Here is a 57103-nt window from a genome sequence, read left to right as displayed (position 1 = left end):
TCGCGGCGCTTCCGACTAAAGGGCTGGCGCCGCGGCATCATCGAACTTTTGAGCGAGGGCTTCACGCTTGGCGCCGGCGGCATGGTGGTGATGCTGGCGCTGGCCATTCCGGCTTTCCAGGATACGGCCGGCGACTGGCGCGCCCAGGGCGACTTCGCCGTCACCTTTCTCGACCGTTACGGCAACGAGATCGGCCAGCGCGGCATTATCCAGCGCGACTCCGTACCGGTCGACGAGATGCCCGATCATGTCATCAAGGCGGTGCTTGCCACCGAGGATCGTCGCTTCTTCGACCACTACGGCATCGACGTGCTCGGCCTGTCGCGCGCGATCTTCGAGAACGTGCGAGCGAACTCTGTCGTCCAAGGCGGTTCCAGCATTACCCAGCAATTGGCCAAGAACCTGTTCCTGACCAATGAGCGCACGTTCGAGCGCAAGATCAAGGAAGCCTTCCTGTCGCTGTGGCTCGAGGCCAATCTGTCGAAGAAGGAAATCCTGCAGCTCTACCTCGACCGCGCCTATATGGGCGGCGGCACATTCGGCATCGAGGCGGCGGCGGACTTCTATTTCGGCAAGAGCGTCAAGGACCTGAACCTCGCCGAGGCTGCGATGCTCGCCGGCCTGTTCAAGGCGCCGACCAAATACGCGCCGCACATCAACCTGCCGGCAGCGCGCGCCCGCGCCAATGTGGTGCTCTCCAATCTCGTCGATTCCGGCTTCATGACCGAGGGCCAGGTGCTGCAGGCAAGGCTGCATCCGGCCGACGTCGTCGACCGCGGCGAACAGAAGAGTCCCGACTATTTCCTCGACTGGGCCTTCGACGAGGTCAAGAAGATCGCCAAGCCCGGCCAGCACTCGCTGGTGGCGCACACCACCTTCGACGCCAACATCCAGAAGGCGGCGGAAGAATCCGTCGAGTTCCACCTGCGTCAGTTCGGCAAGGAGTACAACGTCACCGAGGGCGCCGTTGTGGTCATCGAGACCAATGGCGCGGTCCGCGCCATCGTGGGTGGCCGCGACTACGGCGCCAGCCAGTTCAACCGGGCCACCAAGGCGCTCCGCCAGACCGGCTCGTCGTTCAAGCCCTATGTCTACGCCACGGCGATGGAGCATGGCTTCACGCCCAACTCCGTCATCTCAGGTGGCCCGATCAGCTGGGGCAGCTGGTCGCCGCACAATTACAGCGGCGAGTCGGCGGGCAACATCACGCTGCTGATGGCGATGGCCAAGTCGATCAACACGGTGCCGGTGCGGCTGGCCAAGGACCATCTCGGCATCGCTCCGATCAAGGCGATGGCCGAGGCCATGGGGGTAGAGTCCCCTCTCGAGGGGCACAAGACGATGGTGCTCGGCACCTCGGGCATGACCGTCATGGACCAGGCGACGGGCTATAGCGTGTTCGCGCAGAACGGCTTCGTCGGTTCCAGGCACGGCATCACCCAGCTCGTCACCCGCACCGGCGAAGTGGTGTATGACTGGACCAAGGACGCGCCGCCGCCGCACCGCGTTCTGTCCGAGCAGGCGCTGAAATCCATGAACACGATGCTGGCGGCCGTTCCGGTGATGGGCACGGCGCGGCGGGCGCAAATTCCCAACATCGTCGTCGCCGGCAAGACCGGCACCACGCAATCCTATCGCGACGCCTGGTTTGTCGGCTTCACCGGCAACTACACGGCGGCGGTGTGGCTGGGCAACGATGACTTCACCCCGACCAAGAACATGACGGGCGGCTCGCTGCCAGCGATGGTGTGGCAGCGCCTGATGGTCTACGCGCACCAGAACATCGACCTGAAGCCGATTCCCGGCATCGACAAACCGTTCGTCGACGAGGAGACCGCGGCCAAGGCGGCGGAAGCGCAGAAGAAGAGCGAGGACCAGGCTGCGGCCGACGCCGCCGCAGAGAGGCCGCCAGTGCTGTCCGGCCGGACCACGCAGACGCTGAGGGACATGACGCAGCTGTTCCAGGCGGCACCGAAACTCGACGCACCCGCCACGCCCGAAACGCTTTCGGCGCTGTGACATCGGCTCGAGCGCCGGCGAGGCGAACTGGCAAATCCATCACGCCCGCTTGCCACGAGGCCCCGCGTCGCGATATCCCCGAACGGCAATCCTTCATGCACCCGGCTCTTCATGCTCAAGAACGCCTTCCTGATGCTGCTTTCGCTTGCCATAGCCATTGGCGGCGGCGGCGCCAGCGTCTGGTATGCGCTGAAGGTCCAGGACGGCGTCGGCGCGATCAGGATCGGCCAATGGACCGCCTTCCCCGACATCGGCACCCCGGCCGCAGATCCCTACTCCAAGGCCCGCGTGGCGCGCGAGGGCGTGCTTGCGCTCGGCCGCGCCGAGGGCCTGTCCTTCGTCGCGGAGAATGATGCCGCCGGCGACCAACTCAAGCGGGAATGCACCTACAAGATCGAGGGCGGATTTCCGACAGCACGGTTCTGGACACTCTATGCCGCCGATCAATCGCTCGGCGTCGTCGAGACAGGCAAACCGCGACTTGCCGCGCTTCAGTCCTATGAGGTGCTGCGCAAACCCGACAATTCGGTGATCATTTCGGTCGGCCATCACCCGATGCCCGGCAACTGGCTTTTGACCAACGGTTCCGGAAGGATGTATTTCGTCCTGACCTTCTACGACACGCCGATCGCCAGCAGCACCGGCCTGTCGGACGTTTCGCTGCCCAGGATCGTGAAGGCCGGCTGCGATGCGTAATTTCCGGGCCGCGCTACGCCGTCTTTTCCATGCCGTCCTGCTCGGCATCGTCGGCGCCGGCATCGTGCACATCGTCGTGCTGCTTCTGGTGCCCGAGTTTTCCGAACGCGACGCCTGGTCGCGACTGTCGATGGCCTCGGACCTCTACAGGATGAATCGGCTCGATGCCGAGGCGGGCGGCGCGCCGGTGGTGAAATCCGTCGATCCGCTGTTTTATGCCACGGCTTGCCGTTTCGACCTCGAGGAAGGGATGGTCCGGATCAAGGCGCTGGGAAACGTCCCCTTCTGGTCGGTGTCGGTCTATGACCGCAATGGCCACAATGTCTATTCCTTCAACGACCATACGGCGACGGGCGGCAAGCTGGATGCCGTCGTGCTGACGCCGGCGCAGATGATCGACGTGCGCAGGGACCTGCCCGAAAATCTGCAGGGTGCGATCTTCGTCGAAGCGCCCATAAACGAGGGCATCTTCGTTATCCGCAGCTTCGTGCCTGACGACAGCTGGAAGCCGATCGTGTCGCGCTTTCTCGATCAGAGTTCCTGCGAGCTGCAGGATTTTTAGGCCACGATCGTGGCCAGCGTGACAGCCAAGGCCGCGGCTTCAGCAAAGCTCAGTGATGCGGCACCGGCGTCCGTGGCGCCCCCGGTCTGTCAGGGCCGGCAGGCCGCGCTTCCCCGGCATTGGACCGTTCATAACGGATGCCCGGAAAGATGATCACCGCCGCCGGTATTTCGGTGGTTTGCTTGGCTTGATTGATTGGTGCCGCACGCGGCACGAAAGACAGTACCATGCCCATGGTTCGCGCATTCCTCTCGGTTTCCCCGGAGCACAACGCAACGCCTCCAAATATCATTAAGGCCGGCAGAGGGTTAACGGAGCGCTAACGGATCGCCGCTAACTTGATCTTTGTTCCCAGGTCAGAAAGTTCTGACCGAGGCAATCGCTAAACCGACACGGTCCCGGTTGAGCATTATCAAGGCTGTGTATCTGTTATCAGGCGTGTCCTTCGTGTCATCTTCGGACTTCAGGCAAATCGCGATACGAACGGAAACGGGAAAGGCCGAGAGGCTGTTCCGCGCCGCGGTGTCGGCTTTCTGCTCTCTTACCCGTCCGTCGCGCCGCGAGATCGGCCAGCTCGAGGATTTGACGCTGCCTTTGTTCGACGAGGTGTCGGTCGAATCGCGACGCTATGTGGCAGCCGCCCTTTCCGAATGCGAATATGCGCCGGCCGCGCTGGTGCGCCGCCTGTGCGAGGAGCCGGTCGACATCGCCGCGCCATTGCTCATCCGCTCGCGTGCCGTCAGCGATATCGACCTGATCGCGCTGATCGGCCGGCATGGCCTGCCGCATGCCCGGGCCATCGCGCGCCGCAGGGACCTGAATCCGACCATCGCCGATCTGATCAGGGCGCTCGAAAGGCCGACACTGGTGCGGGTGCGGGATCCGGAGGTGCACCCTCCTGCGCCACCAACCGGCGCAGTCGTAAATGCGGAAGCGGCCGAAGACAGCGCGAAGAGCAAACAGTCCCCCGGCACCGCCGCCGAGAATGCGCGGCGCAGGCTGCGCTCCATGATGCGCACCGGCGACGAGGCATTGGCGGCGAAGGTCGACGCGTTTCCCGGCTCGGACAGCTATGTCAAACTGCGCGAAACCGCGCTGACCGGAAACGCCGCGTTCTTCCAGACCGCGCTCGCCGATGCCCTCGATATCGATTTCTCGACCGCGCGATCGCTGACCGCCAACCAGAACTATGCCCCGCTGCTTGCGGCGCTGCGCTCGCTTGATCTGAGCGAAGACCGGGCATTTCTGATCACGGTCGCCGTCTATCCCAGCCTTTTCCCGCATCCGCAGGCCATCCGCACCTATCTCGACCGCTACCGCCTGCTGCATCGCGACGTGGCCCTGGACAGGGTGCGCGGATGGAAAGCCGAAGCGCTGTCCAAAATGGTCCGCGAAGCCACGCCCGCAAACAGCGACAGCCGCAAGCCCTCGAACAGCGACGAAACCATGGCCCCAAGTCTCAGGGCGTCTTCACGGAAATAAGCTCCTCGACGGGGACAGTGCCGGCCTCGATCTCGATCACCCAGATGTCGGGATCGAATTTCTTTTCCCGTTCAAGACGGGCATCGAGCACGGCTGGGTCATCACCCGCGGCAAGAAGGCTGAAGAAGCGGTCGTCCGGCTTGGCCGAATCATAACTTGTCTGCGGCGCCGGCCCGTAGAGGGCAATTTCACCCAGCCGGCCCCGCGCCAGCACGAAAACAGCACCAGCTTCGGTCGCGCCGCGATTGACCACGGCGGCAAATCCGCCTGCGCCGAAAACCCGGCGCAACAGGGCCGAGACCCACAGATCCGATGTGACGCGCATGAAAACTCCGCAAAGCGTGGCGGAGCTATCTATCGAAATTTCCCTCGCTGGGCGAGCGGTCGTTTCGGGCCTTGTTGGTCGGAGCTCAATTGGTGAGGCCGATCTCGCGCATCTTGACGTAGACGATCTCGTCGGGCTCGCCGGTCTGCGGCAGCCCAAACAGCGACTGGAACTCCTTGATCGCCGCCTTGGTCCGGGCGCCGACCTTGCCGTCGAGTTGCATGTCGTCATTGCCGAAGGCTTTCAGACCCGCCTGGATCTTGACGATGCGGGGATCAGGCCCCTGCAATGCGGCGTTGGTCTGTTCGCCGCCCGTCTGCAAGGATACCGGAAGGGCGGCCGGTGGCATGTCGGGACGCGGCTGCGGTTTGGGTACGGCAGCGGTCTTCGGCGTTGCGCCCAGTTGATCCAGCAGCAACGCGTCGATCTCGCCGGAAGCGTTGAGACCGACCTTCTGCTGATAAGCCTGTATGGCCTTGCGCGTATTGGGGCCGGAAATGCCGTCGATCGTGCCGGGATAGAAATCGAGATCCTTCAATATGCCTTGCACCTGCTCGACCACCGGATCGCCCTTCATCGGTGCGGGCGCCGAATTTGGCCGCACGATGTTGATCGTGGTCTCCGGCTCGTCGACGGTGTGCGGAAAACCCTGGAAGTGGCGGGTGGCGAAAAAGGCCCCGGCATGCGGGAAAGGCTGATACCACAGCGCGTTCGCCGAGACGTAAAACAGCGTGACCAGGAATGCCGTCGATCCGCCCACCAGGACAGGATTGCGCGAAATCATCCCACCAACGGCAATGGCGCCGTCCTGAAAGGCGTTGCTTCGGCGTTTGACCGCCTTAGGCTGTTTTGCGGAGCGAGCCATTTCTGTCCCCTTTCGCCCTCGTCACCGGCATCGTCAGCACCCCTGCCTGGTTCGCCGGGCGCCCCTTCGGCCCATTGACCGGCAGGCTGATGGTCACCGTGGTGCCCTCGCCCGGCATGCTTTCGATCGACATCGTGCCTTCGTGCAGCGCCACCAGCCCCTTCACCAGCGACAAACCGAGGCCGGTCCCCTCGAACCGGCGCGTATAGTCGTTCTGGATCTGCGTGAAGGGCTTGCCGAGATTGGCGAAATCCTCCTCCGCAATGCCGATGCCGGTGTCCCTGACCCAGAAATGCAGACGCGAGCCGATCCGCTTGGCGCCGACGACGACGTCTCCGCCATCAGGCGTGAACTTGATCGCATTGGAGACGAGGTTGATGAGGATCTGCTGCACGGCGCGGCGATCGGCATTGATGTCGCCGGCGTCCGGCGCGATCTGCGTCTGCAGGTCGATATTCTTGGCCTGCGCCTGCAGCCGCATCATGGACTGGCACATTTCGACGGCCTCCATGAATCGGAAGGGCTCCGGCTCCGTCGCGTAGGCCCCCGATTCGATCCTCGATACGTCGAGAATGGAGGTCACGACGGCCAGCAGATGCTGGCCCGAATCCCGCACAAGGCCGACATATTCCTTCTGGCGCGGATCCTTGAAGGCGCCGAACATCTCATGCAGCAACATGTCGGAGAAGCCGATGATGGCATTCAGCGGCGTGCGCAGTTCGTGGCTGACCACCGCCAGGAACCGGCCCTTGGCCACTTCGGCGGCGGCCGCCGCCTCGTTGGCCTGTGCGAGGTCTTCGCGCAGCCGGGCGGCGGTCTCGTCGTTCTCGCGCAGGACAAGCGTGAAAACGTCGCTCTGTTCCTCGCCGCGCGCCAGCTCGAGCAAGAACGGCCGATAGTTGTCGGCCGTCAGGCGGTTGTCATTCTGGCCGTTGCCGTTCTGGGGCAGCCTGACGCGCAATTCGACGTGGCGCGACAGGGCGCCATCACGCATGTCGGCCAAAGCGCTGAGATAGGAGACCCGATCCGACAGATGGACGCGGTCGAAGAAGCCGGTTCCCGAAAGCAGTTCAGGCGGCAGTTTCAAAAGGGTGCGCGCCCTGGCGGACGCATCCAGGACCTCGCCGTGGCGGGCGACGCGCAGGACCACCGCATCGATAATGTCTTCCAGCCGATCGCCGCTACCCACCGCATCGGCCGCACCGGCGCTATCAGGAAAAGCCGACATGCGCGGGACAAGCGTCAGCGCCCAGGCCAGCGGGACCAGCCAATGCCAGGCGGCGATCTGCGCGCCCGCGAATGGCAAGAAGGCCGCGGCCAGAGGCTGAAGGGCAATGGCTGCGATGGCTGCCACAGCCCCAAAAAGCGCCGCACGCCGCGTGGCGCCAATCCACCAGGCCTCGAATGGCAGCGCCACGGCAAGCATGGCGACAGGTGAGCTCAAACCACCGGCGGCGGCGATGATACCGCCAAGTGCAACAGACGCCATCACCAGCGCGATCGGTGCTGCCGCGGCCATCCTTCCGGTCGCCGCCACCAGCAAGGCGACGAACCAGCACAGACCGAAGGCCGCGAAGATTGCGGCGATGGTCACGGCGGCGCCCATGCCTGATGTAACCAGCGTGACCGCGGCACCGGCGGCGAAGAACGGCGCGGACAGCATGACGCCAATGAACCGGCGCTGGCGCTCGCGGTCGCTTTGTCCGAGAAGGGAGGGATGGACCATACGTTCGCAACCGGCGGCAATCGCGCCGGGCAATTCAGCGTATCTGGCCTTGATCGGCATCAACTCAACGCACTCGCACTCGTCGTGAACAGCTCTGCTTTTGCAGATTATCTTGGTTGGGTCTGAAACTCGCATCCAGCGTTTAAGGAATGGATAAAGCAGAGGCGACCAGAGCCTGGCCTGCGGCAAATATCGGGATGATGACGGTCGAAAACCCGGGCAAATGCCGCCATAGTAAATGGAGGGTTATCCGGGAACGCCTGGCGGCAGCGGATCATCGGCGGGAAGAGAACCGCCCGCGTTTAATAAAACCGCAATGGAAACAATCAGATAAATGGTTATCAGGGGGTAACGAAAATCGTCTCGATATGAAACAAATCCATGGCAAAACGCTTCGTTTCGAATTTGCCTAAAATTTGAGGAAAAATTTCGTCTAACCCGCAAGCCGTCCTTTGTGGCTGTGTGCCAACATCCTGCCCATAAAAGAGGTCATGCCATGTGACGCATGATCCGGTCACGACAAGAGGCAAGGCATGTTCTTTCTGATAAGAATGGCTTTCTGGTTTTCATTGGTGCTGCTGGCGCTGCCGCTGAGCGTCGGTTCCGACGAGCCGGGGCAGGAAAGCGTCGGGCCGATCCAGGCCTTGTTTGCGGCACGTGACGCGGTGGGCGACATCGCCGGCATTTGCGAGCGCAAGCCCGATGTCTGCGAAACCGGCAAGTCGGCCGTGCACACCATCACGGCACGCGCCAAGGAGACCGCCAAGATCGCCGCCGCCATGCTGGACGACAAGCCCGCCGGTCCCGATACCTCGACGACGACCGGCAGTGTGCCGGACGAAATCGTCCTGCCGGAGACCGTCAACCTGCCGGTAAGGAATTAAGCCGCCTCGACGGCGCATCGCGGGCCGTCTGCCCTCTCGACGCCCGCGATGTCCTTGTTTTTTCCGTGACGCGGCGCCGCCGCGTGACTATATGCGGGTCATGACGACCACGATCCAGACGATCCGAGACGACTTCTCCTTCCTTGACGAGTGGGAGGATCGCTATCGTTACGTTATCGAGCTCGGCGAAGCGCTGCCTCCATTTCCCGACGAGGAGCGCAACGCTGCTAACAAGGTGCCAGGTTGCGTCAGCCAGGTCTGGCTGACCACCGAACGGGGACCGGGCGGCGACCCAGTCATCACCTTCAGGGGCGATTCGGATGCCCATATCGTGCGCGGTCTGGTGGCGATCATGCTGGCGCTGTTTTCCGGCAGGACCGCCAGCGAAATCCAGAAAACCGACGCGGAAGCGACGCTGAGGACCCTTGGTCTGAACGAGCACCTGTCGCCCCAGCGCGCCAACGGTCTCCGCTCCATGGTCAAGCGCATCAAGCGCGATGCCGAGATGGCGCTCGAACGGACCGCCTGACAAGCTTGATCCTGTACCGTGCGGCGACCCGTCCCGCGAAGTCAAACGGCGCCCGAAGGCGCCGTTGATGTCAGTCTGCGAGGAGCGATTACCGCGCCTTGCGCTTGCGGCCAAGGCCCATCTTCTTGGCGAGCTGCGAGCGGGCCGCCGCGTAATTCGGGGCAACCATCGGGTAGCTCGGATCGAGGTTCCACTTTTCGCGGTACTGGTCCGGCGTCAGATCATAATGGGTCATCAGGTGACGCTTCAGCGACTTGAACTTCTTACCGTCTTCAAGACAGACAATGTAGTCGTCGTGAACCGAGCGCTTCGGATTTACGGCCGGCTTCTGCTTGTCGGCAGGAGGCTGTTCGGCGGTTCCGCCCACACGCCCGAGAGCGGCATGCACATCCGATATAAGGTTCGGCAGTTCGCCGACCGGCACGGGATTGTTGCTGACATAGGCGGCCACCACATCGGCGGTCAGCTCGATCAGCGCATCATTGTTTCTGGAAGGTGTTTCGACAATATCCATGGTCTTCAGGCCCCAACAAGAGTTACGTCGGTCTACGCCCTTTTTTACAGGCAGGGCATCGCACGAATTTTGTGCAGGTAGAGCTTCTGCGATTCGTGTCGCGAGCATATCAATGCGACCGTGGACCAAGTAAGTCAATTCGCTCTTTGCATTATATTCAGGGATGTTGATCAACTATTCGCGGATCAGCTTCAATCTTTCGTGCATCGCGTAATTTTTCGATATTTCGCTCGCCAAATCGGCAAAGGCTGACGTGGCGTCAGTGCACCGTTACATTCGCGATAACTCACAGATCCGGCATTCAATGCTCCGGTTTGCTTGGCCATCGCACCGACAATCTTGGTTGTTCACATCTGTCCACGAAACCGCAGGTTGCCATGGATTTATCTTGCGGAAGCAACCTTGCGATGTCTGTGGGCCGCCTGCCTCAGGGCCAATCGATGCCGGTCGATCAATACAGGGCACTTGCCATAGACCCGGCCGGGTGACGAAGTTGCCTTTGCTGGCCGGATCATGCCAGACCTCACGCCAGCGATAGCGAACCGCCTGCTGCCCCATGCCGGTTTGTTGGCGATATCGAACACGTTTAAAAATACTTCCAGAGCGAGACGCAATGACCAAGCTCCCCCAATTTCCGATCGTCACCCCACCAACACCCGAGAAACGGCCGGTTTTCGACACGCATCACGGCATCACGCGAACCGATGAGTATGCCTGGCTGAGGGCCGACAACTGGCAGGAGATGTTCAGGGATCCTTCCTTGCTCGATGGCGCGATCCGAGTCGAACTCGAAGCCGAGAACGCCTACCAGTCGAAGCTGATGGCAGACACGGTCGACCTACAAAAGCAGCTTTTCAAGGAGATGAAAGGCCGCATCAAGGAAGACGATTCCTCCGTACCGATGAAGGACGGGCCTTATGCCTATGGTTCTTCCTTCAAGCTCGGCGGCGAGCAGCCGCGCTATTTCCGCATGCCACGCGACGGCGGCGCAGAACAGATCCTGCTTGATGGCGACGCCGAGGCCGAGGGCAAGGCCTATTTCCGGCTGGGCGGCGTCGACCATTCGGCCGATCATCGCAAGTTGCTGTGGGCATTCGACGACAAGGGCTCTGAATTCTACACACTGCGCGTGCGCGATCTTGCCGATGGCAAGGACCTGGCGGACCAGATTGCCGCCACCGGCGGTTCGGGTGTGTGGGACGCGGGCAATGACGGTTTCTTCTACACGCGTCTCGACCCCAATCACCGGCCGTCAAAGGTGCTGTTCCATGCACTGGGGCAGGCCCCTGAAAACGACCGCCTGATCTATGAGGAAAGCGATCCCGGCTTCTTCATGAATGTCGACGGTACCCGTAACAACCAATGGATCATGATCGGTATCAACGATCACGAGACCTCGGAATATCGCCTGTTGAGCGCCAGCGATCCGTTTGCCGAACCCAAGCTGGTTTCGGCGCGCGAGACCGGTCTCCAGTACGAGTTGGAAGAAGGCGGCGACATCTTCTTCATCCTGACCAATGCGGATGGCGCGAAGGACTTCAAGATCATGACGGCGCCGGCAAGCGATCCGGTGCGCGCCAACTGGCTAGAGCTGGTGCCGCATGAGCCGGGCCGGCTGATCCTGTCGGTGATCGGCTTCACGGATCATATGGTCCGGCTCGAGCGCAAGGAGGGCCTGCCGCGCATCGTCGTGCGCGATCGCGCGAGCGGCGAGGAGCACCTGATTTCCTTCGACGAGGAGGCGTTTTCGCTCGGTCTTTCGGGTTCCTATGAATACGACACCGAAATCATGCGCTTTTCCTATTCGTCGATGACGACGCCGTCGCAGGTGTTCGACTACAACATGCGCACCCGCGAGCGTGTGCTGCTCAAGACGCAGGACGTGCCGTCCGGGCACGACCCGGACCATTATCTCACCAGACGGCTGATGGCACCCGCCGCCGACGGCGAACTGGTGCCGATCTCGCTTCTGCATCACCGCGACACGCCGCTGGATGGATCGGCACCTTGCCTGCTCTATGGTTACGGCTCCTATGGCATCACCGTGCCGGCGGCCTTCAACACCAACTGGTTCTCGTTGGTCGACCGCGGCCTGGTCTTTGCCATCGCCCATGTCCGCGGCGGCAAGGACAAGGGGTACGGCTGGTACGATGACGGCAAGCGTGCGCACAAGATGAACACCTTCACCGATTTCGTCGCCTGTGCGCGCCACCTGGTTGCCGAGCGCTATACGGCGCATGACCGTATCGTCGCGCAAGGCGGTTCGGCCGGCGGCATGTTGATGGGCGCCGTCGCCAACATGGCGCCGGACTGCTTTGGCGGCATCGTCGCCGAGGTTCCGTTCGTCGATGTGCTCACCACCATGCTCGACGCGACCCTGCCGCTGACGCCGCCGGAATGGCCGGAATGGGGCAACCCGATCGCGTCAGCCGACGACTACCGGACGATCGCCGCCTATTCGCCGTACGACAATGTCGCTGATCTCGACTACCCGCCGATCCTGGCGCTCGCCGGTCTCACCGATCCGCGCGTCACCTATTGGGAACCGGCCAAATGGGTAGCGCGGCTGCGCGACCGCAAGAGCGGCGACAATCCGGTGCTGTTCAAGATCAATATGGATTCCGGCCATGCCGGCGCGTCCGGCCGGTTCTCACGCCTGGAAGAGATCGCCTATATCTACGCCTTTACGCTGAAGGTGACGGGCAAGGCGCAGCTTGTCGAGGAAACGCTTCGATGATCGATCTGTCCACATTGATAGCCTACATCGCCGTTGTGCTCGGCTTTGTCTTCATTCCGGGTCCGGCCACGCTGTTGACGATCGCCCGCGCAACGATGGCGATCATGGCCTTTTGAATTCCGCATTGCTCATTTCCGCTCGCAATCGCGGCGGCCTCGCGCTACCCAAGGCACGTTTTCTCCGGGCCAAGATGCCCACCTCGCACAAGGGTCCATTATGCTGCTCGTCGACGTGTATCTCGACAAATCGCCCATCCAGGGCATCGGCGTTTTTGCCAAGAACCCTATTGCCCGCGGCACGTTGATCTGGAAGCTGGATCCAAGGTTCGACCGGATCATTGCGGTCGAGACTTATGAGGGCGAAAGCGGTCCGGTGAAGAGCTATCTCGACCGCTACGCCTATCCAGACCGGCGCGATCCGAATTACATCGTCTTCGAAGCGGACGACGCTCGCTACATGAACCATGCCGACGAGCCGAACTGCGACGTCTCCTCGCCCGAGGAGAGTTTCGCCCTGCGCGACATCGCGGCCGGCGAAGAACTGACCTGCAACTACAACCATTTCTTCGAAGCGGGATTCGATTTCCTGGGCGACCGCCATCCGTCATCCGACAACTAGCTAAGCAATTCCAGGAAAAGTGCGAAGCGGTCTTCTGTCCGGAATTGCGTCAAAAAGAGAGATCGAGCGGGTCGGCGTTCCTTGAAACGATGAACCGCTTTAGTTCGTGCCTTTCTTGCGCGCCGGGTAGCCATTTGGATGCGGCGGTATCGCCTTGAGGTAGGCCGCGATCGCCGCACGATCCCCCGCGGTCAGTTCGGCCGTGTTGCGTTGTACATCGACCATCGCGCCGCCAACGGAATCAAAACTGGGCGTGAAACCGGTTTCGAGGTAGTTGGCAATGTCGGCCTCCGACCACTTGTCGACACCGCCCTCACCCGATGTGATGTTGGGGACGACGCCGCTGCCTTCGGCCGCCACTGCACCGGCCAGCCATTCACTTTTCCTGGTGCCGCCCGCGAAGTCGCGCGGCGTGTGGCATTCACCGCAATGGCCCGGCCCTTCGACCAGGTAGCGGCCCGCCACCACCGGATCAGGCGCACCATCGGGCAAGGCAACGACCGGCTGGTCGCTGAGATAGAGCCGTTTCCACAGGCCGATGCCACGACGAATGTTGAAGGGGAAAGCGAGCGAATTGCCCCGCGCCTTGCCGGCGACCGCTGGCAATGTCTTCAGGAAAGCATAGAGATCGGCAATGTCCGATGGCTTCATACGTGCGTAGGACGCATAGGGAAAGGCCGGATAGAAGTGCTCGCCAGACGGCGACACCCCTTTGAGCATCGCATTGGCGAAATCCTCGAACGACCAGGCGCCGATGCCGTCCTTGGGATCTTGCGAGATGTTGGGAGGAACGAAAACGCCGAACGGCGTCTTCAGTTCAAGACCGCCCACGAGCTGAAGCCGTGCATCGCCCTGTGAACCCGGCTTTGCATGGCAGGAGGTGCAGCCGCCGGCATAGAAGATGCGCTTGCCCCTAGCCGCATCGCCAGGCCCGAGCTCGGCTAGGGCCCGCGTGTCCAAGGTCACGGGTGCCGAGAGGACCCATCCGGCAACCGCGCCGACGCCGCCCAGGATAATGAGGGCGCCGACGAATTTCCTGGGGAAGGGCATTGCCCGTTATCAGCCTTTTTTCACCCGATAGCTCTGGTGGCAGGCGCCGCAATTGGACGCGATGGCGCCGAATTTCGTCTTCAATGTATCGATATCGGCGGGTGTGGCGGCGGTTGCCGCCTTGACGTCGGCGAGATATTTGTCTTCCGCGGCCTTGAAGCCTGGCATGTCTTCCCAGATTTTCGGCGCCGCCGTGGTATCGCCCGCATCGCTGCCCGCTGGAAACAGGGTGCCGACATCGAACTTCTCGGCATTCGCCTGCAGCGCCTGCAGTTGCGTCAGTACGGCAGCGGCATCAAAGGGCTCCTCCCCCTTGACCACTTTCGACAGGCCGCCGACGATCTTTCCGCGTTCCTTCATCAGAGCTTGCCGATCGAGGATCGGGTCCGCAAACGCGGCCGAGCCGGCAACTGCGAGCATGGAAATGGCGACGATAAGCTTTCTCATTCAATTGGCTCCGTGATGAAGGCATTTGGGGACACGACGTAAACGGATGTGGCGAACGGAATATTCCCTTTGCCTCCTGATGACTTTTCCAGACCCTTGCTGGCGCGGATCTCGAGGCAGAAAAAGAAAAGCCCCGGGCTGCCGGGGCTTTTCCGAAGATCGATCAGGCTATTACAGCACCGCGCGCCCTTGGCGCGCAAAAGACGCTGCGCATGATCCTTTCCGAGAATCGTGTCCGATTCTCGGCGTCATGCGCGGGCCTTTTCGTAGAGCTCGAGAACGTGATCCCAGTTGATCAGGCTATCGACGAAGGCCTCAAGATATTTCGGCCGCGCGTTGCGATAGTCGATGTAGTAGGAGTGTTCCCAGACATCGACGCCGAGGATCGGCGAGGCGCCATGAACGAGCGGGTTCTCGCCGTTCGGCGTCTTCGAGATCGCCAGCTTGCCGTCCTTGACCGAAACCCAGGCCCAGCCCGAACCGAACTGCGTCGTGCCGGCCGCGATGAAGTCGGCCTTGAACTTGTCGTAGCCGCCGAGGTCGCTGTCGACCACCTTCTGCAGAGCCCCGGGCAGCTTGTTGCCGCCGCCGCCTTTCTTCATCCACTTCCAGAAATGGATATGGTTGTAGTGCTGCGCGGCATTATTGAAGAGGCCGGCATTCTTGCCGAACGATTGTTTCACCACCTCTTCGACCGACAGGTCGCCCATGCCGGCTTCCGCGGCCAGTTTGTTGCCGTTGTCGACATAGGCCTTGTGGTGCTTGTCGTGGTGATATTCCAACGTCTCTTTCGACATGTAGGGCTGCAGGGCCTCGTAGTCGTAAGGCAGAGCGGGCAATTCAAAAGCCATGGACGGTACTCCCTCGATGAAAATCCGGTGTGGATACCGGATCAAGATAGGTCTGGATCGGGCTCGGACAACTCCGAAATGAAGCGCCGGACGCTCTTTCTAGGCGGGTTCCGGCGAACTGTCACACGGTTTCCAAAAACGAAACCGCGTTGCGACAAAACGCCGGACGGGATCAGTTGGCCGGCGTCGAATGCGCCCAATCCCAATAGAGTTCACGCGCTTTCTTGGCTACCGGCCCGGGTTGCAGGTTGCGATCCTCGATGCGCGTGACCGGCACCACTTTGGAATGGTTGCCGGTCGAAAAGATCTCGTCGGCTTCGAGGAAATCGCGCACCGACAGCGTCTTTTCGGCGGTCCTGAAGCCATAGTCGCCGAGCAACGTCATCGTCCGCGAGCGCGTGATGCCGGACAGGAAGGTGCCGTTCGGCGCCGGCGTCAGCACGTGGCCATCCTTGACCAGGAAGATGTTGGAGCTGCCGGTCTCGGCGACGTTGCCCAGCATGTCTAGAACCAGCGCATTGTCGAAGCCTCGCATCTTGGCTTCGAGGATGGCACGGCCATTGTTGGGATAGAGGCAACCAGCCTTGGCGTTGGTCGGCATCGTTTCGATGGTCGGACGCCGGAACGGCGACACCGTCACGGAAAAGCCGGTCGGCGCGATCATCGGCGATTCGTAGAGGCAAAGGCAGAAGCGTGTCGATGCGGGATCGGCCGGCACGCCAATGTAGCCGCCATGCTCGGCCCAATACATCGGCCTGATATAGACCGCCGTCTTGCCATCGAACTTCTTCAATCCGTCCCAGGTCAGTCCGACGATCTGTTCGGGCGTCATGTTCGGCTTGAGGCCGAGAGCGATCGCCGAGGCGTTCACCCTGCTGGCGTGGAGGTCGAGGTCGGGCGCCACACCTTCGAACCAGCGAGCGCCGTCGAACACGCTGGTGCCCAGCCACATGGCATGGCTGCGCGGTCCAAGAATGGCGACGTTGCCTTCGTACCAGTCGCCATCGACGAAAGTCCATGTCGCGGATTGCGCTGCTGCCGCCAATGTCATCGCGTTGTCCCGTTCCGATCAATCTCGTGTGACAGCCATTGGAAGATGCTTTAGCCGGCGCCGTCAACCAGCATCAAGGAGTTTTGTTGAGGCCAGCGACGGCGCGATGCAATCAAGGCTTGCGCCTTGCCGCGCCGCGCCTCAAAACTGTTGACATGCAATATGCCGCCTATGTTTTCGACGCCTATGGCACGCTGTTCGACGTGCATGCCGCCGTGCGCCGCCATGCCGATCAGATCGGCCCGGACGGTCAGCTCCTGTCCGAAATCTGGCGCGCCAAGCAGCTCGAATATTCCTGGGTGCGCACGCTGATGGGCGCCTATGCCGATTTCTGGCAGTTGACCGAACAGTCGCTCGACTTCGCCTTGCGCAAGGTCCCTTCGGCCGATCCGAGCCTCAAGGTCAGGTTGCTGGAAGCCTATTGGCGTCTGGACTGCTACCCGGAAGTGCCGGCCGTGCTGAAAGCGCTCAAGGCTTCGGGTGCCAGGCTGGCGATCCTCTCCAACGGCTCGCCCGAAATGCTGGAAGCGGCGGTCAAGTCCGCGGCGCTCGACCAGGTGCTGGACGAGATCTATTCCGTCGATGCGGTGCGGCGCTTCAAGACCGATCCGGCGGTCTATGACATGGTCGCCACTGGCTGGCGGCTCTACCCCGGCGCGGTTTCCTTCCAGTCCTCCAATCGCTGGGATATCGCGGGCGCCACCAAATTCGGTTTCCGCACGGTTTGGATCAACCGTTCCAATCAGCCCGAAGAATACCGGGACTTTCCGCCGACCGTGATCCTGCCGTCCCTTGAAGCCCTTGTCACAGCCTAAGCCAACTGCCTGTGACCCTGGCGCCACAGTGGCAGCGCGGTCACAGCTTCGCCTTTGTTTGTCCACGTTCGGGCCAGAATCGGAACCGCCTATCGCCTCAGGTGTTGTCAGGCACCCGCGTAGCGGCAAGCGAATTCACGCTTTGTTGGAATTTGAGTCTTAAAGAAGGCAGCCATGTCCATAACCGAAATCGAATCCTATCGCCTGAGCCGTCGCGGCTTCCTCAACGCCGCAGCACTGGGCGCAGCCTCGATCGCGGTTTCCGCGTGTGCCACCACCGGACCTGGGCCGGTTCAGCCTCCCCCGCCAACCTATGTCGAGCCGCCTCTGGCCGACTATGCCTCGATGTACGCGGCTGTCAGCGATGGCGGCTTCGATCTGCCGGCCATCCCCGTCGACAGGATCGATCCGCAGTTCCTGCGCCAGATCGTTCCCGACCCGACCGGCCAGAAGCCGGGAACCATCGTCGTCGATACGACAGGCCACTTCCTCTATCTGGTTCGTCCGGGCGGCCAAGCCATCCGCTATGGCGTCGGCCTTGGCCGCGCCGGCTTCGAATGGTCGGGAGATGCCGTCGTCCAGTGGAAGCAGAAATGGCCGAAGTGGACGCCGCCGGATGAAATGATCGCCCGGCAGCCGGAATTGAAGCAGTACAGCGCCGACAATGGCGGCATGCCCGGCGGTTTGAAGAACCCGCTCGGTGCGCGTGCGCTCTACCTCTTCCAGGGCAATGTCGACACGCTTTATCGCCTGCACGGCTCGCCGGAATGGCGCTCGATCGGCAAATCGGTGTCGTCGGGCTGCGTACGCCTGATGAACCAGGACATCATCGACCTCTACGACCGCGTGCCCCAGAAGACCCCGGTCATCGTGACCAGCGACGCCCGCCAGCCGATGGTCGCGACTGCGAACCACAAGGCCATCCCGATCGACGCCGGCGTGCCGGACGGATCGGTATTGCTTGGACCGGTCAAAGCGGTAACCGACGCGATTTTCTAATCCGATCGCGCCTACGGAAATGCATGGCGCCGCGCGTCCGAAGGAACTCGCGGCGCCATAAGCCAGCTTTGCTGACTGACTGGTGCGGGGCTCAGCGGCCTCTTGAAAGACTGCCCAGAATCCCGCGCACGATGGCGCGTCCAACCGACGAGCCGACCGAGCGCACCACCGACTTGATCGCGGCCTCCGCCACCGTCTGACGATTGGAGGGGCGCGGCGCCGGCGCGCGCCTGCCGCCGGACCGCGGCGCGGAATCATCATCGCCAAAGCCTGGAATGGTCCAGCGCGAGCCACCGCTGCCCGCCTGCTGTTCGGCATCCTGCGCCTCCTTGGCTTTCTTCTGCAGGATTTCGAAGGCTGACTCGCGGTCGATGACCTGGTCGTACTGGCCGGCAACCGGGCTCTCCGCGATCAGCTGGCGGCGCTCGTCCGGCTTGATCGGGCCGAGGCGCGAGGATGGCGGACGGATCAGCGTGCGTTGCACCATGGATGGAACGCCCTTGGCCTCCAGCGTCGAAACCAGCGCCTCGCCGGTGGCGAGCTGGGTGATGGCGGTGGCGCAGTCGAAATCAGGATTGGGACGGAACGTTTCGGCCGCCGTCCTCACCGCCTGCTGCTCACGCGGTGTATAGGCGCGCAGTGCGTGCTGGACACGATTGCCGAGCTGGGCCAGCACCTTCTCGGGGATGTCCAGGGGGTTTTGCGTGACGAAATAGACGCCGACGCCCTTCGAACGGATCAGACGCACCACCTGTTCCACGCGGTCGATCAGCACCTTTGGCGCCTCGTCGAACAGCAGATGCGCCTCATCGAAGAAGAAAACCAGCTTCGGCTTGTCGGGGTCGCCGACCTCCGGCAGTTCCTCGAACAGCTCCGACATCAGCCAGAGCAGGAAGGTCGCGTAGAGGCGCGGGTTCATCATCAGCTTGTCGGCGGCCAGAACGCTGATGGCGCCGCGGCCGTCACGCGTGGTGCGCATGATGTCGGAAATCCGCAACGCCGGCTCGCCGAAGAAGTTCGCCGCGCCTTGGCTCTCCAGCACCAGCAACGTGCGCTGGATGGCCCCCACCGACGGCTTGGTGACATTGCCGTAGCGGGCGCTGATCTCGTCGGCGCGCTCCGCGATGTTAGCCAGCAGCGCCTGCAGGTCCTTGAGGTCGAGCAGCAGCAGGCCGTCTTCATCGGCAATGCGGAAGGCAATGTTCATGATGCCTTCCTGCGCTTCGGTGAGGTTCATCAGCCGCGACAGAAGCAAGGGACCCATCTCGGAAATGGTGGCGCGGATGGGGTGACCCTGCTCACCGAACAGGTCCCAGAAGATGACGGGGAACTCCTGGAAATCGTAAGGATCGAGCTTGACCTGCGCGGCGCGCTTGACCAGAAAATCCTGTGCCGTGCCCATCATGGCGATGCCGGACAGGTCGCCCTTGATGTCGGCGCAGAACACCGGCACGCCGGCGTTCGAAAATCCTTCTGCCAGGATCTGCAAGGTGACGGTCTTGCCGGTGCCGGTGGCACCCGTTACCAGGCCGTGACGATTCCCGTATTGCAGCAGCAGATTTTCGGCACGCTGATAGCTGTCGTCTGGCTTGCGGCTGGCGCCGATGAAAATACTGGTGTCGTCAGCCATATACCGGGTCTCCGCAAACTGATGTGTCTAAAAGCCAGCCTTTGCCCGAAGGTATAGTGAGGCCATCGCGGAGCGACAATGCCAATCGTCGCGATCGGTTTTTTCGTGCTTGCGGATTTTGCTGGTGTTTGGCAATCGTTCATGGTTCGTCCACACAAGCCGACCTATATCCGATGGATCGAATTCAGACCTTGGTCGTGCATTGCGATAACCGACCGGTGACCGTAGACTGAACTGCTCCGGGCTGGTGCGGCCACGTAAATGAGGAAGATGGATGGGCGCTGGAGCCTTGACCAGGGATGTTGAACCGGCGAATGCCGAACGCCTGCGATGGCTGGCCTTGGCGGAAAAGGCGTTGGCCGGGGCGTCCTTCGAGGAAAAGCTGGTTTCGCACACCGACGACAACATCCGCATCGAGCCACTCCACGAGCGTGCGACCGGAGCTGAACCGATCGTACGCGCGAATCCCCGATCGTCCTGGATCGTCAGTCAGCGCGTCGACGACCCAGATGTCGATCGTGCCAAGGCCCAGGTCCTGGATGATATCGCGCAGGGCGCGACCGGACTGTCGCTCGTCTTCGAAGGTGCTCCGAACGCATTCGGCTACGGCCTGCCCAGGACTGCGCAGGCGCTTGAAACGGTGCTGGAGGGCGTGCCCCTCAACCGGGTCCAGATCCGCATCGACACCCATCCGTGGAGCCGCCCCATGGCCGACTGGCTGGTGGCGTTCCTGAGCAAGCGCCGCTCCGATCCGGCAAAACTCAACCTCTCCTTCGGCATCGATCCGGCGGCGATCCTTGCGGGCACCGGCCGGCTTCGCATGTCGATCGAGGCATTGCAGGAATCGATGCCGCAGTCGCTGGCGCATTTCTTCTCGATGGACGTTCCCGGTGTGCTTCTGGAAGCGGACGGGCGCGTCTTCCACAATGCCGGTGCCACGGAAGCGCAGGAACTCGGCATCATGCTGGCTTCGGCGGTCTCGTATCTGAGAATGTTCGAAAAAGCCCGGCAGCCGCTCGTCTATGCGGCACCTCATATCGGCTTCGCGCTGAGTGTCGACCAGGACCAGTTCCTGTCGATGGCCAAGGTGCGGGCCTTGCGCAGGCTTTGGGCACGGGTGCAGGAAGCCTGTTCGATCCCCAACTCCACGGCCAATATCCATGCCGAGACATCATTCCGCATGATGACGGCATTGGATCCGGAGACCAACATCCTGCGCACGACGATCGGCTGCTTCGCGGCGGCGGCGGGGGGAGCCGATTCGATCTCCATCCTGCCGCATACGATCGCGCACGGCCTGCCGGCGCCTTTTGCCCGCCGCGTCGCACGCAACGCGCAGCTGATCATGGCCAATGAAAGCCACATCGATCATGTCGCCGATCCTGCCTATGGTTCCGGCGCGGTGGAAGCGCTGACATCAGATCTTTGCGCTGCGGCATGGGCGGAATTGCAGGCGATCGAGGCCGAGGGGGGTGTGCTGTCCAGCCTTCAGCAAGGACATATCCAGCAACGCGTCCGCACGGCGGCCGCTCGGCGCGAAGCCGCCTTCAAGGTGGGCGAGCGGGCGATCATCGGCACCACGCTCTATCCGCTGAAAAGCGAGCGTCCGGTCGAGACGCTCGACGCCGAACGGCGCCCTGCCTTCACTGAAGGCGTCGTGCTTTGCGAACCGCTGTTCCCGGTCCGCATCGACCAATCCATCGGGGCCGCATCTTGATTCCGGATTTCAGTCAGATCGGCTGGGTGCCGCCGCACCGCGCATCGGAAGAGATCAAGGGCCAGCGGATGACGCCCGAAGGTCTTGTCGTCAAGCATCTGTACAGCCAGGGCGACCTCAAGGGCCTGCCGCATCTCGATACCTATCCGGGCCTGCCGCCCTTCGTGCGCGGCCCCTACCCGACGATGTATGTCCAGCAGCCCTGGACGATCCGGCAATATGCCGGATTCTCGACGGCGGAGGAATCCAACGCCTTTTACCGGCGCAATCTTGCCGCCGGTCAGAAAGGCCTGTCGGTTGCGTTCGATCTCGCCACGCATCGCGGCTATGACAGCGATCATCCGCGCGTCGCGGGCGACGTCGGCATGGCGGGCGTCGCCATCGATTCCATACTCGACATGCGGCAACTGTTCGATGGCATCCCGCTCGGCGACATGACCGTGTCGATGACGATGAACGGCGCGGTGCTGCCGATCATGGCGCTCTATATCGTCGCGGCGGAAGAACAGGGCGTTGCGCAGAAGGATCTGGCCGGGACCATTCAGAACGACATTCTGAAGGAGTTCATGGTCCGCAACACCTACATCTATCCGCCGAAACCCTCGATGCGGATCGTTTCGGACATCTTCTCCTACACCTCGAAGAACATGCCGAAGTTCAATTCGATATCGATCTCCGGCTACCACATGCAGGAGGCCGGCGCGACCGCCGACCTGGAACTCGCCTATACGATCGCCGACGGCATCGAATATGCCCGTGCCGGCGTCGCGGCTGGCCTCGATATCGACCGCTTCGCGCCACGCCTGTCCTTCTTCTGGGCGATCGGCATGAATTTCTTCATGGAAGTGGCCAAGCTCAGGGCCGCGCGCCTGCTATGGGCGACCTTGATAGAGAAGAATTTCGCGCCGAAGGACGAGCGCTCTCTGTCGCTGCGCACCCATAGCCAGACCTCCGGCTGGTCGCTGACGGCGCAGGATCCCTATAACAACATCATCCGCACCATGATCGAGGCGATGGCGGCCACGCAAGGCCACACGCAGTCGCTGCACACCAACTCCTTCGACGAGGCGATGGCGCTGCCGACCGACCATTCGGCCCGCATCGCCCGCAACACGCAGCTCATCCTGCAGAAGGAATCCGGAACCACGCGCATCATCGATCCGTGGGGCGGATCGGCCTATCTCGAACGGCTCACCCATGATCTGGCGGCGCGCACGCTGACCCATATCGAGGAGGTCGAGGCGCTTGGCGGCATGGCCGCCGCGACCGAACAGGGCATTCCGAAGCTGCGCATCGAGGAAGCGGCTGCACGCACGCAGGCGCGCATCGATTCCGGCGAGCAGATGCTGGTCGGGGTCAATGCGCATCGCCCGGAGACCGACATCGAGGTCGATGTGCTGAAGATCGACAATGCCGAGGTGAGAGCCCGGCAATTGTCGAAGCTGCAGCATCTGAAGGGCACGCGCGATGTCGCCGCCGTGGAAAGCGCGCTCGACGCGCTGACCCGTGCCACGCAAGGCAATGAGAACCTCCTGGAATTCGCCATCCGCGCCGCGCGCGCCAATGCCACGGTCGGCGAAATCTCGTACGCGCTGGAAAGAGCCTTTGGCCGGCACGTCGCCACCGTACAGACCATTTCCGGTGTCTATCGCAAGGCGCTTGGCGACAATCCAGTGGTCGATGGGCTGCAGGACAAGCTTGCTGCTTTCGAGAAAAAAACCGGCGGCAGGCCGCGCATTCTCGTTGCCAAGATGGGACAGGATGGCCATGACCGGGGGCAGAAGGTGATCGCCACCGCCTTCGCCGACCTCGGCTTCGACGTCACCGTCGGCGCGATGTTCCAGACGCCGGAGGAGATTGCGAAGCTGGCGGTCGAGCATGATGTCCATGTCATCGGCGCGTCGTCGCTGGCGGCAGGGCACCTGACGCTGATCCCCGAATTGCGCGACGCGCTGAAAAAACTCGGCCACGGCGACATGCTGATCGTGGCCGGGGGCGTCATCCCGCCACAGGATTATCATGCGGTGCTGCAAGCTGGTGCCGCGGAAATCTTTCCGCCGGGAACTGTTATTCCGGAGGCGGCGGATCGGTTGATGGACAGGTTGTTGGCAGAAGGCTACAAGTTATAATTTTTGTTGTAACGAGCAACGCGGCACGTTATAATCACCGTTGCAACAGAGTACTCCGCCATGAACACGACCATCCGCAAGATCGGTAATTCCGAAGGTGTCATCCTGCCGAAGGAGCTTCTCGAGCGCCTGAACATGAAGACAGGTGATCAGCTCCAGATTGTCGAAACGGATAAGGGCATTGCCCTTGAGCCGGTGGATGACAGTTTCGAGCGGCAGATGGAAGCTGCTCGTAAGGTCATGGACAAGTACAAGGTCGCGCTCCAGAAGCTCGCGGAATGAGCTGGGAGTTTCTGACCCGGCGCGCAGTCGAAGCGATGCACGCCGAGCAATTGCGCAGACATGGCGGAGCACAAGGTTTGAGAGATGAAAATGCTCTTGAATCGGCGCTTGCCCGCGCCGAAAACAAGGCAGGCTACGGAGAGCCTTCCGTTGAGGATCTTGCAGCCGCCTATGTCTTCGGTATTGCCAGGAACCATGCCTTTGTCGACGGCAATAAACGCACTGCCATCGTGGCAGCCGGCGCATTTTTGATCGTGAACGGCTATGTCCTGACGGCTAATGACGGCACGCTCTACGAGTTCGTCATGGCCGTCGCCGCGGGTGAGATCGACGAGGCCGGCGCCGCGGCATTCTTCCGCGACCACGCCGTCAAGCTCGACGGCTAGTTCTCGGCCTTGTCCGAGAGCTTGACGATCTCCCATTCCTTGCCGTTGACAGCAGCCACGTCGCCAACCTTCTTGCCGAACAAGGCGACCGCCATCGGCGAAACATGCGAAATGCTGCCCTTCGACGGATCCGCTTCGTCTTCGCCGACGATCTTCCAGTGCACCTTCTTGCCGTCATCGCCTTCCAGCGTCACGCCCATGCCGAAGCGGACGACGTCGCTACCGGGCTCCGGTGTGGAAAGCTCGGCGCTCTCCCGCCGCGCGGTCCAGTAGCGGAGGTCGCGCGACACGACGGCGATGCGCTCGCGGTCGGCTTTCCGTTCGGCTTTCGCCAGAACATCGCGCAAGTCGGCCAGATTGTCTTCGATCTGCGCCAGGCCGCGCTCCGTCACCAGATTGCGGTGCGGACTGATCGGCCGCTCACCGACGCCAGCAATGGCATTCTCGCTGTCTTCTTCGCGGGTGAAAGCTCTGCTCATTCCCTGAACTTAGGCGCCGGATGGCTGCGCGACAAGCCATTGCTGCTGAGAACAAGCGCCGAACGTCTGGCACGATTCCTGCCATGTCAGGACTGAACACTGGGATTCTGTGCCGATGTTGAACAGACGAACGCTGCTGACGCGTACCGCCGGCTTTGCCATCATAGGCCTTTCGTTTGGCAAGGCGGCCGCCGCCAGCCTGACCGGCATCGAAAAGGCATCGATGCGCGGTTCCATCAATGCCACCGAACTTGGCGTGCAGCCCGGCACCTTTGACGACCAGAGCAAGGCCTTCGCCAAGCTGCTGCGCGACGCGAACAGCCGCGATATGCCGGTGTTCCTCCCGCCCGGCACCTATCTTGTTTCCAACCTTTCGCTGCCCGGCCGCGTGCGTCTTTCCGGCGTGCCGGGTGCCACGCGGATCGTCTATGGCGGCGACGGCCACCTCTTCATGGCCGAACAGGCCGACCATATCGAACTGAGCGGGCTGGTCTTCGACGGTGCGAACCGCTCGATGGGCGACTACGCGCAAGGGTTGCTTGATCTGCGCCAGGTCGGCCATCTCGTCGTCGACAATTGCCAGGTAACCGGCAGCGGCAAGAACGGACTGGCGCTGGAACATTCGGCGGGCCGCATCGAACGCTCGGAGATATCGGGCGCAGCCGATGCCGGCATCTATTCAGTCGAGGCCAGTGGGCTGGCGATCACGGGCAACACCGTCGCCGACTGCGCCAATGGCGGCATTCTCGTTCATCGCTGGCAGGCGGCGGAAGACGGCACCATGGTCACCGGCAACCGCGTCGAACGCATTGGCGCGCGCGGCGGCGGAACCGGCCAGAACGGCAACGGCATCAATGCCTTCCGCGCCGGCAATGTCGTCATCTCGGGCAATGTAGTTTCGGACTGCGCTTTTTCGGCGATCCGGGCCAACAGCTCCAGCAACCTTCAGGTATCGGGCAACACCTGCTCGCGCTCTGGCGAGACCGCGGTCTATTCCGAATTCTCGTTCGAGGGCGCCGTCATCAGCAACAACATCGTCGATGGCGCGGCCAACGGAATCTCGATCGTCAACTTCAACGAAGGCGGCCGCATGGGTATCTGCTCGGGCAATATCGTGCGCAATCTGTCGACCACCGGCCCCTACCCGGCCGATCCGCCCGGCTTCGGCGTCGGCATCGGCGTCGAGGCCGACACCATCGCTTCCAACAACGTGATCGAGAACGCGCCGCTCTATGGCATGTCGATCGGTTGGGGACCGTATTTGCGCAATGTTGTGGCCACCGGCAACATCATCCGCAAGGCAGGCACCGGCATTGTCGTCAGCGTGGTCGAGGGTGCCGGCACGGCCGTCATCTCCGACAACGTCATTGACGGCACGTTGAACGGCGCCGTCGTCGGGCAGCGCTGGGCGGAACCGGTGACGGCCGACCTCACCCAGTTGACCAACAGCGGCTTCGCGCATCTGACCGTCGAGCGCAACCGGGTCAGTTGATCGCGGCCTTCAAGGCTTGCGTCGGCCGCAGTGCCCCGACCTTGGCCCCGACCCGGCTTTCGATCGGCGCGTTTGCCATTCCGGCCAGTTTTGCCGCCAAGGCCTCGTCCGCACGCAACAACCCGGCAAGGACGGCGGCAGCCATGGCTTCGCCGGCGCGGCCGGCACCATCATCGCATTTGACTGCTATGCCGAGGCCAAGTTCAGGTATTGCGCTGCAGTGGACGCCTTCGGCGCCGCCTTTCGCAAAAATCCGGCCCGGTGCGGCTTCCATCAAAGCGAGATCGGCGCGGCCAGTGCCAGCGACGAAGAAGGGCTCCGCCATGCAGGCGCCCAGCAACCGCTTCGCGGCCTTGGCTCGCTCGGGACCAAAACCATTTGTGGTGGCCATGCGGGCAAAGCCGAGCGCGAAACTCCTGAGCGGCACGGCATAGGTCGGGATCGAGCAGCCGTCTGTCGCCCGCTCATCCGGGCCGTGGACAGCGCCGGTGACCGCCTGCATGGCGTCGCGCACCATCTCCTGCAAGGCGTGATCAGGCTTGACGTAGCCGCGGTGGCCGATGCCGGAATGGACGCAGGTGCAGAGGAAGCCGGAATGTTTGCCGGAACAGTTGTTGTGCAGCGCATTCGGCAAATCGCCGGTGCGGGCGAGCGCGATCTCCGCGTCATGATTCGATGGCCAATGCGCGCCGCATTCGAGTGCTGACTTGTCCAGTCCGGCCTTGGCCAGCATGGCCCGCGCCAGTTCGACGTGCGCTGGCTCGCCCGAATGCGAGGCGCAGGCCAGCGCCAGTTCGCGGTTGCCGAAGCCATAAGCGTCGGCAGCACCGGTTTCGATCAGCGGCAAGGCCTGGATGGCTTTGACCGCCGAGCGTGGAAACACCGGCTTCGAGGTGTCGCCGATTTCCCAGACCGACTTGCCGTCGGCATCGAAGACCGCGACGGCACCACGATGGGCGCTCTCGACGATCGAGCCGCGCAGAATCTCGATCAGAACCGGATTTGCCAATGTAACCTCCCGCGAATGCAGGGGCGGTTTACCTGATCCGGTCGAGAATGGAAACGTAGTTGGCGACCGCCGCGCCACCCATGTTGAAGATGCCACCAAGCTTTGCGCCCGGCACCTGGATGCCGCCGGCTTCACCGACAAGCTGCATGGCGGTCAAGACATGCATGGACACACCGGTGGCGCCGATCGGATGACCCTTGGCCTTCAGCCCGCCGGAGGGATTGACCGGCAAGCGGCCGTCCTTGGCCGTCGTGCCGTCAAGCGCCAGTTTGGCGCCCTCGCCGGGCTTCGCCAGGCCCATCGCCTCATACTCGATCAATTCGGCAATGGTGAAACAGTCATGCGTCTCGACGAAGGACAGGTCCTCGAGCGTCACGCCGGCGTTCTTCAGCGCGCGGGTCCAGGCCTGTTCACAACCTTCGAACGCCAGGATGTCGCGCTTCGACATCGGCAGGAAATCCTGCACATGTTCGTTGGCGCGGAAGGCAACCGCACGGCGCATCTTCAAAGCCGTTGCCGTGTCGGCCAGGACAAGGGCCGCGGCGCCATCGGAAACCAGCGAGCAGTCGGTGCGCTTCAGCGGGCCGGCGACGAAGGGGTTTTTCTCGCTTTCCTGCCGGCAGAAATCATAGCCGAAATCCTTGCGCATCTGGGCATAGGGATTGTCGACGCCGTTCTTGTGGTTCTTGGCGGCAATCATGGCGAGCGCGTCCGACTGGTCGCCATAGCGCTGGAAATAGGCCTGCGCGATCTTGCCGAAGACGCCGGCAAAACCGGCGGGCGTTTCGCCATCCTCGGGCAGATAGGAAGCTTTCAGCAGGTTCTTGCCGATCTCGGGTCCAGGCGTCGTCGTCATCTGCTCGGCGCCAACCACCAGCACGATGCGGGCCGCATTGGCATCGATGGCGCGGATGCCTTGCCGGACCGCCGCCGATCCCGTCGCACAGGCATTCTCGACGCGCGTCGCCGGCTTGAAGCGCAGCCGATCGTCCGCCTGCAGCACCAGGCTTGCGGTGAAATCCTGCGCCGAAAAGCCGGCGTTGAAATGGCCAAGCACGATCTCGTCGACATCGTCCGGGCCGATTCCGGCATGGTCGAGCGCGTCCGTCGCGACCTTGACGATGAGGTTTTCGAGCGTCTCGCCCTCGAGCTTGCCGAAACGCGAATGCGCCCAGCCGACGATGCATGCGGTCATGGCGGTCTCCATCCTTGGCGCCAGCCTGTGGGCCTATGGCGCACTTCGCCTTTATTGTTCAAATATAAACATTCCTGCCTTCGCCGTGAAGGGCCGGAACCAGACAATCGCTTGGTGCAGGTCGGAGCCTGCGACGATTTTTTTGTTGATTGATCCGTCAATAAAAAATAATCCTGCTTCAGAGGAAGCTAGCGAGATGCCGAAAGTCGGAATGGAGCCACTGCGCCGCAAGGCGCTTATCGATGCGACGATCTCGGCGATCGGCGAGCGCGGTTCGCTTGACGTCACCATGTCCGAGATTGCCGGGCGCGCGGGCGTGTCCTCGGCCCTTGCCCATCACTATTTCGGCGCCAAGGACGAGCTGCTGTTCGCGACGATGCGGCACATCCTGGCCGAACTGACCATCGATATGCGTCGCGCGCTGCAATCCGCAGCGTCCCCGCGCGAACGTGTCTCGGCCGTGGTCGCCGTCAACTTCTCCGACATCCAGTTCCAGCCGGAAACCATCGCCGCATGGCTTGCCTTCTACGTCGAGGCACAGAAATCGTCCTCGCTGCGGCGGTTGCTCAGGGTCTATGCGCGACGGCTGCACTCGAATCTCATGAGCGGGCTCACCGGCATCCTGCCCAGGGCCGAGGCCGACCGTGCCGCCGAAGCGACAGCGGCGATGATCGACGGGCTCTACATCAGGCGTGCGCTGAAGGACGGCGTGCCCGACGCCGCGACCGCGATCGCGCTCGTCCAGGATTATCTCGAAACCAAACTCGGCGAGCGGCAAAAACAGTGACAGCGAAACGACCCAATTTCCTGATCGTCATGGTCGATCAACTCAACGGGACCTTATTTCCCGATGGCCCGGCGGACTTCCTGCACGCACCCCATCTGAAGGCGCTGGCCGCACGCGCGGCGCGCTTCAGGAATAACTACACGGCCTCGCCGCTCTGTGCGCCCGGCCGGGCCTCGTTCATGAGCGGCCAGTTGCCATCGCGCACGGAGGTCTATGACAACGCCGCCGAATTCGCCTCATCCATCCCGACCTTCGCGCATCACCTGCGCTCCGACGGCTATCACACGGTGCTGTCGGGCAAAATGCATTTTGTCGGCCCCGACCAGTTGCACGGCTTCGAGGAGCGGCTGACGACCGATATCTACCCGGCTGATTTCGGCTGGACGCCGGATTATCGCAAGCCCGGCGAGCGCATCGACTGGTGGTACCACAATCTGGGCTCGGTGACCGGTGCCGGCGTCGCCGAGATCTCGAACCAGATGGAGTATGACGACGAGGTCGCTTTCCACGCTGTGCAGAAGCTCTATGATTTCGCCCGCGTCTCCGACGGCGCCGCGCACCGGCCCTGGTGCCTGACGGTTTCCTTCACGCATCCGCATGATCCCTATGTAGCGCGGCGGCAATATTGGGATCTTTACGAGGATTGCGCGGCGCTCGAGCCCGAAGTGGCCTTCATTCCCTATGACAGCCAGGACCCGCATTCGAAGCGGCTGTACAAGGCCTGCGACCACGACAGTTTCGACATCACCGCCGAGCAGATCCGCCGCTCCCGTCGCGGCTATTTCGCCAACATCTCCTATCTCGACGACAAGGTCGGCGAGTTGCTGTCGGTGCTGGAGCGCACGCGCATGCTCGACGACACAATCATCCTGTTCTGCTCGGACCACGGCGATATGCTCGGCGAGCGCGGGCTGTGGTTCAAGATGTGCTTCTTCGAGGGCTCGGCGCGGGTCCCGCTGATGATCGCGGGCAAGGGCGTGCCGGCCGGCCGGATCGACACGCCAGTCTCCAATCTCGACGTAACGCCGACCTTGTGCGATCTCGCCGGCATCGACATGAGCGCGATCGCGCCCTGGACCGACGGACAGTCGCTGCTGCCGCTGCTGGATGGCAAGCAGCGCACCGCGCCAGTGCTGATGGAATACGCCGCCGAAGGCTCCAACGCGCCGTTGGTGGCGATCCGCGATGGCCGTTACAAGTTCGTCCATTGCGAGATCGATCCGCCTCAACTCTATGATATCGAATCCGACCCACATGAATTGGCCAATCTCGCCGCCGATCCGGCGCATGCCGGGCTGGTGGCGGCGTTCATGGAAAAAGTCCGCGCGCGCTGGGACATGGCGGCGTTCGATGCCGCCGTGCGCGCCAGCCAGGCGCGGCGCTGGGTGGTCTATCCGGCGCTGCGCAACGGCATGCACTACCCCTGGGAATTCCAGCCGCTGCAAAAGGCGTCGGAACGTTACATGCGCAACCACATGGATCTCAACGTGCTCGAAGAGCAGAAACGGTTCCCGCGAGGCGAATGATGGCAGACCTTCTTGTCCCTACCCTCGACCATCTCAAGCAGGCATACGCCGTCACCTCCCGGGCGACACAGATCACGCCCCTGCTGGAATCGGCGGCACTGGCGCGCGAGACAGGTGCGGCCCGTGTCTTCGTCAAGCCGGAATCGCTGCAATGGGCCGGATCCTTCAAGATACGCGGCGCCTATTGGCGGCTGAAGCGGCTTTCGGCCGACGAGGCGAAGATGGGCGTCGTCGCCTATTCCTCCGGCAATTTCGCGCAGGGACTGGCCGCCGCCGGCCAGGCGCTCGGCATTCCCGTCACCATCGTCATGCCGATCGACGCCCCGGCCGCCAAGCGTGACGCGACGGCAGGCTATGGCGCCCGCGTCGTGCTCACCGACCATGGCGATCGCGCCCGTGAGGAAGTCGCCGCCGCCAAGGCGCGCGAGATCGCCGAGACCGAAGGCCTGGCCCTCCTGCATCCGTTCGACGATCCCGAGATCGTCGCCGGCCAGGCGGGTGCCGGCCTCGAAGCACTCGACCAGCTTGCCGCCAAGGACGCCAGCGCCGACCTTTTGTTCTGCTCGGTCGGCGGCGGTGGGCTGATCGGCGGTGTTTCGCTTGCCTTCCACTATTTGTCGCCGGCTACCGAGATCATCGGCGTCGAGCCGGAAGGTTTCAACGGCATGGGTGCCTCCCTGGCGCATGGCAGCATCGAGACGATGCCGATCGGCCCGAAATCGATCTGCGACGGGTTGATGGCGCGCAAGCCGGGCGACGCGCCCTTCGCGGCGGTCAAGACCGCGGGCGTTCGCGGCATCACCGTCGACGATCAATCGGTGCGGCAGGCAATGCGGATCGCCTTCGAGCGCATGAAGCTGGTGCTGGAGCCGTCAGGCGCGGCATCGCTGGCGGCACTGCTCGGCGGCAAGGTGGATGTGAGGGGCAAGACCGTTCTTGTGGTGGCTACCGGCGGCAATGTCTCGCTCGCCGATTTCATCACGCATATGAATAATGGGCGCATATAAACCATGCTTGAAGCGGATTTCGTCATCATCGGCTCCGGCTCCGCCGGCTCGGCCATGGCCTATCGCCTGTCGGAAGACGGCAAGCATTCGGTCATCGTCATCGAATTCGGCGGCAGCGATATCGGGCCGCTGATCCAGATGCCGTCGGCGCTGTCGATCCCGCTCAACATGAGCCTCTACGACTGGGGCTTCGCCAGCGAACCTGAGTCCCATCTCGGCGGCCGCGTGCTGGCGACGCCGCGCGGCAAGGTGATCGGCGGTTCGTCCTCGATCAATGGCATGGTCTATGTTCGCGGCCATGCCCGTGACTTCGATCATTGGGCCGAAGAGGGAGCGGCCGGTTGGGGCTTTGCCGACGTGCTTCCCTATTTCAAGCGCATGGAAGATTCCGACGGAGGCGAGGACGGCTGGCGCGGACATGGTGGGCCGCTGCATGTGCAGCGCGGCTCACGGCGCAATCCGCTCTATGGCGCCTTCGTCGAGGCGGGCCGTCAGGCCGGGTTCGAACTGACCGACGACTACAATGGTGCCAAGCAGGAAGGCTTCGGCGCGATGGAGCAGACCATCCAGGGCGGTCGACGCTGGTCGGCGGCATCAGCCTATCTGAAGCCGGCGCTCAGGCGCAAAAACGTGAGTCTGGTCAAGGGCTTTGCCCGCCGGGTGATCATCGAGAATCAACGTGCCATCGGCGTCGAGATCGAGGCTCACAAACAGATTCAGGTCGTTAAGGCGCGACGTGAGGTGATCGTCGCCGCATCGTCGATCAACTCGCCCAAGATCCTGATGCTGTCCGGCATCGGCCCGGCCGAGCATCTGCGTGAAAACGGCATTGCCGTCGTCGCCGATCGGCCCGGCGTCGGCCGCAACCTGCAGGATCACCTGGAGCTCTACATCCAGCAGGAATCGACCAAGCCGATCACCCTCAATTCGGTGTTGAACCCGTTCTCCAAAGCGATGATCGGCGCGCAGTGGCTGTTCTTCAAATCAGGCCTCGGCGCCACCAACCATTTCGAGGCGGCGGCATTCGTGCGCTCGCGCGCAGGTGTCGACTACCCCGATATCCAGTACCACTTCATCCCGGCGGCGGTTCGTTATGACGGCAAGGCGGCGGCGAAGTCGCATGGCTTCCAGGCCCATGTCGGACCGATGCGGTCGAAGTCGCGCGGTTCGGTGACGTTGCGCTCGCCGGATCCAAAATCGAAGCCGGTGATCCACTTCAACTACATGTCGCACCCGGACGACTGGGCGGAGTTCCGCCACTGCATCCGGCTGACGCGCGAAATCTTCGGCCAGTCGGCGTTCGACGCCTATCGCGGCGAGGAAATCTCGCCGGGCAGCCATGTGCGGTCGGACGACGATCTCGATGTCTTCATCCGCGACCATGCCGAGAGCGCCTACCATCCGTGCGGCACCTGCAAGATGGGGCGAGCCGACGACGCAATGAGTGTCGTCGATCCGGAATGCCGGGTCATCGGTGTCGAGGGTTTGCGCGTCGCCGATTCCTCGATCTTCCCGCGTGTCACCAACGGCAACCTCAACGCGCCGTCGATCATGACCGGCGAGAAGGCCTCCGATCACATTCTTGGCCGCACGCCGCTGGCGCCTTCCAACCAGGAGCCATGGATCAATCCGCGCTGGCAGGTGTCGGACAGATAGAGCATGATCCCGGGGCATTCCGCTGGCGCATGATCCCGAAATTGGATTCGATTTCCGGACAGATCATGCGCAAAAATAAGGTGCTGCAGCGTCCTTTGCGCATCCAGGAGGACGCGCGGCGCTGCAGCGAGACGATTTGGAGACACCCATGCGCGCCCAGCCCACGGCATCGCACTATGTCAACGGACGCTATATCGACGACGAGCAAGGCGCACCGCTGCCGGTCATCTATCCGGCAACGGGTGAGACCATCGCCATGCTGCGTTCGGCGACGCCGAATGTGCTGGAACTCGCGATCGAGGCCGCACGGGCCGCACAGCCGGCCTGGGCACGGCTGAAGCCGGTGGAGCGCGGCCGCATCCTGCGCCGCGCCGCCGACATTTTGCGCGCCCGCAACGCCGATCTTGCCCGCATCGAGACCCTCGACACCGGCAAGGCGATCCAGGAGACACTGGTCGCGGACGCCCCTTCAGCCGCGGACTGCCTTGAATATTTCGCCGGCGCGGTCGCGGTCTTCAACGGCGAGGCGGTCGACCTCGGCGGTCCCTTTGCCTACACGCGGCGCGAGGCGCTCGGCGTCTGCGTCGGCATCGGCGCCTGGAACTATCCGATCCAGATCGCCGGCTGGAAATCGGCGCCGGCGCTGGCCATGGGCAATGCCATGGTGTTCAAGCCGTCGGAAAACACGCCTCTTTCAGCGCTGGCGCTGGCCGAGATCTACAGCGAGGCCGGCCTGCCCGACGGCCTGTTCAACGTGGTGCAGGGCTACGGCGATGTCGGTGCCGGGCTCGTCGGCCACGATGTGGTGGCCAAGGTCTCGGTGACCGGCTCCGTGCCGACCGGCCGCAAGGTGCTGTCGCTTGCCGGTTCGAAGATGAAGCACGCGACGATGGAACTCGGCGGCAAGTCGCCTCTGATCGTCTTCGACGACGCGGACATCGAAAACGCCATCGGCGGCGCCATGCTCGGCAATTTCTATTCGACCGGCCAGATCTGCTCCAACGGCACGCGCGTCTTCGTGCAAAGCGGCATTCATGACCGCTTCGTCGAACGATTGGTCGAGCGGACGAAGAAAATCCGTATCGGCGATCCGCTCGACCCGGAGACCCAGATGGGTCCGCTGGTATCCAAGGCGCAGCATGAGAAGGTGGTTGGCTATATCGAGGTCGGCAAGCAGGACGGCGCTGCACTCGCCTGTGGTGGCAACGTACCTTCCTTGCAAGGCTTCCAGGGCGGCTTCTTTGTCGAGCCGACGGTATTTACGGGTGTCACCGACACGATGCGCATCGCGCGCGAGGAAATCTTCGGGCCTGTGATGAGCGTGCTGAAATTCGATGGCGAGGACGAGGTGATCGACCGCGCCAACGACACCGAATTCGGCTTGGCCGCGGGCGTGTTCACGCGCGACCTGCCGCGCGCCCATCGCGTCATCGCCGAGCTTCAGGCCGGCACCTGCTGGATCAACGCCTACAATCTGACGCCGGTGGAAATCCCTTTCGGCGGCTTCAAGCAGTCCGGCATCGGCCGCGAGAACTCGCTGGCGGCACTGGCGCTTTATTCGCAGCTGAAGTCTGTCTATGTCGAGACGGGGGATGTGGCGAGCCCATATTGAGCGGTGCTACGCCGCCTTGTCCTGCTCGCAAAAACCGAGACCACTTTTGGGTGGCATGCCGCGCAGGCGATGAAGAACAGCAGGCCAGCCGATGTCAGCGGCGAAGCGAGACCTCTTAGTCCTTGTTTTCACCAGGGATATAAGGTGGGCGCCACAGTCGGGAAGCGCTAACATATTGTTTTTTCTGGTCGGAGTGGCAGGATTTGAACCTGCGACCCCCTCGTCCCGAACGAGGTGCGCTACCAGACTGCGCTACACTCCGTGACCAGACCGCGGGCTTATAGCCGCCACACTTCGTTCCTGCAAGCGGCAATGGCAGCACTTCTGTCGCATTTCGTCAGCTTTCGTCGCACGCGGGTGCGGAGCTGTGCCTGGACGGTCAGCCGATGGCTATGCCAATCACCATGAAGGTGATGGCCATCGCGAATTCCGGTGCGGGCAACCAACGCGCCTGGCCAACACTTTTCTCCGTGGGCTTCCTCCGACGATTCTGCAGCGGACAACGAGGACAACCGGTGGCTGTTCCGGGCGGTGCGCCTGACGGGGCCAAAGGGTTTTGCGGTCAGACTTAGGTCCTGCTCCCAACCGACCGAAGCCCGGCCCCGGGAACATTTGCACTCCGTCCCAGTTCGTTGGTGGGCGCGGACACGATCACACGATCAGATGAGCGGAATTGGATGAACATGTCGAACCGTGAGACTGCAAGATCCCATGCCTTGGGAATGCGCGTGGCCGGGCTCAGAAACAGGATGCGGGAGGCCCGGATTACCGAGGGTGAAATAAGGACCTTCCAGAAGGTCGCAGCCGTGATCGAGGACGGTCACGGCCGGATTGATGGCGACGATCTGATCGCGGCTTCTTTCGTTACCGACACGCTGGCCGACAAGGGAACGCCCTGAGACCATGCGGACAATCAGCAGGCTTTTTGATTCCCATGCCGAAGCGGCACGGGTCGCCGGCGATCTGGTGGCGGCGGGCATTCCTTGCGTACGCATTGCCATTATCGGCCCCTACCACGACGAGATCGGGATCCTAAGGACGCCGGCCGTCATCCTTGGCGCTGTCGCCGGGGTGCTGGCTTGCCTGAGTGCTGTCGCCGTCTACGGCGTCAGTTCGCTTCCGGCCGGATTATCCGCAACTGCAATGATTGGCGCGCTCTGCGGCGGTGGCGCTGGCGCGCTGCTCGGAGCATTCGTCCCGACGGCCAGAAAGCCGGATGATCGGAGCGCAGCCGAGGGGATTGTTTTGGTGACGGCGCATGTCGATGAAACCGAGACCGACATCGCCCAAGCCGTGCTCGGCGGTTGCGCGCCCTTGGACAGCTTCGTCGCCGAGGCGGCATGAGAATCTCCAAAAAGATCGATGCATCGGCCCGATAGCCACCGTGAGTCGATGGTTCACATATCACGGCCGGAGCGGACGGCGACTGGCGGGGCGTAAGGCTTTGACGAAATGGTCATCGGCCCTAGGTAGTTCGATGGATATGAGGGGGCCGGTAGGACGGCGAGCCGGACGCGGACATGAACTTGGTTTCAACGACAGTGTCGGCACCGGCTGTTTTGGTTGCGGTGCTTCTTGCCGGCTGCTCGTCGATCGGCGGAACGGGCGACCCAGCGAAATACGACAGCATGAGCTGCACCGAACTCAACAGCGCGCTGGGAAGCACCGCCAGCGCGATCTCGCAAACCGCGATCACGCGCGGCAAGGTCGCCAACAGCAATGTCCCACGCTGGCTTTTGGGTGGCTCGCGCGTGAAGACCGCGATCGCCAACCGCGAGACGGCCAGGATCGACCGGCTGAAGCAGCAACATGATGCCCTTATCGCTGCCCGGGCGCGCAGGTGCCAGAGGTCAGCTGGCTGAACGCACAGCCGTGATGATTGCCTTCACCTGACGCGATGTCTCACGCATTCAACCGGAACCGCGTCACGTCGATCGCGGCGTTCATCAGCGTCTGCGTGTAGGGCGCTTGCGGATTGCTGAAAATCGCCTCCGTCGGCCCTTCTTCGACGATCTTGCCCTGCTTCATGACGATGATGTAGTCGGCCATGGCGCGCACCACGGCGAGATCGTGGCTGATGAACAGGTAGGACAGTTCATGGTCCGCCTGCAGCTTGCGCAATAGTTCGACGATCTGTTTCTGCACCGAGCGATCGAGCGCCGAGGTCGGTTCATCCAGTACGACCATTTTGGGCTTCAGGATCATGGCGCGGGCAATGGCGATGCGCTGCCGCTGCCCGCCGGAGAATTCATGCGGATAGCGGTTGCGGGCGTTCGGATCGAGGCCGACCTCGCGCAAGGCCTCGACCGCGCGCTGGTCGCGCTGTTTGCCCGAAAGGTTCGGCTCATGCACCAGCAGCCCTTCGGTAACGACCTGGCCGACCGTCATGCGCGGCGATAGCGAGCCGAATGGATCCTGGAAGACGAGCTGCATCTGGCGCCGCAGCGGCCGCATCGCCTGCCGGTCGGCGGTGGAAATGTCGCGATCGCCAAAACGGATCAAACCATCGCTCGGCAGCAGCCGCAGCAATGCGCGGCCGAGCGTCGATTTGCCCGAGCCGGATTCACCGACGATGCCGATGGTCTGGTTGCGCTGCAGCCGGATCGAAATGTGATCGACCGCACGCAGCATCAGCGGTTCACCAGCCAGAAACCCGCCGCCGATCTTGAATGTGACTTCGACGTTCCTGCCTTCAAGAACCACCGGCGCATTGGCGGGCGGAGGCGCCTTGGTGCCTGTCGGCTCGGCCGCCAGCAGCATCTTGGTATAGGCATGCTGCGGGTTGACGAAGATCGCCTCCGCCTCGCCTTCCTCGACGACCTCGCCCTGGCGCATGACATAGACCCGGTCGGCGAAGCGCCGGACGATGCCAAGGTCATGGGTGATGAAGACGATCGCCATGCCAAGCTTGCGCTGCAACTCGGCCAGAAGCATCAGTATCTGTGCCTGGATGGTCACGTCGAGGGCCGTCGTCGGCTCGTCGGCGATCAATATGTCGGGGTCGTTAGCGAGCGCCATGGCGATCATCACGCGCTGGCGCTGACCGCCCGACATTTCGTGCGGGTAGGATTTCATCCGCCGCTCGGGATCCGGAATATGCACCAGCCGCAGCAGCTTCAGCGCTTCTTCATGCGCCTCGGCGGCATTCAGGCCCCGATGCCGCCGGATCGGTTCGATCAACTGGTTGCCGATCGAATAGAGCGGATCGAGCGAGGTCATCGGCTCCTGGAAGATCATGCTGATCTTGCGGCCCCTGACCTTGTTCAGCTCGGATTTGCTCAGTGTCAGCAGGTTGCGGCCGCGATAGTCGACACTGCCTGACGCCTCGCCATTGGAGGCCAGCAAGCTCATCGCCGCCATCATGGTCTGGCTTTTGCCGGAACCGGATTCGCCGACCACGGCAACGGTCTCACCCGCGTTGACATGAATGTTGATGCCTTTCACCGCCTCGACCGCGCCATCAAGGGTACGGAAGCGGACCCGCAGGTCCTTGACGCTGAGGATCGTTTCAGGAGCGGCCATCTCAGCGATCCTTCGGGTCGAGCGCGTCGCGCAGGCCGTCGCCGACGAAATTCAAGGCGAACAGCGTCGAGACGAGGAAGAAGGCGGGGAACAGGAGCAGCCAGTTGGCGGTGCCGATGTTCTTGGCACCGACCGAGATCAGCACACCCCAGCTGGTCATCGGCTCCTGGATGCCAAGGCCGAGGAAGGACAGGAAGCTCTCCAGGATAATGACCTGTGGGACCAGCAGCGTCATGTAGATCACCACCGGACCAAGCAGGTTGGGGATAACATGGCGTAGCAGGATGCCGCGGTGGCCGACGCCCATCGCCTCCGCCGCCTGGACATATTCCTGACGTCGGATCGACAATGCCTGGCCACGCACGATGCGTGCCATATCGAGCCACAGCACGGCACCGACCGCCAGGAACATCAGCACGAAATTGCGGCCGAAGAACACCACCAGCATGATGACGAAGAAAATGAACGGCAAGGAATAGAGCACGTCGACGATGCGCATCATGATCTCGTCGACCTTGCCCCCTGAAAAGCCGGCCGTGGCGCCGTAGATCACCCCGATCACCACCGCCACGACACCGGCAAGCAGGCCGATGGCCAGCGATATGCGGCCGGCCATCAGTGTGCGCGAGAGAAGATCGCGGCCGGTATTGTCGGTGCCGAACAGGAAATATTGCTGCTTCACCGACGTGCTCATCACCACTTCGAGGCCGTCGGGCGACTTGCTCTCGATCTTGGTGTCGTCGAAGGCGTCGGAGCGGTCGAGGTAGCGGATGTTGCGATCATCGATCGGCTTGGTGGAGGTGACGGTGACCGTGACACGCTCCCCATCCTGCTTCCATTCCTTGATGTCGACCCGCATGCGCTTGATCGCATCGTTGAGGGCCGTCTCGATCATATCTGCCTTGGGGTAGGCCGTAAGACTCGGCGGCGTGCGCACATAGTCGGCATAGATGGTCGTGTACTGGTGCGGCACGAACCAGGGGCCGAACACGCTTATGACGGCGATAAAAACGAGGTAGTAGAGGCTGAGCATGGCGGCGCGATTGGCCTTCAGGCGAGCCCAGGCATCGCCCCAGAGCGAGCGGCCGACGACGACGGGAGCTGTGGCTGCGATGTCAGTCATAGCGCACCCTCGGATCGACCACCGCGTACATGACATCGACGATCAGGTTGAAGACGATGGTGAAGATGGCGATCACCACCACCGTTCCCATCACCAGCGTGTAGTCGCGGTTGAGCGCGGCATCGACGAAATAACGGCCGACGCCGGGAATGGAGAAGATGGTCTCGACGATGACCGAGCCGGTCAGCAGCGCTGCCGCCGCCGGACCGGTGAAGGAGACGATCGGCAGGATGGCACCGCGCAGCGCGTGCTTGACCACCACCGACCAGTCGGAAAGGCCGAGCGCGCGGGCGGTTCGGATATGGTGGGACCGCAGCGATTCAATCATCGAACCGCGCATGAGGCGGGCAACGATGGCAATCTGGGGCAAGGCAAGCGTCAGCACCGGGCCGACCTTGTTGATGAAGGCACCATCACCCCAGCCGCCGATCGGCAAAAGCTTCCAGGTCAGCCCGAACAGGAGCTGGATCACCGGCGCGATGACGAAGGTCGGGATGGTGCTGCCGGCTGTCGCCAGCGCAATCACCGTATAGTCGCCAAGCTTGTTCTGGTTGAGCGCGGCAATGGTGCCGAGCAGGCTGCCGAGCAGCAGCGCCAGGATCAGCGCCGAGGCACCGAGCTGGACGGAAATGGGCAGGCCCTTGGCAAACAGTTCGGTGACGGTGAAGTCCGGCATGTTGTAGCTCGGGCCGAAATTACCGCGCAGCAGATTGCCGAGATAATGCGCATATTGCAGCCAGAGCGGGTCGTTGAGACCATACTGGGCTTCAAGATTAGCCCTGATCTCGGGGCTCAGTCCCCGCTCCTGGTTGAATGGGCCGCCTGGCGCAACCCGCATCAGGAAGAACGCCATCGTCACGATGACGAACAGCGTCGGGATGGCGGTCAAGAGCCGCCGGAATACATATCGCAGCATCGGTGCCCCGCTTGATCCGGAACACATCCGTCCAACAGGACGATTGTACTCCGGCTTTCAAATCTCCGCACCGAACTTTCCGAAAAGCGATTCCGGTTCCCGAGCCGATGCGATGGCAAACCAGTACCGCCGCGCCACTCAAGGGCGCGGCGGTTTGGCCTGGGAGGTCAGTCCTTGCTGATGAAGCGGGACGGGTGAACGTCCATCACATTGTCGACAAAGCCGTGCAGCTTCGTGGAAACGATGTCGTGGTAGCTATAGTAGAGCAGCGGAATCTGACCGACGTCGTCGACGAGGATGCGCTCGGCTTCAGCGAGATCCTTCATGCGCTCTTCAGGCTTGCCGCCGGCAGCGGCTGCCTTGTCCATGGCAGCCTCGTATTGGGGGCTGTTGTAGCTCGAATAGTTGTTGCCGCTCGCCTTGCGCGAGATGCCGAGGAAGGTTTCCGGATCCTTGTAGTCGGCGATCCAGGCGGCGCGCGCCACGTCATAGTTGCCCTTCTGCTCCAGGAAGGAATAGTGGGTCTTGGTGTCGGTGTTGAGCAAGGTGACGTCGACGCCGAGGGGCTTCAACTGCTCCTGAATGGCAACGGCAGTGTTCTTGTGGTTCTCCGAGGTGTTGTAGCGGATCTCCATCTTCAGCGGATGTTCGGGCGTGTAGCCGAGCTTCTCGAGGATTTTCTTGGCCGCGTCCTCACGATCGATCTGCGGCATGTCGGCATATTTGGCCATTGCCGGCGTGTAACCCTCGATGCCGGGAGGCACCATCGAATAGCCGGGCAGCATCGAGTTCTGCCAGACCTTTTCGGCGATGAAGTCACGGTCGATCGCCATCGAGATGGCGTTGCGCAGCTCGGGGTTGTTCCACGGCGCCTTGTCGGTCTTGATTGCATAATAATAGGTGCCGAGATACGGCCCGACATGGATCTGGTCGCCGAACTTCGTCTTCAGGTCGGCGAGCTGTTCAGTCGGCAGATCGTCGTAGCTGTCGAGTTCGCCAGCCTCGAAGCGCTTCATCGCCGACGAACGGTCTTCGGTGGGAATGTAATTGACGACGTCGATCTTGACGCTGCCCGCGTCCCAGAATTTCGGATTCTTGACCAGCTTCATGTGGTCGTTGGGGACCCACTCCGCCAGCGTGTAGGCGCCGTTCGACACCAGCTTGCCCGGCTTGATCCAGTCGGCGCCGAGCTTTTCGATGGAGGCCTTGCTGACCGGATAGGTCGCCTGGTGAGTCAACATCTCCAGGAAGTAGGGCGTCGGCGCCTTCAGCGTCACTTCCAGCGTATTTGCGTCAATCGCCTTGGCGCCCATATCCTCGGGCTTGCCCTTCTTGGTGTTGACCTCCTCGGCGTTCTTGATGGGATAGAGCATGGAAGCATATTCGGCGCCGGTGGCCGGATCCTCCAGCCTGCGGAAGGCATAGACGAAGTCCTCCGCCGTCACCGGGCTGCCATCCGACCACATGCCGTCCTTGCGCAGCTTGAAGGTGTAGACGGTGCCGTCATCCGATACCGTCCAGCTCTCGGCGGCGCCTGGGATGACATTGGCCTTCTCATCCTGCATGACGAGGCCCTGGAACAGGTCGCGCAAGACATTGGCTTCGTAGACCGTCGAGGTCTTGTGCGGGTCGACGGATTCGGATTCGGCAGCGGTGCCTCGGTTGTAGACAATTTCGGCGAATGCCGGCGTGTAGAACGTGCCGGCGGTCACTGCCATGGTCGTGGCGAAAACCGTCGCCTTCAGCATGTTTTTCAGCATGAAGTTCTCCCTATCGGCGCTGCCGTCGCGCGCCTTTTCGTGTTGACGCCCCGGAACCGATGCCTGGCTCCTTTGAGCGCGCCGCCGGTTCCCTCCGGCAGCTGGTGGCAGGAGACTAGACAGGAGGTAAGCTCTTTTCAACCGAGTACTGATTGACCCTAAGTCAATCCCCGCAATCACAGAAGCAACCGCTAAATTAGAACGGCTTTTTCAATCGTGCGCAGCTGCCGGTTGTACCCAGAGTTTTCGCTTTCTGCATGCGAAATTTGGCATGCTCGGCACCATGGTTGAGAAGCTTATTTCCATGGTCAGAAGGCGCGAGTTCCGAACAGATGCTTCGGGGACCTCGGCGGTCGAGTTCGCCGTGCTGTCACCGCTCTTCATCCTTCTCCTACTCGGAATGGTTGCATACGGCATCTATTTTGGGGCCGCCAACTCAATCCAGCAGATCGCGGCCGACGCCGCCCGGACGGCCATCGCCGGGTTGAACCAGACCGAGCGGCAGACGCTCGTGGCCAGCTTCCTGACAAACAACGCCGGCGGCTATCCCTTCGTCGACGCCAGCAAGCTGACCTACCAGGCCAACGACAGCACCGCCGACGGGAGCCAGTTCGTGGTGTCCATCCAGTACGATGCACGCAACCTGCCGATCTGGAATCTCTTTCCGGGCATAGCCATGCCGGGGACCACGATCACGCGCCAGTCAACGATCAGGGTTGGGGGTATCTGAATGCCGTTGCGTCGGCGCACGAAGGTGGGGCGGCTTGCCCAGCGTATGCTTGCCGACAAGAAGGCGAACTTCGCCGTCATGACGGCATTGAGCGCACCGGTCGCGCTGGCGCTGGCCGCGGTGGCCATCGATGAGGCCTCAATCTACACCGAGCGCCGGCAAGCCCAGGCGATGGTCGATCTGGCGGCGATCACCGCCGCCTCGAACATCAACAATGTCAACACCGCGGTCGTCACCACGCTCACCGACAACGGCATGCCAGGTGTCGTCGTTCAAGCTTCGGGCCAGACCATTCCCCCGGCTGTCGATAAGACAGTGGTGACGGTCACGCGAGGCCGATATGCGTCGTCGACCGCCAATGTCGGCCAGCGCTTCCAGCCGGGCGTGACACCCTATAATGCAGCACGCGTCACGTTGACGAAAATCCCCGCCCGCTACTTCGCCAGCTCGCTTTTGCCCACTCCGGTCATCGGCACCCAAGCCACCGCCAGCACGACGCCGCAGGCGACATTCTCGGTCGGATCCAGACTGCTCAGCGTCAACGGCGGCATCCTCAACGCTCTTTTGAGCGGACTTGTCGGCGGCAACATCTCGCTCAGCGTCATGGACTATAATGGGCTGATTTCGGCCGATGTCAGCGTGCTTTCCTTCATCAGTGCGGTTGCCACACAACTGAACATCACGGCCGGCACCTACTCCGACGTCCTCGCCTCGAAAGCGACCGTGGGCCAGATCGCCACCGCCATGGCCAATGTTCCTGGCCTCGGCAATACCGCCAAGGTCGCGTTGCAGACCATCGCCTCCAAATCGACCGGTACCGTCAAGATCCCGCTCAGCAGCCTTGTCGACCTTGGTTCCGTCGGCAGCCTCGGCCTCGGGCAACAGCCCTCCGGCCTTGGGATCGACGCAAGCGCCATGGGAATGTTGACCGCCGCGGCCGTACTCGCGAACGGCACCAACCAAGCCGCGGTCGATCTCGGCGCCACCATACCGGGGTTGCTCTCCACCAAGCTCAGCATTGCCATCGGGGAGCCGGCGCAATCCTCGCCCTGGCTCGCGGTCGGCGGCATCGGCACTGTCGTGCGGACCGCCCAGACGCGCATCAAACTCACGGCCTCCGTCGGTATCGGCACGCCCGGCCTCGCCGGCGGCATCAGCCTGGTCACCGTCACTCTGCCGCTCAATGTGGAAGTCGCCTATGCCGAAGCCAAGCTGACCGACATCACCTGTCCGACAGGGCCTTCCAGCATCAACGTTTCAGTCGCCGCACACCCCGGTATTGCCCAGTTGAACCTGGCCAACAGCAACAACCCCTCCAGCTTCGCCGATTTCAGCCAGCCGCAAACCTTCACCGATGCGGACATCGCCGATGTGAAGCTGCTGTTGATGCAGTTGATCCAGGTGACGGGGTCGGCCGCGACCGCGATTACCAACAACAGCCCGCAACCCCTGACCTTCAACGCGACCGATATCGCCAACAAGACGGTGAGGACCGTTTCGACGCGCAACATCTCGCAGTCGCTCACCACCTCGCTGGTCGACGACCTGTCGCTTTCGGCCAATCTGCTTGGTCTCGGGATCGATGCGACCGCCCTGCTCAGGACGGTCAAGCCGGCGGTGGTGGCTTTGCTTAACACCGTAACGGCGCCCGTCGACGACTTGCTTTACAATGTGCTTTCGGCACTGGGTGTCGGTCTCGGCCAGGCCGACGTGCGCGTCACCGGAGCGACCTGCGGGCGTGCGGTGCTCGTTCAGTAGGGCATTCCGCGGCCAAACGGATCGCTTGGAGGCCGGTCGAACCGCGATCAGTCAAGCCGACCGAGGAAACAGCCGAGCGCCGGCAGCGCGAGCGCGTTGTCGTCAACGTTTGTGGTGCCGCCCAAGACAGCCGTAACAGTTCCGATATCCGGCGGCACCGGCCAATTCGCCGGCTCCCAGGCGAAATTGAAGACACAGAGCAATCTCTCCTCGCCGCCTTCGCGGATGAAGGCGAGCACGTCGCCCTCGGCGTCAAGAAAGCGGATCGAACCGCCGACCAGCGCCGGATGCCGCTTGCGCAAAGCGAGCGCTGACCGGTAGGCGGCCAGCACCGATTGCTCCTCGCCGTTCTGCACATCGACCGCACGGGCACGATGGCTTGCCGGCACCGGCAACCAGGGCTTGCCAGTGGAGAAACCGGCATTGTCGGCACCAGCCTCCCAGACCATCGGCGTGCGACAACCATCCCTGCCCTTCACACCGGGCCAGAAGCGGATGCCAACGGGATCGCGCAGATCCTCATAGGCAAGCTCCGCCTCATCGAGGCCAAGTTCCTCGCCCTGGTAGAGACAGATCGAGCCGCGCAGGCCGCACAGCAACAGGATCGAGAACCTGGCCACCGTGTCCGGATCGCCGTGCGGCCGCGTCCAGCGACTCACATGGCGTACCACATCATGGTTGGAGAACGCCCAGCAGACCCAGCCATCGGCAACCGCGCTTTCAAAAGCCTCGACACAGCCGCGCACATGCGCGGCCGAAAACTGCGGACCGAGCAGGTCGAAAGTGTAGCACATCTGCAGCTTGTCGCCGCCGGATGTGTAGGTGGCCAGCGTCTGCAGCGAGCGTCCTTCATCGCCGATCTCACCGACAGCGGCGCGGTCCTGATACTCGTCGAGCAGCGCCCTGAAGCGCCTCAGGAAGGCAAGGTTTTCCGGCTGCGACTTGTCGAACAGATGCTCCTGATAGAGATAGGTGTTGGTCTCGCCATTGGTGCCGGCGACGCTCGACGCCAGAGGCGGGTTGCTGCGCAGCCAGCGGTCATGGACGTAATAATTGACCGTATCGAGCCGGAAACCGTCGACGCCACGCTCCAGCCAGAAGCGCACCGTGTCCAAAAGCGCATCCTGGACATCCGGATTGTGGAAATTCAGGTCGGGCTGCGAGGCGAGGAAATTGTGCATGTAATATTGCCGGCGGGTCGAATCCCACTCCCAGGCCGGCCCGCCGAAGACGGACAGCCAGTTGTTGGGCGCGTTGCCATCGGGTTTCGTATCGGCCCAGACGTACCAGTCTGCCTTGGGATTGTCGCGGCTGGCTCGACTTTCGACAAACCATTCGTGCCTGTCGGACGAGTGCGACAGCACCTGGTCGATGATGATCTTCAGGCCCAACCGGTGCGCCTCGGCAACCAGCGCATCGAAATCGTCCAGCGTGCCGAACATCGGATCGACGTCGCGAAAGTCCGATACGTCATAGCCCATGTCGGCCATCGGCGACTTGAAGAAGGGTGATAGCCAGACGGCATCGACACCGAGCGAGGCGATATGGGCAAGCTTCGCCGTGATGCCCCTGAGATCGCCGCTGCCGTCACCGGTCGTGTCCTGAAAGGAGCGCGGATAAACCTGGTAGATGACGCAGCCGCGCCACCATTCGGCCCCCTGCCCGGCACCATCATCGACCATCACGAATCCTTCCCGGCGCGGTCCATACCGGTCCGGCGCTCAATCATGAAACCGACGCCGCGGCCCGGCAGCGGCCGCGCGAGGTCGATCGTCTGCGTTTCCATCGCCGGCAGCCATTGGAACCCGTCGCGCGCTGGCAAGGTGAAGACGCATTGGCGGCGATCGCCGTTGATCATGACGGCAAAGCGGCCGCCCTCTGGATCGCCCAGCAGCATGACGAGGCGGTGTCGGGCGGGATCGTTCCAATCCGCTTCGGCAAGCGCCACGCCGGTTTCGGTCAGCCACGCGACATCGGGAACGCCTGAAGCACCGGCCGGCTCTCCTGTCAGGAAATGCGTGTCCGACAACGCCGGGACAGTACGGCGCAGCGCTGCGAGCGCCGAGGCGTATTGCTCCAGCGCCTCGTCGCGGCCTGCCCAGTCGAGCCAGGTGATGGCGTTGTCCTGCGCGTAGGCGTTGTTGTTGCCCTTCTGGGTGCGGCCGAATTCGTCGCCGGCGGTGAGCATGATGGTGCCGCGCGAGGCAAAAAGCGTGGCAAGCAGCGCGCACTGGTCGTCGAAGCGCGCCCTGATGATCGCCGCATTGTCGGTCTCGCCTTCGGCGCCATTGTTCCAGGACAGGTTGTCGTTGTGGCCGTCGCGGTTCTGCTCGCCATTGGCCCCGTTGTGCTTGCGCTCATAGGTGACGATGTCGGCCAGTGTCATACCGTCATGGGCGGCGATGAAATTGACCGCGCGGCCGGTTGGCTGGCCAGTCTTGCCAAAAATATCGGACGAGCCGGCAAGCCGCGTCGCCAACGGTCCAACCGCGCCGGCATCGCCACGCCAGAAGCGCCTGACATCGTCGCGATAGCGATCGTTCCATTCAAGATAGCGCGCCGGAAAATTGCCGAGTTGATAGCCGTCGGGACCGATGTCCCAGGGTTCGGCGACCAGCACGCGATCGGCGAGGACAGGATCTCCAGCGATCGCCCCGAGCAATGGCGATGCGGGATCGAACGCGCCGTCGACGCGCCCCAGCACTGGTGCCAGATCGAAGCGAAAACCGTCGACGCCGGCGTGGCGGACAAAATGGCGAAGCGTGTCGAGCACCATCTGCCGCATCACCGGACGGTCGCACGCAACCGTGTTGCCGGTGCCGGTGTCGTTGACCAGCCGGCCATCCGGCTGGTGCCGGTAGTAGGCTTGATTGTCGAGCCCGCGCAGCGACAGCGTCGGACCCAGCCGGTCGCTTTCACCCGTATGGTTGAAGACAAGATCGAGAATGGTGCCGATGCCGGCCTGACGCAGCGCCGCGACGGCGTCGCGCAATTCCGCCAGGCCGCCGGGCGCCAGGCGCGGGTCGAGCGCCATGAAGGTCACGGGATTGTAGCCCCAAGCGTTGCTGAGGCCCAGCGGCGGCAGATGCCGCTCGTCGATCGACGCCGTCACCGGCATCAGTTCGACGGCTGAGACGCCAAGCCTTTGCAGATGCTCGATGACAGTCGGGTGGGCGAGCGCCGCGATGGTGCCGCGCTGCGCCTCCGGCACGTCCGGATGCAGCTTGGTGAAAGCGCGCACCGGCACCTCATAGATCAGGCCGCCCGGACGAAACAGAGGCGGCAGGATGGGCGCAACCGTGGGCAAGGCCTTCGCCACGGTCTTGGGCATCAGCGGCGCGGTGTCGGCGCCCTCATTGCGCCGCGCGGCAAGCCGCCAGTGATAGGCATAAGGCCGGTCGATTTCGAGAGCGTAGGGATCGGTCAGCAGCTTGTCAGGGTCGAACCAAAGCCCCCGCTCTGGCGCATAATCGCCATCGGCACGGAAGCCGTAGCGCGTGCCCGCGGCAACGCCAGAGACAAAGAGCGCATGCACCCCCTCGCCTTCCGGCTTCAGCTCCAGCCGGTCGAGTTCACGATTTCCCTGCTCGTCAAAGATCGAGACCCAGAGGCGGCGGGCCGATGAGGACCATGCGGCGAAGCGGATGCCGTCGCGGGTGACGGTTGCGCCGAGATTGTTCACGCCTACCAGCCTCGCAGCGCGTTGCAAGCGATGGCGGTTTCAGTCCAACAACCCTCATCCGTCTCGGCGCTTCGCGCCGATCCACCGCCCCGGGGCGAGCCACGGGTCTCGCCCCGTCCTTCGGACCCCGCAAGGGGAGAAGGGAAGACGCGCATCACCCTCAAGTAATCACGCTCGGCTTGTTGCGGCCGGTGTGGCTCTTGATCCCGGCGATATCGTCGGCCGCAGCGATGAGGTCGGCGAGCGCTTCCTGCGTGTCGAGATCGTGCCTGGCCCTGTCCGGCTCGTAGCGTTCGATATAGACACGGATCGTCGCGCCCGACGTGCCGGTTCCGGAAAGCCGGAAGACGACGCGAGAGCCGCCTTCGAACAGGACCCTGATGCCCTGGTGCTCGCTGATCGAGCCATCGACCGGGTCGTGATAGGCGAAGTCGTCGGCATTGGTGATCTTCAGGCCACGCACGCTGGTGCCGGGCAGCGAGCCGAGCTTGGCGCGCAGTTCGTCGACCAGCGCGTTGGCACGGTCGCTCTCGACCTCCTCATAGTCGTGGCGCGAATAGTAGTTGCGCCCATAGGTTGCCCAGTGTTCGGTGACGATCTGCTTGCAGCCCTCGCCGCGCGCCGCGATGATGTTGAGCCACAAGAGAACCGCCCACAGGCCGTCCTTTTCACGGACATGGTTGGAGCCGGTCCCCGCGCTTTCCTCGCCACAGATCGTCGCCATGCCGGCATCGAGCAGATTACCGAAGAACTTCCAGCCGGTCGGCGTCTCGTAGATGCCGATGCCGAGCTTGTGGGCGACGCGATCGGCCGCGCCACTGGTCGGCATCGAACGGGCGATGCCCTTCAGCCCGTCCTTGTAGCCCGGCGCCAGGCGGGCGTTGGCGGCCAGCATCGCCACCGAATCGGACGGGGTGACGAAAATGCCCTTACCGATGATCAGGTTACGGTCGCCGTCGCCATCGGAAGCGGCGCCGAAATCGGGCGCGTCCGGTCCCATCATCTCATCATAGAGATGCTTGGCATGGACGAGGTTCGGGTCCGGGTGGTGGCCGCCGAAATCCGGAAGCGGCTTGAAGTTGCGGCAGGTGCCGTTGGGCGCGCCGAGCCTGTGTTCGAGGATCTCCTTGGCATAGGGCCCGGTCACCGCATGCATGGCGTCGAAGCGCATGCGGAAGCCCGACTTGAACAGTTTGCGCAGCGCGTCGAAGTCGAACAGGCTTTCCATCAACTCGGCATAGTCGGCGACGGGATCGATGATCTCGACCGTCATGCCGGCGGCCTTGACCGTGCCGATCGTGTCAATGTCGATCGGATCGATGTCGGCGATCTTGAAGCTCGAAATCGCCTTGGTCTTCTCAAAGATGGCGTCGGTCAGCTTTTCCGGGGCCGGGCCGCCATTGCCGGCATTGTACTTGATGCCGAAATCCTCATGCGGGCCGCCGGGATTGTGGCTGGCCGACAGGATGATGCCGCCGAAGGTCTTGTATTTGCGGATGACATGCGAGGCGGCCGGCGTCGACAATATGCCGCCCTGCCCGACCATCACCTTGCCGAAGCCGTTGGCGGCAGCCATGGCGATAGCCTTCTGGATGACCTCGCGGTTGTAGAAGCGACCGTCGCCGCCGATCACCAGGGTCTTGCCCTTGAAGCCGTCGAGCGCGTCGAAGATCGACTGGATGAAGTTCTCGGCATAGTGCTCCTGCTGGAACACAGGCACCTTCTTGCGCAGGCCCGACGTGCCGGGCTTCTGATCGGAATAGGGTTTGGTGGGGACGGTCCGTATCATGCTTCAGGCAACCCTTTTCGAAAGCAACAGGCGATAGAGTTCGACATATTTTTCCGCGCTTCGATCCCACGACACATCGCTCTTCATGCCTTGGCGCTGGATGGTTTCGAAAGCCGCGGGATTGGCGTGGGCGTCCGCCAGGCGGCGGATGGCGTGCAGCATAGCGCCGCCATTGTTGGGAGCAAACTGGAAACCGGTCGCCACGCCGGCCGCCATCGCTGCCTCATTGGCATCGATGATGGTGTCGGCGAGGCCGCCGGTGCGGGCGACCACGGGCACACAGCCATAGCGCAGACCGTAGAGCTGCGTCAGTCCGCAAGGCTCGAAGCGCGATGGAATGATGATGGCATCGCAGCCGCCCTGCATGATATGCGACAGCCCCTCGTCATAGCCGACGACCACGCCGATGCGGCCGCGGTGGCGCGCCGCGGCGGCAAGCAGAGCGCCTTCAAGGCCGGCATCGCCCGAGCCCAGTATGGCCAGCCGCGCGCCGGTCGCGACGATGCCATCGACCACGGTCGCCAATATGTCCATGCCCTTCTGCCAGGTCAGGCGGCTGACGACGCAGACGATCGGGCTGTCGTCGCGATCAAGGCCAAACCGCTCCTCGACGGCGGCTCTGTTGGGCGCGCGCGCCTCGAGCGTTCCAGCCGTATAATCCGATACCAGATGCTTGTCGGTTTCCGGGTTCCAGATCGCGGTGTCGATGCCATTGACGATGCCGTAGAGATCGCTGGAGCGCATGTTGATCAGACCGTCGAGACCCATGCCGAACTCCGGCGAGCGGATCTCCTGCGCATAGGTCGGGCTCACCGTGGTGATCGCCCAGGCGGCCTGCAGGCCGGCCTTGAGGAAGCCGACGCCGCCATAATATTCGACGCCGTCAAGCGCCATCGCCGCTGCCGGCAAGCCAAGTTCCCCGAAAATGCCGGCACCGAACTGCCCCTGGAAGGCGAGATTGTGCACGGTCATCATCGACGGCGTGCCGACCGCCTTGCCGTAGCGCATATAGGCAAGCGTCATCGCCGACTGCCAGTCATGGGCATGGACGATGTCGGGCAGGTAGCCGGAGATGGCGCCGCCGGCGATATCGGCGCCGGCCTGGCTCAGCGCCGCGAAGCGCCGCCAATTGTCCGGCCAGTCCGCGCCCGAGGCGTTGCCGTAAGGACCGCCGGGACGGTCGAACAGGTGCGGCGCGTCGAGCACGAAAAGATCGAGCCCTGCGAGTTGGACGGCATGCACCGAAGCCTTGCCGCCCTGCAGCAGCGGATACTGGTAAACGGCCTTACGTTTCTTGAAGGCTTCCATCACCACGGGAAAGCCTGGAATGAGCGTGCGCATGGTCACGCCCTTGGCCGCCAGCGCGATGGGCAGCGCGCCGGTCACGTCGGCAAGCCCGCCGGTCTTGATCAGCGGAAAGATCTCGGGCGTGACCGACAGAACCTGCATACGTCTTTCCGATCCTGTCCAACTCTTCTTTTCCAAGCAAATTCCGGACGGAAAACCGTTTCACAGTCTTCCCCGAATCTCTCTAGAGTCCCAGTTTGTTGATCATGTCCTGCGTGATCAGGCAGATACCCTTCTCCGAGACGCGGAAGCGCTTGGCATCGAGCACGGGATCCTCACCGACCACCAGCCCCTCCGGTATCCTTACACCGTGGTCGATGACGACGCGCTTCAACTTTGCGTTCCGGCCGACATGAACGTCGGGCAGCATCACGACCTCTTCCAATGTCGAATAGGAATTGATGCGCGCGCCGGTGAAGATCAGGCTCCTCTTCAGCGTCGCGCCGGAGACGATGCAATCGCCCGAGACCAGCGACGACACGGCCGAACCGCGCCTGCCATCCTCGTCATGGACGAATTTTGCCGGCGGCTTCAACTCGGCATAGGTCCAGATCGGCCAGTCGCGATCGTAGAGGTCGAGTTCCGGCGTCACGTCGGTCAGGTCGATATTGGCTTCCCAATAGGCGTCGACCGTTCCCACATCGCGCCAATAGGCTTCGTTTTCGGCGGTCGAACGTACGCAGGACTTGGTGAAGCGGTGCGCGATCGCCTTACCGTGCTCAACGATATAGGGGATGATGTCCTTGCCGAAATCGCGGCTCGAACCCGGCTCGGCGGCGTCGCGGCGCAGCTGTTCCATCAGGAACTTGGTTTTGAACACGTAGATGCCCATGGAGGCCAGCGCATGGTCCGGCTTGTCGGGAATGCCCGGCGGATCGGCCGGCTTCTCGATGAACGAGATGATCGTGTCCTTGGCATCGACATGCATGACGCCGAAACCGGTCGCTTCCATGCGCGGCACTTCGAGGCAGCCGACGGTGACGTCGGCATTGGCGTCGACGTGCTGGCGCAGCATCATCTCATAATCCATCTTGTAGATGTGGTCACCGGCGAGAATGACCATGTATTCCGGCCCGTAGGCCTCGATGATGTCGATGTTCTGGTAGACGGCGTCAGCCGTGCCTTCATACCATTGCGTTTCCGACACGCGCTGGCTCGCCGGCAGGATGTCGAAACTCTCGTTTCGTTCGGGCCGCAGGAAGTTCCAGCCCCGCTGCAGGTGGCGGATCAGCGAATGGGCCTTATACTGCGTGGCCACGCCGAGGCGGCGAATGCCGGAGTTGAGCGCATTGGAGAGCGCGAAGTCGATGATGCGCGTCTTGCCGCCGAAATAGACCGCCGGCTTGGCGCGCCGGTCGGTCAGTTCCTTGAGACGGCTGCCGCGCCCGCCAGCCAACACGTAGGCCATCGCATCGCGAGCCAGCGGCTGGATCCGTTTCATTTCTGCCATGTTTACCCTCCCCGTTCACTCAGTCTGGAACATATTCGAGCATGATCGTCGACAGCGGCGGCAAAAGCATCGTTGCCGAGATGCTCTTACCCTCCGCCCTTGCCTCGACCATGCCGCCATTGCCCATGCCGGAGCCGCCATATTCGGAAGCGTCGGTGTTGATGATCTCGCGCCACTTGCCGGCCTTCGGCAGCGGCACGCGATAATTGTCACGCGGCACCGGCGTGAAGTTGGAGATGACAGCCACCGGGTTGCCGTCAGGCGCGTTGCGGGCCCAGGCAAAAACCGAATTCTGGCTGTCGTCGACGATCAGCCAGGAAAAGCCTTCCGGCTCGCAGTCGCGGCCATGCAGTGCCGGGCGCGAACGGTAGAGATAATTGAGATCGCGCACCGTCTGCCAGACGCCGCGATGCGGGCGGAAATCCAGCAGGTTCCAGTCGAGCGCGCGCGCCTCGCTCCATTCGCGGCGCTGCGCGAATTCCTGACCCATGAACAAGAGCTTCTTGCCGGGATAGCCCCACATGAAACCATAGTAGGCGCGCAAGGTCGCGAATTTCTGCCAGTCGTCGCCGGCCATCTTGCTCAAGAGCGTGCCTTTGCCATGCACGACCTCGTCATGCGAGAGCGGCAGCACGAAATTTTCCGAGAAGGCATAGACCAGGCCGAAGGTCAGGTCGTTGTGGTGGTGCTTGCGGAAAATCGGCTCCTTGGAAAAATACTCCAGCGTGTCGTGCATGAAGCCCATGTTCCACTTGAAGCCGAAGCCCAGTCCGCCTTCATGGACCGGCGCCGAGACCTTCGGCCATGAGGTCGATTCCTCGGCGATGGTCATGACGCCGGGATGGTGGCCGTAGAGCTCCTTGTTCATCTTCTGCAGGAAGCTGACCGCCTCGAGGTTCTCGCGGCCGCCCTTCTCGTTGGGGATCCATTCGCCCTGCTTGCGCGAATAGTCGAGGTAGAGCATCGAGGCGACCGCATCGACGCGCAGACCGTCGACATGGTATTTTTCGGCCCAGAACAGCGCGTTGTTGACAAGGAACGACATCACCTCGCGGCGGCCGAAATTGTAGATCGCGGTGTTCCAGTCGGGATGAAAGCCCTTGCGCGGGTCGGCATGCTCATAGAGCGCGGTGCCGTCGAAATGGACCAGGCCGTGCTCGTCGACAGGAAAATGCGCCGGCACCCAGTCGAGGATCACGCCGACGCCGGCGCGGTGGGCGCCATCGACGAAGCGGGCAAAGCCGTCCGGATCGCCAAAACGCGCCGACGGCGCGTAGAGGCCAGTCGTCTGATAGCCCCAGGAGGGATCATAGGGATGTTCGGAGATCGGCATGAACTCGATATGGGTGAAGCCGGTCTCGACCACATAGGGGATCAGCCGGTCGGCCAATTCATCCCATGACAGGAACGTCCCGTCGTCGCGACGTTGCCAGGAGCCGGCATGGACCTCATAGATCGTGATGGCCTCGCGTCGGGGGTCGGCATTGCGCCAGAAGGTGCGATGCGCCTCGTCACCCCATGAATGCGACGGCGGCACCGCGGTCACCGACGCCGTCGCTGGGCGCAGTTCGGATTTGAAGGCAAACGGGTCGGCCTTGAGCGGCAGCCTGATCCTATCGGGGCCGATGATCTCGTATTTGTAGGGCCGGCCGGCGCCGATATCGGGAATGAACACCTCCCAGATGCCGGTGTCGCGACGGTCGCGCATCGAATGCCGGCGGCCGTCCCAGTCGTTGAAATCGCCAACCACCGACACGCGCCGAGCGTTTGGAGCCCAGACGGCGAAGTGCACCCCAGTGGCGCCCTCGTGCTCGATGATATGCGCGCCAAGCTTGTCGAACAGCCTGAGATGCGACCCCTCGGCGATATAATAGTCGTCCATCGGCCCCAGCACCGGGCCGAACGAATAGGGATCGGTCAGCCACCAGTCGCCGCCGGCGTTCCTGGCGTGATAGCGCAGCGGCTGTCGCTTCTTGATCGACAGCCTGCCCTCGAAGAAGCCGGCATCGTCTCGCCTCGACAATTCGCCTGCCTTGATGCCGGTCAGCGTATAGACGGTGACGAGTTCTGCGTGCGGGACGAAGCAGCGGGCAAACAGGCCCTTGCCGATCTCATGGACACCAAGGACCGCGAACGGATCTCCGTGCGTGCCGGCGACAATCGCCGCAACATCGCTGGCTGATGCCAGTCCGTCCGGCCCGCTTGTCGCCGCGGTCGCGCTCGGCTTCCTCATCAGGCAGTGTCCCTCCCAGGGCACCATGTTCTTGTTTTCCGGTGACGTGAGTTTGGCACTCAACTCACATCCCGGGACCACATTGTTCGTGGTCTCATGCAATCACATCAGACGGGCACGTTCCAGATTTCTTTCGCGTATTGGCGGATGGTGCGATCGGACGAGAACCAGCCGACGCGCGCGACGTTGCGGATTGCCCGGGCGTTCCAATCGGGGCTGTTGCGCCAGACCGCATCGACGTCGCGCTGGCAAGCGGCATAGGCGTCGAAATCCGCCGCGACCATGAACCAGTCGCCCTCGTAGAGACCGTTGATGAGGTCGCGGTAGCGATTGGGATCATCGGGCGAGAAGACGCCCGACGAGACGGCCGCGACCGCCTGCGCCAATTCGGAGGAAGCCTCGATAAGGCCGCGCGGGTTGTAGCCATTGTTACGCCGCTCGGCCACCTCCGCCGTGGTGAGGCCGAAGATGAAGATGTTGTCGTCGCCGACGCACTCCTTGATCTCGACATTCGCGCCATCGAGCGTACCGATGGTCAGCGCGCCGTTGAGCGCGAACTTCATGTTGCCAGTGCCCGACGCTTCCATGCCCGCGGTCGAAATCTGCTCGGACAGGTCAGCTGCCGGCATCATGATCTCGGCCAGGCTGACATTGTAGTTCGGCAAGAACACCACCTTCAGCAAACCACGAACGGCCGGATCGCGATTGATGACCCTGGCGACGTCGTTGGCGAGTTTGATGATCAGCTTGGCGTTGTGATAGCTGGGCGCGGCCTTGCCGCCGAAGAATTTCACGCGCGGCATCCAGTCGCGCTCGGGATGCGAGCGGATCTGGTCGTAGAGCGCGATCGCCTCGAGGATGTTCAGAAGCTGGCGCTTGTATTCGTGGATGCGCTTGACCTGGATGTCGAACAGTGCCGAGGGATCGACCTTGATGCCGAGCCGATCGGCGACGAGATTGGCCAGCCGCACCTTGTTCTGCCGCTTGACGGCGGCGAATTTGTCACGAAACGCGCTGTCGTTGGCAAAGGCCTCGAGCCCTTTGATGGCGTCTATGTCGTCAAGAAAACGGTCACCGATCGTCTCGCGGGCGAGCGATGTCAGCCCGGGATTGCACTGGATCAACCAGCGCCGTGGCGTGATGCCGTTGGTCTTGTTGTTGATGCGATCAGGGTAGAGCCGGTGGAGATCGGCGAAGACCGTTTCCTTCATCAACTCGGTATGCAGCGCCGAGACCCCGTTGATCGAGTGCGAGCCGACAAAGGCCAGGTTGCCCATGCGCACGCGGCGGTCGCCATTTTCCTGGATCAGCGAGATGCGGCTGATCTGCTCGCCCGAAAATTGGTTTGTCGCGCGGGCTTCGATCAGCACCTCCGCGTTGATGGCATAGACGATCTGCATATGGCGCGGCAAAAGCCGCTCGAACAGCGGCACCGGCCAGCTCTCCAGCGCCTCCGGCAGCAGCGTATGGTTGGTGTAGCCGAAGGTGCGCTTGGTGATGTCCCAGGCAAGGTCGAAGTCCATGCCGTGGACATCCATCAGGAGCCGCATCAGCTCAGGCACCGCGATCGCCGGGTGGGTGTCGTTGAGGTGGATCGCCGCCTTGTCGGGCAGTGACTTGAGGTCGCCATACTGGCTCAGATGCCGCTGCACGATGTCCTGCAGCGAGGCGGTCGAGAAAAAATACTCCTGCCGCAGCCTGAGCTCCTGACCGGCC

49 protein-coding genes, 1 tRNA gene and 1 pseudogene (2 of these 51 running past the window's edge) are annotated in these 57103 nt (G+C 62.7%); 27 read left to right on the top strand and 24 right to left on the bottom strand.

The genetic code is table 11. The features are described 5' to 3' along the window. The 4 genes from FJ930_RS03970 to FJ930_RS03950 form a co-directional block, all read left to right on the top strand. Nucleotides 1-2019, top strand: partial view of a penicillin-binding protein 1A gene (locus tag FJ930_RS03970; RefSeq protein ID WP_140742305.1) — the 3' portion only. Its footprint begins 135 nt before the window's first position; 2019 of the gene's 2154 nt are visible here — the last part of the coding sequence; its start codon lies beyond the left edge, outside the window; the stop codon is at nucleotides 2017-2019. Nucleotides 2020-2130: 111 nt separating this feature from the next. Beyond that, entirely contained in the window at nucleotides 2131-2715 is a 585-nt protein-coding gene (locus FJ930_RS03965) for a DUF1214 domain-containing protein (protein WP_140742307.1), read from the top strand. Beyond that, complete coding sequence (locus FJ930_RS03960; protein ID WP_141835032.1) at nucleotides 2708-3277, top strand: DUF1254 domain-containing protein; 570 nt, start codon at nucleotides 2708-2710, stop codon at nucleotides 3275-3277. Before FJ930_RS03965 ends, FJ930_RS03960 begins: the two co-directional genes overlap by 8 nt. Nucleotides 3278-3724: 447 nt before the next feature. Continuing rightward, complete coding sequence (locus FJ930_RS03950; RefSeq protein ID WP_141835026.1) at nucleotides 3725-4759, top strand: hypothetical protein; 1035 nt, start codon at nucleotides 3725-3727, stop codon at nucleotides 4757-4759. Here the strand turns inward: FJ930_RS03950 and FJ930_RS03945 are convergent. The 3 genes from FJ930_RS03945 to FJ930_RS03935 all read right to left on the bottom strand — a co-directional run bounded on the left by FJ930_RS03945 (nucleotide 4737) and on the right by FJ930_RS03935 (nucleotide 7675). After that, nucleotides 4737-5084 (bottom strand): DUF1491 family protein, encoded by a 348-nt coding sequence (locus tag FJ930_RS03945; protein ID WP_141835023.1) that lies wholly within the window; start codon nucleotides 5082-5084, stop codon nucleotides 4737-4739. The genes FJ930_RS03950 and FJ930_RS03945 overlap by 23 nt on opposite strands. A gap of 85 nt (nucleotides 5085-5169) precedes the next feature. Then, a complete protein-coding gene (locus FJ930_RS03940; RefSeq protein ID WP_141835020.1) occupies nucleotides 5170-5949 on the bottom strand; it encodes a peptidoglycan-binding protein in 780 nt (259 codons plus the stop codon). Continuing rightward, a complete protein-coding gene (locus tag FJ930_RS03935) occupies nucleotides 5924-7675 on the bottom strand; it encodes a HAMP domain-containing sensor histidine kinase (RefSeq protein WP_141835147.1) in 1752 nt (583 codons plus the stop codon). Before FJ930_RS03935 ends, FJ930_RS03940 begins: the two co-directional genes overlap by 26 nt. Nucleotides 7676-7824: 149 nt before the next feature. On the opposite strand from FJ930_RS03935, the gene FJ930_RS03930 reads away from it, so the two are divergent. The 3 genes from FJ930_RS03930 to FJ930_RS03920 all read left to right on the top strand — a co-directional run bounded on the left by FJ930_RS03930 (nucleotide 7825) and on the right by FJ930_RS03920 (nucleotide 9088). After that, entirely contained in the window at nucleotides 7825-8088 is a 264-nt protein-coding gene (locus tag FJ930_RS03930) for a hypothetical protein (RefSeq protein WP_141835017.1), read from the top strand. 120 nt (nucleotides 8089-8208) lie between these two features. Next, nucleotides 8209-8559, top strand: coding sequence for a DUF5330 domain-containing protein (locus tag FJ930_RS03925; RefSeq protein WP_140742320.1), 351 nt, complete (start codon nucleotides 8209-8211; stop codon nucleotides 8557-8559). 100 nt (nucleotides 8560-8659) lie between these two features. Next, the gene (locus FJ930_RS03920) at nucleotides 8660-9088 is read left to right on the top strand and encodes a SufE family protein (protein WP_141835014.1); all 429 of its coding nucleotides are present in this window, start codon (nucleotides 8660-8662) and stop codon (nucleotides 9086-9088) included. 88 nt (nucleotides 9089-9176) lie between these two features. Here FJ930_RS03920 and FJ930_RS03915 read toward each other — a convergent pair whose 3' ends face one another. Beyond that, a complete protein-coding gene (locus tag FJ930_RS03915) occupies nucleotides 9177-9602 on the bottom strand; it encodes a MucR family transcriptional regulator (RefSeq protein WP_010915014.1) in 426 nt (141 codons plus the stop codon). A gap of 613 nt (nucleotides 9603-10215) precedes the next feature. Between FJ930_RS03915 and FJ930_RS03910 the strand changes: the two genes are divergently transcribed. The 3 genes and pseudogenes from FJ930_RS03910 (at nucleotide 10216) to FJ930_RS03900 (ending at nucleotide 12957) form a co-directional block, all read left to right on the top strand. Continuing rightward, nucleotides 10216-12339: a S9 family peptidase gene (locus FJ930_RS03910; protein WP_141835011.1), complete on the top strand. Its 2124-nt coding sequence runs from the start codon at nucleotides 10216-10218 to the stop codon at nucleotides 12337-12339. Beyond that, nucleotides 12336-12440, top strand: a pseudogene (locus tag FJ930_RS03905) (LysE family translocator); the annotation flags it as partial. The gene FJ930_RS03910 and the pseudogene FJ930_RS03905, both read left to right, overlap by 4 nt. A 115-nt stretch (nucleotides 12441-12555) precedes the next feature. Next, the gene (locus FJ930_RS03900) at nucleotides 12556-12957 is read left to right on the top strand and encodes an SET domain-containing protein-lysine N-methyltransferase (protein WP_140611246.1); all 402 of its coding nucleotides are present in this window, start codon (nucleotides 12556-12558) and stop codon (nucleotides 12955-12957) included. Nucleotides 12958-13056: 99 nt separating this feature from the next. Here the strand turns inward: FJ930_RS03900 and FJ930_RS03895 are convergent, their stop codons facing one another. From FJ930_RS03895 to FJ930_RS03880, 4 genes are all read right to left on the bottom strand, one after another. Beyond that, nucleotides 13057-14007 carry a cytochrome c gene (locus FJ930_RS03895; protein WP_141835008.1) on the bottom strand — a complete coding sequence of 317 codons (951 nt, stop codon included), beginning with the start codon at nucleotides 14005-14007 and terminating at the stop codon, nucleotides 13057-13059. 9 nt (nucleotides 14008-14016) lie between these two features. Further along, nucleotides 14017-14454 carry a cytochrome c gene (locus tag FJ930_RS03890; protein ID WP_141835005.1) on the bottom strand — a complete coding sequence of 146 codons (438 nt, stop codon included), beginning with the start codon at nucleotides 14452-14454 and terminating at the stop codon, nucleotides 14017-14019. 248 nt (nucleotides 14455-14702) lie between these two features. After that, complete coding sequence (locus FJ930_RS03885; RefSeq protein WP_141835002.1) at nucleotides 14703-15305, bottom strand: superoxide dismutase; 603 nt, start codon at nucleotides 15303-15305, stop codon at nucleotides 14703-14705. Between the two features lie 172 nt (nucleotides 15306-15477). Beyond that, nucleotides 15478-16356 carry a branched-chain amino acid aminotransferase gene (locus FJ930_RS03880; RefSeq protein WP_141834999.1) on the bottom strand — a complete coding sequence of 293 codons (879 nt, stop codon included), beginning with the start codon at nucleotides 16354-16356 and terminating at the stop codon, nucleotides 15478-15480. Between the two features lie 155 nt (nucleotides 16357-16511). Between FJ930_RS03880 and FJ930_RS03875 the strand changes: the two genes are divergently transcribed. Both FJ930_RS03875 and FJ930_RS03870 read left to right on the top strand, forming a co-directional pair. After that, a complete protein-coding gene (locus FJ930_RS03875; RefSeq protein ID WP_141834996.1) occupies nucleotides 16512-17171 on the top strand; it encodes a haloacid dehalogenase type II in 660 nt (219 codons plus the stop codon). 174 nt (nucleotides 17172-17345) lie between these two features. Continuing rightward, nucleotides 17346-18170: a L,D-transpeptidase gene (locus tag FJ930_RS03870; RefSeq protein WP_141834993.1), complete on the top strand. Its 825-nt coding sequence runs from the start codon at nucleotides 17346-17348 to the stop codon at nucleotides 18168-18170. Between the two features lie 91 nt (nucleotides 18171-18261). Here FJ930_RS03870 and FJ930_RS03865 read toward each other — a convergent pair whose 3' ends face one another. Then, entirely contained in the window at nucleotides 18262-19800 is a 1539-nt protein-coding gene (locus FJ930_RS03865; RefSeq protein WP_141834990.1) for a helicase HerA-like C-terminal domain-containing protein, read from the bottom strand. 274 nt (nucleotides 19801-20074) lie between these two features. Here FJ930_RS03865 and FJ930_RS03860 point away from each other — a divergent pair, with 274 nt between their 5' ends. Genes FJ930_RS03860 through FJ930_RS03845 form a run of 4 tightly spaced genes read left to right on the top strand, consistent with a single transcriptional unit; the run spans nucleotide 20075 to nucleotide 24314 of the window. Continuing rightward, nucleotides 20075-21517 carry a methylmalonyl-CoA mutase subunit beta gene (locus FJ930_RS03860; protein WP_141834987.1) on the top strand — a complete coding sequence of 481 codons (1443 nt, stop codon included), beginning with the start codon at nucleotides 20075-20077 and terminating at the stop codon, nucleotides 21515-21517. After that, nucleotides 21514-23646 carry a methylmalonyl-CoA mutase gene (scpA, locus tag FJ930_RS03855; protein ID WP_141834984.1) on the top strand — a complete coding sequence of 711 codons (2133 nt, stop codon included), beginning with the start codon at nucleotides 21514-21516 and terminating at the stop codon, nucleotides 23644-23646. Before FJ930_RS03860 ends, scpA begins: the two co-directional genes overlap by 4 nt. A 60-nt stretch (nucleotides 23647-23706) precedes the next feature. Continuing rightward, the gene (locus FJ930_RS03850) at nucleotides 23707-23928 is read left to right on the top strand and encodes an AbrB/MazE/SpoVT family DNA-binding domain-containing protein (RefSeq protein ID WP_140742344.1); all 222 of its coding nucleotides are present in this window, start codon (nucleotides 23707-23709) and stop codon (nucleotides 23926-23928) included. After that, nucleotides 23925-24314: a type II toxin-antitoxin system death-on-curing family toxin gene (locus tag FJ930_RS03845; RefSeq protein ID WP_141834981.1), complete on the top strand. Its 390-nt coding sequence runs from the start codon at nucleotides 23925-23927 to the stop codon at nucleotides 24312-24314. The genes FJ930_RS03850 and FJ930_RS03845 overlap by 4 nt, the downstream gene beginning before the upstream one ends. On the opposite strand, the gene greA is transcribed toward FJ930_RS03845, so the two are convergent. Beyond that, entirely contained in the window at nucleotides 24311-24793 is a 483-nt protein-coding gene (gene greA, locus FJ930_RS03840) for a transcription elongation factor GreA (protein WP_140742348.1), read from the bottom strand. The genes FJ930_RS03845 and greA overlap by 4 nt on opposite strands. A 115-nt stretch (nucleotides 24794-24908) precedes the next feature. Between greA and FJ930_RS03835 the strand changes: the two genes are divergently transcribed. Further along, nucleotides 24909-26285, top strand: coding sequence for a TIGR03808 family TAT-translocated repetitive protein (locus FJ930_RS03835; protein ID WP_141834978.1), 1377 nt, complete (start codon nucleotides 24909-24911; stop codon nucleotides 26283-26285). On the opposite strand, the gene FJ930_RS03830 is transcribed toward FJ930_RS03835, so the two are convergent. Both FJ930_RS03830 and FJ930_RS03825 read right to left on the bottom strand, forming a co-directional pair. After that, the gene (locus FJ930_RS03830; RefSeq protein WP_141834975.1) at nucleotides 26278-27294 is read right to left on the bottom strand and encodes an asparaginase; all 1017 of its coding nucleotides are present in this window, start codon (nucleotides 27292-27294) and stop codon (nucleotides 26278-26280) included. The genes FJ930_RS03835 and FJ930_RS03830 overlap by 8 nt on opposite strands. A gap of 28 nt (nucleotides 27295-27322) precedes the next feature. Then, the gene (locus FJ930_RS03825; protein ID WP_141834972.1) at nucleotides 27323-28489 is read right to left on the bottom strand and encodes an acetyl-CoA acetyltransferase; all 1167 of its coding nucleotides are present in this window, start codon (nucleotides 28487-28489) and stop codon (nucleotides 27323-27325) included. Between the two features lie 196 nt (nucleotides 28490-28685). On the opposite strand from FJ930_RS03825, the gene betI reads away from it, so the two are divergent. From betI to betB, 5 genes are all read left to right on the top strand, one after another. Then, entirely contained in the window at nucleotides 28686-29276 is a 591-nt protein-coding gene (gene betI, locus FJ930_RS03820; RefSeq protein ID WP_140742354.1) for a transcriptional regulator BetI, read from the top strand. Next, nucleotides 29273-30802 (top strand): choline-sulfatase, encoded by a 1530-nt coding sequence (gene betC / locus FJ930_RS03815; protein ID WP_141834969.1) that lies wholly within the window; start codon nucleotides 29273-29275, stop codon nucleotides 30800-30802. The genes betI and betC overlap by 4 nt, the downstream gene beginning before the upstream one ends. Further along, the gene (locus FJ930_RS03810; protein ID WP_181763268.1) at nucleotides 30799-31809 is read left to right on the top strand and encodes a threonine/serine dehydratase; all 1011 of its coding nucleotides are present in this window, start codon (nucleotides 30799-30801) and stop codon (nucleotides 31807-31809) included. Before betC ends, FJ930_RS03810 begins: the two co-directional genes overlap by 4 nt. Nucleotides 31810-31812: 3 nt before the next feature. Further along, on the top strand, nucleotides 31813-33465 hold the full coding sequence (gene betA / locus FJ930_RS03805; RefSeq protein WP_141834966.1) for a choline dehydrogenase: 1653 nt from the start codon (nucleotides 31813-31815) through the stop codon (nucleotides 33463-33465). Between the two features lie 148 nt (nucleotides 33466-33613). Next, entirely contained in the window at nucleotides 33614-35077 is a 1464-nt protein-coding gene (gene betB, locus FJ930_RS03800; protein WP_141834963.1) for a betaine-aldehyde dehydrogenase, read from the top strand. Between the two features lie 185 nt (nucleotides 35078-35262). Here betB and FJ930_RS03795 read toward each other — a convergent pair. Beyond that, a tRNA-Pro gene (locus tag FJ930_RS03795) sits at nucleotides 35263-35339 on the bottom strand. Nucleotides 35340-35760: 421 nt separating this feature from the next. On the opposite strand from FJ930_RS03795, the gene FJ930_RS03790 reads away from it, so the two are divergent. The 3 genes from FJ930_RS03790 (at nucleotide 35761) to FJ930_RS03780 (ending at nucleotide 36939) form a co-directional block, all read left to right on the top strand. Then, nucleotides 35761-35976 carry a hypothetical protein gene (locus FJ930_RS03790; RefSeq protein WP_140742646.1) on the top strand — a complete coding sequence of 72 codons (216 nt, stop codon included), beginning with the start codon at nucleotides 35761-35763 and terminating at the stop codon, nucleotides 35974-35976. Nucleotides 35977-35980: 4 nt separating this feature from the next. After that, entirely contained in the window at nucleotides 35981-36421 is a 441-nt protein-coding gene (locus FJ930_RS03785; RefSeq protein ID WP_141834960.1) for a hypothetical protein, read from the top strand. A gap of 176 nt (nucleotides 36422-36597) precedes the next feature. Beyond that, nucleotides 36598-36939 (top strand): hypothetical protein, encoded by a 342-nt coding sequence (locus FJ930_RS03780; protein WP_141834957.1) that lies wholly within the window; start codon nucleotides 36598-36600, stop codon nucleotides 36937-36939. 40 nt (nucleotides 36940-36979) lie between these two features. On the opposite strand, the gene FJ930_RS03775 is transcribed toward FJ930_RS03780, so the two are convergent. From FJ930_RS03775 to FJ930_RS03760, 4 genes are all read right to left on the bottom strand, one after another. After that, nucleotides 36980-38599, bottom strand: a complete 1620-nt coding sequence (locus tag FJ930_RS03775; RefSeq protein WP_141834954.1) for an ABC transporter ATP-binding protein — start codon at nucleotides 38597-38599, stop codon at nucleotides 36980-36982. 1 nt (nucleotide 38600) lies between these two features. Further along, nucleotides 38601-39722, bottom strand: coding sequence for an ABC transporter permease subunit (locus FJ930_RS03770; RefSeq protein WP_140742368.1), 1122 nt, complete (start codon nucleotides 39720-39722; stop codon nucleotides 38601-38603). Continuing rightward, nucleotides 39715-40638, bottom strand: a complete 924-nt coding sequence (locus FJ930_RS03765) for an ABC transporter permease subunit (protein ID WP_141834951.1) — start codon at nucleotides 40636-40638, stop codon at nucleotides 39715-39717. Before FJ930_RS03765 ends, FJ930_RS03770 begins: the two co-directional genes overlap by 8 nt. A gap of 167 nt (nucleotides 40639-40805) precedes the next feature. Beyond that, nucleotides 40806-42398 (bottom strand): peptide ABC transporter substrate-binding protein, encoded by a 1593-nt coding sequence (locus tag FJ930_RS03760; RefSeq protein WP_140742370.1) that lies wholly within the window; start codon nucleotides 42396-42398, stop codon nucleotides 40806-40808. 283 nt (nucleotides 42399-42681) lie between these two features. On the opposite strand from FJ930_RS03760, the gene FJ930_RS03755 reads away from it, so the two are divergent. Next, on the top strand, nucleotides 42682-43128 hold the full coding sequence (locus tag FJ930_RS03755; protein WP_181763274.1) for a TadE/TadG family type IV pilus assembly protein: 447 nt from the start codon (nucleotides 42682-42684) through the stop codon (nucleotides 43126-43128). Next, complete coding sequence (locus tag FJ930_RS03750) at nucleotides 43129-44886, top strand: TadG family pilus assembly protein (RefSeq protein WP_141834948.1); 1758 nt, start codon at nucleotides 43129-43131, stop codon at nucleotides 44884-44886. Between the two features lie 47 nt (nucleotides 44887-44933). Here FJ930_RS03750 and FJ930_RS03745 read toward each other — a convergent pair whose 3' ends face one another. The 7 genes from FJ930_RS03745 to FJ930_RS03715 form a co-directional block, all read right to left on the bottom strand. Further along, nucleotides 44934-46568 carry an alpha-glucosidase family protein gene (locus tag FJ930_RS03745; RefSeq protein WP_141835139.1) on the bottom strand — a complete coding sequence of 545 codons (1635 nt, stop codon included), beginning with the start codon at nucleotides 46566-46568 and terminating at the stop codon, nucleotides 44934-44936. Then, nucleotides 46568-48568 carry a glycogen debranching protein GlgX gene (gene glgX / locus FJ930_RS03740; RefSeq protein ID WP_141834945.1) on the bottom strand — a complete coding sequence of 667 codons (2001 nt, stop codon included), beginning with the start codon at nucleotides 48566-48568 and terminating at the stop codon, nucleotides 46568-46570. Before glgX ends, FJ930_RS03745 begins: the two co-directional genes overlap by 1 nt. A gap of 160 nt (nucleotides 48569-48728) precedes the next feature. Next, nucleotides 48729-50357: an alpha-D-glucose phosphate-specific phosphoglucomutase gene (locus FJ930_RS03735; RefSeq protein ID WP_140742376.1), complete on the bottom strand. Its 1629-nt coding sequence runs from the start codon at nucleotides 50355-50357 to the stop codon at nucleotides 48729-48731. A gap of 3 nt (nucleotides 50358-50360) precedes the next feature. After that, a complete protein-coding gene (gene glgA / locus FJ930_RS03730; protein WP_140742378.1) occupies nucleotides 50361-51806 on the bottom strand; it encodes a glycogen synthase GlgA in 1446 nt (481 codons plus the stop codon). Between the two features lie 82 nt (nucleotides 51807-51888). Continuing rightward, nucleotides 51889-53154 (bottom strand): glucose-1-phosphate adenylyltransferase, encoded by a 1266-nt coding sequence (glgC, locus tag FJ930_RS03725; protein WP_141834942.1) that lies wholly within the window; start codon nucleotides 53152-53154, stop codon nucleotides 51889-51891. Nucleotides 53155-53173: 19 nt separating this feature from the next. Further along, nucleotides 53174-55387: a 1,4-alpha-glucan branching protein GlgB gene (gene glgB / locus FJ930_RS03720; protein ID WP_141834939.1), complete on the bottom strand. Its 2214-nt coding sequence runs from the start codon at nucleotides 55385-55387 to the stop codon at nucleotides 53174-53176. Nucleotides 55388-55494: 107 nt separating this feature from the next. Then, a protein-coding gene (locus tag FJ930_RS03715) for a glycogen/starch/alpha-glucan phosphorylase (RefSeq protein WP_141834936.1) crosses the window boundary here: on the bottom strand, nucleotides 55495-57103 show its 3' portion. The gene runs 854 nt beyond the window's last position; the window shows 1609 of its 2463 coding nt (coding positions 855-2463); its start codon lies beyond the right edge, outside the window; its stop codon occupies nucleotides 55495-55497.

The sequence above is a fragment of the Mesorhizobium sp. B2-4-15 genome, assembly GCF_006658505.1.
In the GTDB taxonomy this organism is placed as follows: Bacteria; Pseudomonadota; Alphaproteobacteria; order Rhizobiales; family Rhizobiaceae; genus Mesorhizobium.
This window is presented reverse-complemented; position numbering and strand designations above follow the sequence as displayed.

Excerpts from the sequence above, each read along its gene's own strand:
- FJ930_RS03965 (WP_140742307.1), top strand. The coding sequence starts at position 2,131 with ATGCTCAAGAACGCCTTCCTGATGCTGCTTTCGCTTGCCATAGCCATT.
- FJ930_RS03960 (WP_141835032.1), top strand. The coding sequence starts at position 2,708 with ATGCGTAATTTCCGGGCCGCGCTACGCCGTCTTTTCCATGCCGTCCTG.
- FJ930_RS03945 (WP_141835023.1), bottom strand. The coding sequence starts at position 5,084 with ATGCGCGTCACATCGGATCTGTGGGTCTCGGCCCTGTTGCGCCGGGTT.
- FJ930_RS03940 (WP_141835020.1), bottom strand. The coding sequence starts at position 5,949 with ATGGCTCGCTCCGCAAAACAGCCTAAGGCGGTCAAACGCCGAAGCAAC.
- FJ930_RS03935 (WP_141835147.1), bottom strand. The coding sequence starts at position 7,675 with ATGGTCCATCCCTCCCTTCTCGGACAAAGCGACCGCGAGCGCCAGCGC.
- FJ930_RS03930 (WP_141835017.1), top strand. The coding sequence starts at position 7,825 with ATGGATAAAGCAGAGGCGACCAGAGCCTGGCCTGCGGCAAATATCGGG.
- FJ930_RS03925 (WP_140742320.1), top strand. The coding sequence starts at position 8,209 with ATGTTCTTTCTGATAAGAATGGCTTTCTGGTTTTCATTGGTGCTGCTG.
- FJ930_RS03920 (WP_141835014.1), top strand. The coding sequence starts at position 8,660 with ATGACGACCACGATCCAGACGATCCGAGACGACTTCTCCTTCCTTGAC.
- FJ930_RS03915 (WP_010915014.1), bottom strand. The coding sequence starts at position 9,602 with ATGGATATTGTCGAAACACCTTCCAGAAACAATGATGCGCTGATCGAG.
- FJ930_RS03910 (WP_141835011.1), top strand. The coding sequence starts at position 10,216 with ATGACCAAGCTCCCCCAATTTCCGATCGTCACCCCACCAACACCCGAG.
- FJ930_RS03900 (WP_140611246.1), top strand. The coding sequence starts at position 12,556 with ATGCTGCTCGTCGACGTGTATCTCGACAAATCGCCCATCCAGGGCATC.
- FJ930_RS03895 (WP_141835008.1), bottom strand. The coding sequence starts at position 14,007 with ATGCCCTTCCCCAGGAAATTCGTCGGCGCCCTCATTATCCTGGGCGGC.
- FJ930_RS03890 (WP_141835005.1), bottom strand. The coding sequence starts at position 14,454 with ATGAGAAAGCTTATCGTCGCCATTTCCATGCTCGCAGTTGCCGGCTCG.
- FJ930_RS03885 (WP_141835002.1), bottom strand. The coding sequence starts at position 15,305 with ATGGCTTTTGAATTGCCCGCTCTGCCTTACGACTACGAGGCCCTGCAG.
- FJ930_RS03880 (WP_141834999.1), bottom strand. The coding sequence starts at position 16,356 with ATGACATTGGCGGCAGCAGCGCAATCCGCGACATGGACTTTCGTCGAT.
- FJ930_RS03875 (WP_141834996.1), top strand. The coding sequence starts at position 16,512 with ATGCAATATGCCGCCTATGTTTTCGACGCCTATGGCACGCTGTTCGAC.
- FJ930_RS03870 (WP_141834993.1), top strand. The coding sequence starts at position 17,346 with ATGTCCATAACCGAAATCGAATCCTATCGCCTGAGCCGTCGCGGCTTC.
- FJ930_RS03865 (WP_141834990.1), bottom strand. The coding sequence starts at position 19,800 with ATGGCTGACGACACCAGTATTTTCATCGGCGCCAGCCGCAAGCCAGAC.
- FJ930_RS03860 (WP_141834987.1), top strand. The coding sequence starts at position 20,075 with ATGGGCGCTGGAGCCTTGACCAGGGATGTTGAACCGGCGAATGCCGAA.
- FJ930_RS03850 (WP_140742344.1), top strand. The coding sequence starts at position 23,707 with ATGAACACGACCATCCGCAAGATCGGTAATTCCGAAGGTGTCATCCTG.
- FJ930_RS03845 (WP_141834981.1), top strand. The coding sequence starts at position 23,925 with ATGAGCTGGGAGTTTCTGACCCGGCGCGCAGTCGAAGCGATGCACGCC.
- greA (WP_140742348.1), bottom strand. The coding sequence starts at position 24,793 with ATGAGCAGAGCTTTCACCCGCGAAGAAGACAGCGAGAATGCCATTGCT.
- FJ930_RS03835 (WP_141834978.1), top strand. The coding sequence starts at position 24,909 with ATGTTGAACAGACGAACGCTGCTGACGCGTACCGCCGGCTTTGCCATC.
- FJ930_RS03825 (WP_141834972.1), bottom strand. The coding sequence starts at position 28,489 with ATGACCGCATGCATCGTCGGCTGGGCGCATTCGCGTTTCGGCAAGCTC.
- betI (WP_140742354.1), top strand. The coding sequence starts at position 28,686 with ATGCCGAAAGTCGGAATGGAGCCACTGCGCCGCAAGGCGCTTATCGAT.
- FJ930_RS03810 (WP_181763268.1), top strand. The coding sequence starts at position 30,799 with ATGATGGCAGACCTTCTTGTCCCTACCCTCGACCATCTCAAGCAGGCA.
- betA (WP_141834966.1), top strand. The coding sequence starts at position 31,813 with ATGCTTGAAGCGGATTTCGTCATCATCGGCTCCGGCTCCGCCGGCTCG.
- betB (WP_141834963.1), top strand. The coding sequence starts at position 33,614 with ATGCGCGCCCAGCCCACGGCATCGCACTATGTCAACGGACGCTATATC.
- FJ930_RS03790 (WP_140742646.1), top strand. The coding sequence starts at position 35,761 with ATGTCGAACCGTGAGACTGCAAGATCCCATGCCTTGGGAATGCGCGTG.
- FJ930_RS03785 (WP_141834960.1), top strand. The coding sequence starts at position 35,981 with ATGCGGACAATCAGCAGGCTTTTTGATTCCCATGCCGAAGCGGCACGG.
- FJ930_RS03780 (WP_141834957.1), top strand. The coding sequence starts at position 36,598 with ATGAACTTGGTTTCAACGACAGTGTCGGCACCGGCTGTTTTGGTTGCG.
- FJ930_RS03775 (WP_141834954.1), bottom strand. The coding sequence starts at position 38,599 with ATGGCCGCTCCTGAAACGATCCTCAGCGTCAAGGACCTGCGGGTCCGC.
- FJ930_RS03770 (WP_140742368.1), bottom strand. The coding sequence starts at position 39,722 with ATGACTGACATCGCAGCCACAGCTCCCGTCGTCGTCGGCCGCTCGCTC.
- FJ930_RS03765 (WP_141834951.1), bottom strand. The coding sequence starts at position 40,638 with ATGCTGCGATATGTATTCCGGCGGCTCTTGACCGCCATCCCGACGCTG.
- FJ930_RS03760 (WP_140742370.1), bottom strand. The coding sequence starts at position 42,398 with ATGCTGAAAAACATGCTGAAGGCGACGGTTTTCGCCACGACCATGGCA.
- FJ930_RS03755 (WP_181763274.1), top strand. The coding sequence starts at position 42,682 with ATGGTTGAGAAGCTTATTTCCATGGTCAGAAGGCGCGAGTTCCGAACA.
- FJ930_RS03750 (WP_141834948.1), top strand. The coding sequence starts at position 43,129 with ATGCCGTTGCGTCGGCGCACGAAGGTGGGGCGGCTTGCCCAGCGTATG.
- FJ930_RS03745 (WP_141835139.1), bottom strand. The coding sequence starts at position 46,568 with ATGGTCGATGATGGTGCCGGGCAGGGGGCCGAATGGTGGCGCGGCTGC.
- FJ930_RS03735 (WP_140742376.1), bottom strand. The coding sequence starts at position 50,357 with ATGATACGGACCGTCCCCACCAAACCCTATTCCGATCAGAAGCCCGGC.
- glgA (WP_140742378.1), bottom strand. The coding sequence starts at position 51,806 with ATGCAGGTTCTGTCGGTCACGCCCGAGATCTTTCCGCTGATCAAGACC.
- glgC (WP_141834942.1), bottom strand. The coding sequence starts at position 53,154 with ATGGCAGAAATGAAACGGATCCAGCCGCTGGCTCGCGATGCGATGGCC.
- glgB (WP_141834939.1), bottom strand. The coding sequence starts at position 55,387 with ATGAGGAAGCCGAGCGCGACCGCGGCGACAAGCGGGCCGGACGGACTG.